The sequence below is a fragment of the Paenibacillus maysiensis genome, assembly GCF_000520815.1.
In the GTDB taxonomy this organism is placed as follows: Bacteria; Bacillota; Bacilli; order Paenibacillales; family Paenibacillaceae; genus Paenibacillus; species Paenibacillus maysiensis.
In genome coordinates, this window is the sequence record NZ_ASRY01000182.1 from 1 (window position 1) to 45,105 (window position 45,105).

The 45,105-nt window shown below is 46.1% G+C and carries 38 protein-coding genes, 2 pseudogenes and 1 riboswitch; of the genes and pseudogenes, 30 read left to right on the forward strand and 10 right to left on the reverse strand.

What is annotated here, in order from left to right; all coding sequences use genetic code 11:
• The first annotated feature begins 400 nt into the window (after positions 1–400).
• The 5 genes from L696_RS0111760 (at position 401) to L696_RS0111785 (ending at position 6,077) form a co-directional block, all read left to right on the forward strand.
• Positions 401–1,363, forward strand: a complete 963-nt coding sequence (locus L696_RS0111760) for a helix-turn-helix transcriptional regulator (RefSeq protein ID WP_025683799.1) — start codon at positions 401–403, stop codon at positions 1,361–1,363.
• A gap of 113 nt (positions 1,364–1,476) precedes the next feature.
• A complete protein-coding gene (locus L696_RS0111765) occupies positions 1,477–2,103 on the forward strand; it encodes a type 1 glutamine amidotransferase family protein (RefSeq protein WP_025683800.1) in 627 nt (208 codons plus the stop codon).
• A gap of 48 nt (positions 2,104–2,151) precedes the next feature.
• Positions 2,152–2,676 carry a VOC family protein gene (locus tag L696_RS0111770; protein WP_025683801.1) on the forward strand — a complete coding sequence of 175 codons (525 nt, stop codon included), beginning with the start codon at positions 2,152–2,154 and terminating at the stop codon, positions 2,674–2,676.
• Positions 2,677–3,641: 965 nt separating this feature from the next.
• Positions 3,642–4,085: a HEAT repeat domain-containing protein gene (locus tag L696_RS0111775; RefSeq protein WP_025683802.1), complete on the forward strand. Its 444-nt coding sequence runs from the start codon at positions 3,642–3,644 to the stop codon at positions 4,083–4,085.
• Positions 4,086–4,697: 612 nt separating this feature from the next.
• Complete coding sequence (locus L696_RS0111785; protein WP_025683804.1) at positions 4,698–6,077, forward strand: amino acid permease; 1,380 nt, start codon at positions 4,698–4,700, stop codon at positions 6,075–6,077.
• 115 nt (positions 6,078–6,192) lie between these two features.
• On the opposite strand, the gene L696_RS0111790 is transcribed toward L696_RS0111785, so the two are convergent.
• Positions 6,193–6,930: a GNAT family N-acetyltransferase gene (locus L696_RS0111790; protein WP_025683805.1), complete on the reverse strand. Its 738-nt coding sequence runs from the start codon at positions 6,928–6,930 to the stop codon at positions 6,193–6,195.
• A gap of 220 nt (positions 6,931–7,150) precedes the next feature.
• Here L696_RS0111790 and L696_RS0111795 point away from each other — a divergent pair, with 220 nt between their 5' ends.
• Both L696_RS0111795 and L696_RS0111800 read left to right on the forward strand, forming a co-directional pair.
• The gene (locus L696_RS0111795) at positions 7,151–7,852 is read left to right on the forward strand and encodes a hypothetical protein (protein WP_025683806.1); all 702 of its coding nucleotides are present in this window, start codon (positions 7,151–7,153) and stop codon (positions 7,850–7,852) included.
• A 459-nt stretch (positions 7,853–8,311) separates the two neighbouring features.
• Complete coding sequence (locus tag L696_RS0111800) at positions 8,312–11,272, forward strand: S-layer homology domain-containing protein (protein WP_025683807.1); 2,961 nt, start codon at positions 8,312–8,314, stop codon at positions 11,270–11,272.
• A 64-nt stretch (positions 11,273–11,336) separates the two neighbouring features.
• Here L696_RS0111800 and L696_RS0111805 read toward each other — a convergent pair whose 3' ends face one another.
• Entirely contained in the window at positions 11,337–12,011 is a 675-nt protein-coding gene (locus L696_RS0111805; RefSeq protein ID WP_025683808.1) for an NAD(P)H-dependent oxidoreductase, read from the reverse strand.
• Positions 12,012–12,154: 143 nt separating this feature from the next.
• Between L696_RS0111805 and L696_RS0111810 the strand changes: the two genes are divergently transcribed.
• Positions 12,155–12,547, forward strand: coding sequence for a winged helix-turn-helix transcriptional regulator (locus L696_RS0111810; RefSeq protein ID WP_025683809.1), 393 nt, complete (start codon positions 12,155–12,157; stop codon positions 12,545–12,547).
• A gap of 258 nt (positions 12,548–12,805) precedes the next feature.
• Here L696_RS0111810 and L696_RS0111815 read toward each other — a convergent pair whose 3' ends face one another.
• The 3 genes from L696_RS0111815 to L696_RS0111825 form a co-directional block, all read right to left on the reverse strand.
• Positions 12,806–14,311, reverse strand: a complete 1,506-nt coding sequence (locus tag L696_RS0111815) for a stalk domain-containing protein (protein WP_025683810.1) — start codon at positions 14,309–14,311, stop codon at positions 12,806–12,808.
• 169 nt (positions 14,312–14,480) lie between these two features.
• Positions 14,481–15,116: a cyclodeaminase/cyclohydrolase family protein gene (locus L696_RS0111820; RefSeq protein WP_025683811.1), complete on the reverse strand. Its 636-nt coding sequence runs from the start codon at positions 15,114–15,116 to the stop codon at positions 14,481–14,483.
• On the reverse strand, positions 15,113–15,979 hold the full coding sequence (locus tag L696_RS0111825; RefSeq protein ID WP_025683812.1) for a bifunctional 5,10-methylenetetrahydrofolate dehydrogenase/5,10-methenyltetrahydrofolate cyclohydrolase: 867 nt from the start codon (positions 15,977–15,979) through the stop codon (positions 15,113–15,115). The genes L696_RS0111820 and L696_RS0111825 overlap by 4 nt, the downstream gene beginning before the upstream one ends.
• A gap of 113 nt (positions 15,980–16,092) precedes the next feature.
• Positions 16,093–16,177, reverse strand: a riboswitch (ZMP/ZTP riboswitch).
• A gap of 220 nt (positions 16,178–16,397) precedes the next feature.
• On the opposite strand from L696_RS0111825, the gene desA reads away from it, so the two are divergent.
• From desA to L696_RS0111855, 6 genes are all read left to right on the forward strand, one after another.
• Positions 16,398–17,453 (forward strand): Delta(5) desaturase DesA, encoded by a 1,056-nt coding sequence (desA, locus tag L696_RS0111830; RefSeq protein WP_025683813.1) that lies wholly within the window; start codon positions 16,398–16,400, stop codon positions 17,451–17,453.
• 72 nt (positions 17,454–17,525) lie between these two features.
• Entirely contained in the window at positions 17,526–18,659 is a 1,134-nt protein-coding gene (locus L696_RS0111835) for a sensor histidine kinase (RefSeq protein WP_025683814.1), read from the forward strand.
• The gene (locus L696_RS0111840) at positions 18,656–19,255 is read left to right on the forward strand and encodes a response regulator transcription factor (protein ID WP_025683815.1); all 600 of its coding nucleotides are present in this window, start codon (positions 18,656–18,658) and stop codon (positions 19,253–19,255) included. Before L696_RS0111835 ends, L696_RS0111840 begins: the two co-directional genes overlap by 4 nt.
• 170 nt (positions 19,256–19,425) lie before the next feature.
• The gene (locus L696_RS0111845) at positions 19,426–20,049 is read left to right on the forward strand and encodes a deoxynucleoside kinase (protein ID WP_025683816.1); all 624 of its coding nucleotides are present in this window, start codon (positions 19,426–19,428) and stop codon (positions 20,047–20,049) included.
• Positions 20,046–20,687, forward strand: a complete 642-nt coding sequence (locus L696_RS0111850) for a deoxynucleoside kinase (RefSeq protein ID WP_025683817.1) — start codon at positions 20,046–20,048, stop codon at positions 20,685–20,687. The genes L696_RS0111845 and L696_RS0111850 overlap by 4 nt, the downstream gene beginning before the upstream one ends.
• A 205-nt stretch (positions 20,688–20,892) precedes the next feature.
• Complete coding sequence (locus L696_RS0111855; RefSeq protein ID WP_025683818.1) at positions 20,893–21,894, forward strand: Gfo/Idh/MocA family protein; 1,002 nt, start codon at positions 20,893–20,895, stop codon at positions 21,892–21,894.
• A gap of 335 nt (positions 21,895–22,229) precedes the next feature.
• Here the strand turns inward: L696_RS0111855 and L696_RS0111860 are convergent, their stop codons facing one another.
• Complete coding sequence (locus L696_RS0111860; protein WP_025683819.1) at positions 22,230–22,592, reverse strand: cupin domain-containing protein; 363 nt, start codon at positions 22,590–22,592, stop codon at positions 22,230–22,232.
• Positions 22,593–22,685: 93 nt separating this feature from the next.
• On the opposite strand from L696_RS0111860, the gene L696_RS0111865 reads away from it, so the two are divergent.
• The gene (locus L696_RS0111865; protein WP_025683820.1) at positions 22,686–23,912 is read left to right on the forward strand and encodes an RtcB family protein; all 1,227 of its coding nucleotides are present in this window, start codon (positions 22,686–22,688) and stop codon (positions 23,910–23,912) included.
• 33 nt (positions 23,913–23,945) lie between these two features.
• Here L696_RS0111865 and L696_RS0111870 read toward each other — a convergent pair.
• Positions 23,946–24,158 (reverse strand): annotated as a pseudogene (locus L696_RS0111870) (quinate/shikimate dehydrogenase); the annotation flags it as partial.
• A 154-nt stretch (positions 24,159–24,312) separates the two neighbouring features.
• Between L696_RS0111870 and aroD the strand changes: the two are divergent.
• Entirely contained in the window at positions 24,313–25,077 is a 765-nt protein-coding gene (gene aroD / locus L696_RS0111875) for a type I 3-dehydroquinate dehydratase (protein WP_025683822.1), read from the forward strand.
• A gap of 100 nt (positions 25,078–25,177) precedes the next feature.
• Here aroD and L696_RS0111880 read toward each other — a convergent pair whose 3' ends face one another.
• Complete coding sequence (locus L696_RS0111880; protein ID WP_025683823.1) at positions 25,178–25,750, reverse strand: shikimate kinase; 573 nt, start codon at positions 25,748–25,750, stop codon at positions 25,178–25,180.
• Positions 25,751–26,008: 258 nt separating this feature from the next.
• Here L696_RS0111880 and L696_RS0111885 point away from each other — a divergent pair, with 258 nt between their 5' ends.
• From L696_RS0111885 to L696_RS29500, 4 genes and pseudogenes are all read left to right on the forward strand, one after another.
• Entirely contained in the window at positions 26,009–27,055 is a 1,047-nt protein-coding gene (locus tag L696_RS0111885) for an aminoglycoside phosphotransferase family protein (RefSeq protein ID WP_025683824.1), read from the forward strand.
• A 43-nt stretch (positions 27,056–27,098) separates the two neighbouring features.
• On the forward strand, positions 27,099–28,097 hold the full coding sequence (locus L696_RS0111890; protein WP_025683825.1) for a glycosyltransferase: 999 nt from the start codon (positions 27,099–27,101) through the stop codon (positions 28,095–28,097).
• 315 nt (positions 28,098–28,412) lie between these two features.
• Positions 28,413–29,336, forward strand: a complete 924-nt coding sequence (gene cysK / locus L696_RS0111895) for a cysteine synthase A (RefSeq protein WP_025683826.1) — start codon at positions 28,413–28,415, stop codon at positions 29,334–29,336.
• 181 nt (positions 29,337–29,517) lie between these two features.
• A pseudogene (locus L696_RS29500) lies at positions 29,518–29,709 on the forward strand (aldo/keto reductase); the annotation flags it as partial.
• A gap of 43 nt (positions 29,710–29,752) precedes the next feature.
• Here L696_RS29500 and L696_RS0111905 read toward each other — a convergent pair.
• Complete coding sequence (locus L696_RS0111905; protein ID WP_025683828.1) at positions 29,753–30,553, reverse strand: WYL domain-containing protein; 801 nt, start codon at positions 30,551–30,553, stop codon at positions 29,753–29,755.
• Complete coding sequence (locus L696_RS0111910; RefSeq protein ID WP_025683829.1) at positions 30,528–31,853, reverse strand: helix-turn-helix transcriptional regulator; 1,326 nt, start codon at positions 31,851–31,853, stop codon at positions 30,528–30,530. Before L696_RS0111910 ends, L696_RS0111905 begins: the two co-directional genes overlap by 26 nt.
• Positions 31,854–32,095: 242 nt before the next feature.
• Here L696_RS0111910 and L696_RS0111915 point away from each other — a divergent pair, with 242 nt between their 5' ends.
• From L696_RS0111915 to L696_RS0111960, 10 genes are all read left to right on the forward strand, one after another.
• Positions 32,096–32,920: a nucleotidyltransferase domain-containing protein gene (locus L696_RS0111915; RefSeq protein WP_025683830.1), complete on the forward strand. Its 825-nt coding sequence runs from the start codon at positions 32,096–32,098 to the stop codon at positions 32,918–32,920.
• An 85-nt stretch (positions 32,921–33,005) separates the two neighbouring features.
• Positions 33,006–33,809: a TatD family hydrolase gene (locus L696_RS0111920; protein WP_025683831.1), complete on the forward strand. Its 804-nt coding sequence runs from the start codon at positions 33,006–33,008 to the stop codon at positions 33,807–33,809.
• 402 nt (positions 33,810–34,211) lie between these two features.
• Complete coding sequence (locus L696_RS0111925; RefSeq protein ID WP_025683832.1) at positions 34,212–34,808, forward strand: ECF transporter S component; 597 nt, start codon at positions 34,212–34,214, stop codon at positions 34,806–34,808.
• Positions 34,808–36,292, forward strand: a complete 1,485-nt coding sequence (locus tag L696_RS0111930) for an ABC transporter ATP-binding protein (protein ID WP_025683833.1) — start codon at positions 34,808–34,810, stop codon at positions 36,290–36,292. Before L696_RS0111925 ends, L696_RS0111930 begins: the two co-directional genes overlap by 1 nt.
• A complete protein-coding gene (locus L696_RS0111935) occupies positions 36,267–37,058 on the forward strand; it encodes an energy-coupling factor transporter transmembrane component T family protein (RefSeq protein ID WP_025683834.1) in 792 nt (263 codons plus the stop codon). Before L696_RS0111930 ends, L696_RS0111935 begins: the two co-directional genes overlap by 26 nt.
• Before the next feature lie 140 nt (positions 37,059–37,198).
• Positions 37,199–37,924 carry a methionine ABC transporter ATP-binding protein gene (locus L696_RS0111940; RefSeq protein ID WP_025683835.1) on the forward strand — a complete coding sequence of 242 codons (726 nt, stop codon included), beginning with the start codon at positions 37,199–37,201 and terminating at the stop codon, positions 37,922–37,924.
• The gene (locus tag L696_RS0111945) at positions 37,917–38,588 is read left to right on the forward strand and encodes a methionine ABC transporter permease (RefSeq protein WP_025683836.1); all 672 of its coding nucleotides are present in this window, start codon (positions 37,917–37,919) and stop codon (positions 38,586–38,588) included. The genes L696_RS0111940 and L696_RS0111945 overlap by 8 nt, the downstream gene beginning before the upstream one ends.
• Positions 38,589–38,967: 379 nt before the next feature.
• Positions 38,968–39,825, forward strand: coding sequence for a MetQ/NlpA family ABC transporter substrate-binding protein (locus L696_RS0111950; protein ID WP_025683837.1), 858 nt, complete (start codon positions 38,968–38,970; stop codon positions 39,823–39,825).
• Positions 39,826–40,173: 348 nt separating this feature from the next.
• Positions 40,174–40,593 carry a hypothetical protein gene (locus tag L696_RS0111955; protein WP_025683838.1) on the forward strand — a complete coding sequence of 140 codons (420 nt, stop codon included), beginning with the start codon at positions 40,174–40,176 and terminating at the stop codon, positions 40,591–40,593.
• A 15-nt stretch (positions 40,594–40,608) separates the two neighbouring features.
• The coding region (locus L696_RS0111960; RefSeq protein ID WP_025683839.1) for a DUF4132 domain-containing protein at positions 40,609–45,105 on the forward strand (4,497 nt) is incomplete at its 3' end.

The window sequence follows — 45,105 nt, forward strand, 5'->3', positions numbered from 1 at the left end:
GTTGGCCTCGTTAATTTCTTATTTGCGTCTTATATATCCCAGGTTTTAAAAACTATATTTCTGCTCAAATGTCTCGCTTCTTCACACGAAAACAAATGCTTTTTATTGTCGGACGAATGCTCCGTACACGTCATTAATATATCGCAATATTAGACACTCCAGTCATGTGGAGTGTCTAATATTGATGGTATGAAAAGATATATAACAGTATCGCTCAAGGAGGTTGAAAGATAGGCAGACGAGTCGCGTTGAACGCTACGTGAGGATTGAAAGGCTGAAAAGATTGATGAATAAAGGGATGCAGGCGATTCGCAAAGCTAATTATTTAGTGCGATCCTTGAGAAGATAAAAAAGATATTTATAAAATATTGAGGTTTAATGAAAGATGAGGGTTCATGTTATGCCAAAAAACGATAATATGCTGGCAATTCTATGGATGCTGAATTCGGGCGTGAAAATGACTGCAAAACAAATATCCGAAAAGTTAGAAATAAATATAAGGACAGTCTATCGGTATATTGATGCACTATGTGCCAGTGGAGTGCCTATAATATCCGACACAGGTCATAATGGCGGGTATAGCTTGCTGAATAATTTTATCAGAGCACCTCTGCTATTTGATATTGAGGAAAAAAAGGCGCTCCTTCATGCTGCTGTTTTTGCAAAAGAAGCTGGATACCCTTTGAGTGAGGCATTAGGCACTGCGACATCAAAATTGAAAATGTATTCGAATCAGGAGCAGGAAAGTATACTTAGCCGTCATTTAGCCGGATTTGAAGTTATTAACCGCATGGGAGACCCTTCTCTTCAGCCGATACTGGCAGAATTGGAGCAGGCTGTAGCAAACGAATTCTCTGTAGAAATGGATTATCGCACAAGCCATGAAGAACAACCCAAGAATAGGGTGATAGACCCCTATGGAATGGTTTACTGGAACAATAAATGGTATACTGTTGCATTTTGTCACCTAAGGAATGAGATCCGTAGCTTTCGGGTAGATCGGATTTTACAAATCAAGCGTACTCCAATCATATTTAAGCGTTCTGAAGCTTTTTCGGCCCGTGAATTTTTTATGCAAAATCTGTTACCTGATTTAGTGGGTAAGGACGGTTTAATTTCTTTAATGATCGAAGGCAGGACAGAGGCATTGGATGACTTATGCCTGCATTGGTTTTTGGGGCATCATCTGAAAGAGCGGACATCCAATCAAGCCATCTTTTTGCTTGAGGAAAAATCAATTCAAACATATGTCCCTTATTTTCTCCTATCCTACGGGAAATCCATTCAAGTAATCGAACCACGGAGTTTGAAGGAAAAACTTGTTGCTGTTGCGTCGGAGTTAATGGAATATTATCAACTTTAATAGCTTCACTGACAGCAGATGTCAGTGAAGCTATTTTATAATGATGATAATCATTGATTACCGATGGATGGTTGGTATCACTTGATGAATTGTAAAATAAGGAGAACTTGCAAATGAATAATACGGTATATCTTTATGTGTTTGACACCATGGCAGACTGGGAAATAGGTTACTTAACTGCCGAACTGAACTCGGGAAGATATTATAAAAAGGGGCTGGCCCCATCAAAAATAGTTACCGTGGGAATTGAAAAGATTCCTGTAACTACAATGGGCGGATTGAAAATACTGCCTGACATCAAGCTAGATGAGTGCAGCCTTGAAAGCACGGATGCATTGATTTTACCCGGTGGAGATACATGGACAGAAACAATTCACCAACCCATCTTAAAAATCGTTGAGGGGTGTTTAAAGGAAGGTATATTGGTTGCAGCGATTTGTGGTGCTACAATGGGACTTGCCCAGACAGGATTGCTGAATTCACGTTGGCATACAAGCAATGATTTGGAATATCTTAAAATGATCTGTCCTACTTACACGGGCGAAAAGTATTACAAAATGGAGTCTGCTGTAACTGATGGAAAACTGATCACTGCATCTGGAACAGCTCCGTTGGAATTTTCCGTACACGTCTTAAAAGCTCTGGGTGTGTTTTCTTCAAAAACATTAGATGCCTGGTACGGTCTTAATAAGACTCAGGATTCCAAATATTTCTATGAGTTGATGAATTCAATCCAATGAAGGTATAAGCATAAAATTGATATTTGATCATTTAAAGGAGGAGTTAAAATGACTGAAAGCAGAGAATATACGGGAGTGTCAGGTAAATATACAAAGAATGGAATGCCCAACGGCTTTACATCTATTACCCCTTTTATTACAGTGAAGAATCCTTCAGAAGCAATAGAGTTCTATAAAACGGTTTTCAATGCAAGAGTTAAGGATATTACTGAATATCCTGATGAGAATGGCAATAAAATAATCGTTCATGCTGAATTAGATTTTGGAAATGGTTTTTTGCAGCTGGGAGCAGCGAATCCGGCATATCAATTGGTCTTGCCGCCAGATGAAGACAATGCGTGTTATTCTTTAGGAATTTACGTAATGAATGTTGATCAGGTATTTGAAAATGCGGTAGCAAGAGGAGCAAAAGTAAGGGAACCGATTGCAAACTTTGTTTCAGGTGATCGATTCGCAAGTATATTGGATCCTTTTGGAGTAAGATGGTCTATTATGACTAGGATTGAGGATTTGTCAGAAGAAGAAAGTAGTCGGAGGGTTGCTGAATGGGCCAAAAGCTTTAGTGGAGAATAATGCAATAACTGTCTTAATAAAAAGTGTTAAAAGTGACAGTTTGCTTAAATGATGTAATAGAAATGCTGGTACCAAATAGTTGGCGAAAATAGAAACTTCAAAATTTTAGGGTTGAAAAAGCAACCCTTCGAAAATATACCGTGTCGTCAAGGGACTACCAGCTTCATACGGCATCATGATCACCGCCACAAGGCATATGGAGAGCATCGCTCGCTTGATATAAGAGTGTAGCCGATCCAATAGAGGGGTTCGTTGGGGACGAAATTCAATCTCAATATGTTATTGTCCTTACATTTAAACCATTCCCTTGTTGCCTCGCCGGGGTCTAGAATAGCCGGAATCAAAGCCACATCGTCCACGTACTGCTTGTTATCTTTGGTATGAGAATTCATGATGTATTGCATTAACGCTGTTCTGAATTTGCGAAAGAATGGACTCAAACTTTTCCATTACAAATTGATCTGCTGAACGTAGAGCAATAAAAGTCAGGTGAAAAATGGGGGTATGAGTATTTTGTAGTTTCGAATGGCGGTTTACCATACTCGAAGGCCAGTCAAATTACGCGCGGAAATATACGCTAAACCCTTGTTTTTAAATATAAGAAAAGACCATAATCTGTTGACACATAAGCGTAACCCTTTTGACTCAGTTTGTTCTTTTAGTTGTTCAGCTAACGACAATGCATGGTTCATACTTTTACCTAACTAAATGCAAGAGAGCCGGAGCATCAAAAGCTCAATTTAACTTTTCACGTAAGTTCGTAAATAAAGAAGATGGTTCGAGATATGAAGAAGACCTGCAAGTATGTTATATTTAACAAACGGCAATCATGATGAACAGCAAATGTAATGATTTTTTTAGTAAAGCCACAGGGTCGAAGAACAGGTGAACAAAGTGTTCTGATGGTGGAACGGTTACAGGATTGAATATAGATTGACTCAGATATAGAAAAGGATGAGATTATTTTGGAAAACAACGAAACTCAGCAGGAATTTGCAGAAGTATATGAGCAGCTTAAAGTAGCTGTAAACCGAACCTCCGATTGGAAAGCGCGTCTAGCTGCGGTAAATGATCTGGGCGCATGGAAGAACCAGCAGACGATTGACGTGCTGACACACCGATTGAATAATGATACGGTATATGCCGTTCAGGAAGCCGCTTACCGCAAGCTTCAGGAATGGGGCGAGAATGTACAGCCGCCTGTGCGCAAAGAGGGTGAGCTTGTTAAGGGCCTGACGAAGATTCTGGTGCGGATTAAAAAAAGCCTGCCAGCCGACCATACCTATAACGATTTTCGCGAGAAGCTGCACAAGATGAGAGTCGATATTTATGACGTCTATGAAGGCGACAAGGGTGCTGAGTTTGATCAGTGGCTGGAGCAAAAATGGGCTTCGTTATCCACAAGATAATGTCTGAACCCTGCAATTGAATGTATTTTTAAGGATTGTAACTGGTGATGCAGACAAGGCCTTAACAAGGATAAGGGGTTATTTTTGTTAAGGTCTTTTTTATCTTTTGGGAGTTGGAATATTTGTATCTTTTCCAAAGCTATGAAATACATATCAGGAATGCAAAGAAAGCAACTAAGAAATATCTGTAGATAAATTGTAGGGAAATGTTCATTTTTTGATGGGGCAATAGTGAAGTTTGTCGTTGATAAACATGTTTCCGTGAAATATATTAGCTCTAAGCGTGGTCATAGTGAATAAGCTGTTGCAACGACAAAATCTGTTCTCTATTTTTTACCATTATTCTTTAACCATTGGTTAATTAACAAGTGTTGATTTTCCGTTTTTTTTGTCATACAATTCTTTCATTGCTACAGGGTCGGACTCAGGAACAGCAAGGCTTGATTCATATTTGGACGTGATTTCCTTGTACGCACTCGGATGATGAAGTATCTCTATATTGGCAAAATCAGCATCACGGCAGACCGATATCTCCATATCCTTTTTGGGATAGCGGCTGTTTTTCATATCTTTCAGGTTTGATGATGAACATATACGAAGGGGAGCGTTTTTTTGGAATCGAAACAATTAACGAGAGGGCTAAAGCCACGGCATGTTGAGCTGATTGCGCTTGGAGGCACCATTGGCGTTGGCTTGTTTATGGGGTCGGCAAGTACGATAAAATGGGCGGGGCCTTCTGTGCTGTTGGCCTACCTCTTAGCCGGGATTATTATGTTTTTTGTCATGCGGATGATGGGAGAAATGCTGATTCTCGAACCGGTGACAGGCTCATTCGCTACTTTTGCTCATAAATATATTAGCCCTTTGGCCGGTTTTTTGACCGCTTGGAGCTATTGGTTTTTATGGGTTACTGTAGGGATGGCGGAGGTTACTGCGATTGGGGTGTACGTGGGCTATTGGTTCCCTGACATTCCGCAATGGCTGCCAGCCTTGGCAGGTGTCATCATTATTGCGTTAGCCAATTTGGCGGCTGTGAAATTTTATGGAGAATTTGAATTTTGGTTTGCCATGATTAAGATTGTCGCCATTATCTTTATGCTGATTATTGGCACGGGTATGATCTTCTTTGGCCTGGGGAACGGCGGGCAACCGATTGGTCTCTCCAATCTGTACAGCCATGGCGGTTTTTTTGCAGGTGGTTTAAAAGGTTTTCTATTTGCACTCTGTATTGTAACGGCCGCTTATCAAGGTATAGAGATGGTGGGCATTACGGCGGGTGAAGCAGAAAATCCGAAAATGACGCTGCGAAAAGCCATTAAGAATATTATCTGGCGTATTCTGATTTTTTACGTGGGTGCGATTTTTGTTATTGTTACAATCTATCCATGGAATCAAATTGGCGAGATCGGCAGTCCTTTCGTTCTGACCTTTGCCAAAGTAGGGATTGTTGCCGCTGCGGGCATCATTAATTTCGTTGTTCTCACAGCCGCGATGTCAGGCTGCAACAGTGGTATTTACAGTGCGGGAAGAATGTTATACACATTGTCTAAAAACGGACAAGCCCCCAAGTTCTTTGGGAAAGTTTCCGAAAGCGGGGTTCCCAGAAATAGTATTATTGCGACCATTTCCTTGCTGCTGGTGGGAGTGCTGTTTAATTACTTAATCCCTGATTCCAAGCTGTTCCTGTATATTTATAGCGCCAGTGTTCTTCCAGGCATGGTACCGTGGTTTGCAATGGCAATCAGCCAATTTAAATTCAGGAAAAAGTGGAAGAACGAAATGGAAGATCATCCCTTCAAGTCTCGTTTTTTCCCGATCAGCAACTACATCACCATTATCTTCTTGTCCCTGGTGATCGTTGGAATGTGGTTCAATCCAGACACGCGCACGTCATTGATTGTCGGAGCATCATTCATGGCGATCGTCATTGTCGGCTATTTTGTCTTTGGCATAGGAAAGCGGCAGAGAATTGAAGAATTAGATGAGAAATAGACCGCTGCTAAAATGCAGAGATCATGACCGAGCGAGATTCAGGTTACGCCCTGAGTTCGCTCGGTTTTTCTTTTACCAAGGTAAAAGAAACTTACTTCGGAAACGGAAAAACAGCTCAAGCTTTAACCCTGTACCAATACGTATAAACTTCTGAGTATCCTAGTTTGGCATAAAGCCGTTGTGCAGGTTTATTATCGGCTACAACGGCTAAATAGCTGTGTCTGGCCCCGTGTTCTTGTCCCCATTTGAGCAAATGTAATATCATTTGTTCCCCGAAGCCCTGATTTCTGTAATTTAAATCGGTCACAATATCGTATAAACCTAGATACTCTCTTTCTATAATTCCAAGACCGCAAGCAATAACTTGATTGTTGTCATAAAGCGAGATAAACCCTTTCTTCGTTATGATATTAGACAACATGCGTTCCATGATGCCCTTATGATGATCTTTCACATGATTGAGTCTGCAAAAATGCTCTAACCATTCTTCATTCATATGTTCATCTATTTTCACCGAATTTAGTTGGGGGCTGCTTAGGTTATCCAGCTTTAAGGTTTGAACACTTGTTGGGTCCATGAGGGAATAGCCCTTTTCCTCTAAAATGCGATCTAAATGCTCAGGATGGATAAAGGGAGTGATTTTATAGGTTGCGGGCAAGTTACGATCTGAAAATAAGCTCTCACACTCTTCAATTTTATGATCGAGGTCAAAGGTTGAATAATGAATCGGGTTAATCGAGTTGGCACGTTTGGTATAACCATCTGCAAAGCGCAAAATCCATCCATCGTAAAGTAAAGTGGATAGGGGCTGCCAGTTGTTCAAGGATAGCTCTTCAATAATTTTGTGGTTCATAGGTATCCTCCATATGGTTTGATGAATAATAATACATGCTAATGAATAATAAACCAAAGAGAAATAGAAAGAAAGCACTAATTTTGTTTAGGTCAAGCCAATATACAAAGGACATAAATTATCTATAGTTTCTTCTAAATTTTAACTGTTAATAGAATTTTAGAGAAGCTATAATTTTATTAAATAATTGGAGTGCAAATAGAGAGGGGTTAAGGGGAAGATGTTGTTGAAAAAATGGTCATTGCTCTTGATGTTAGCCTTGCTAGTAGTAGCATCATTGGGCTGGAACGGCGGGGTATCTTACGCAGCTACCACAGAATATACTTGGAACAAGTACAAGGGTACTGAAGTGAAGACATATAGATTGACTGCAGTGCCGGGAAGAGTCGAATATATGGATCAGGAAAGGCTTTTTGCCGCTTTAAGCCAAACCCCAAATGTGTATGGAGATTTCAGCGGCTATGAAACGGGGAAAACAACTGGAGTTGTAACCGAAAGCATAACGGATGCGGTTTATAAATTTACAGTTACTGATTTTCTTCGCGATCAGGAGCCTGAGGTTGTAGAGTATATAAATCCCAGAGGCGGAATTCCTCATAGATGGAATGGAACTAGTGATATTCGGATTTTTATGAGAGGGTCAGAAGCGACTTCTTTGTCTGAGCTGTTTTATGAGGCGACACCAAGTGAAGGACGCTTTCAATTTAATCCTGACGATATATATTTAGTTACATTCTGGTCCAGTACAGTAAGACCTATCAGTGGTATGTCTGCTGAAGCGCTAATAGAGGAAGGACCTCACACGTTTATAAATCGGGAGCTTGTAGGTCAAGTAACAAGCGAAGATTCTGCAGCTTATCCGCAAGATGGGATTTCAGAGGGTTACTATTATGCTTATCAAGGTGCTACTACAAAAGAATAACCCAGATGATATAGAATGGCTAATACGTGATCCAAATAACGAGCAAATAAGTAAGTGAGAGTGATCTGTAATATTAGAGATAACAGAGTGTATACCCATCCGGGATTATATACATGATGTTATCTTTTTTATTTCTACGCTGGCAATGAGAACATACAGCGATGGAAGAAAAGGTTTGAAAATTTGATTTCCAATGAAAACCATTTTAAATGATCGGGATATTGGTTTTAAAATAATGACGATTTAATGGATAATACAGCATACCTAAAGCGACTTTTTTTACAGTCTTTATTCAAACCTAGGGAGATTATTCCGATAATTCAAGTATATACAGTTTGGTGTCAATTGTTATGAAAATTCGTTTGAAAACAAAAGAGATAATTTTCACAAATGAACAGGAGCACAGGGGGAACTGACCTGGTTTTACATCATGAAGGAGGTGAAATACCCTAGAATCTTATGAAACGTGAAAAGGAGTTACAACGAATTAGGTGGTACATGGCTGGTTTACTGGCTGTTTGGTTGTTCTGCGTACATACTGTACCTGTTTTTGCAGACAGGACCTTTAACGATATTGAACATTCCTACGCTGCTGATGCGATTGAAGCCATGGCTGCTCAAGGGGTTATTACTGGTTATCAGGATGGCAGCTTCCGGCCCATAGATTTTATTTCGCGGCAGGAGTGGGCGAGTATCTTTGCTAAAACCGTAAAACGAACGTCGAACACCAGAGGTGCTGTTCCTTTTACAGATGTGTCGCCGTGGGCTCTATCTTATGTGCAGACCTTGCAGGAAGAGAACATTACCAAAGGAATTAGTGATCAACTGTTCGGTGCAAAGCACAATATGACTCGTCAGGATATGGCAGTTTGGTATGCTAGGTATTTCGGCGTTTCTGAAGATATCCAGTCTTCCAGTGTATCCGGATTTGTGGATCAGCCTGATATATCAGACTATGCACAAACAAGCGTATGGCTGATGGAGCAGTTGGGGCTGATGGAGGGGGATAAGAATCATTATTTCCGTCCAAAAGAGTTTGTGAAACGGCAGGATGCCACGCTGGTCGCTTATCGGGTATGGCTAGGCGGTGACACTCTGCGGGATCGGGCCAAACGTTTGCTGGATTCATTAGGAAACGGAAGTGGAGCTGCCATTCAGACGATCAACCGACCAGAGTCGAACAAGATCGTGGTAGACTTGGCGCCGGAAATTAGCCATCAGCGGGCGAATCCGGAAATCGAAGAGCCCAGAAGCCATAGTCCAAGGCCGGATCCACCGGTAGCTCCGGTAACACCAACAGAGCCGAAGCCGGAACCGCCAGTAATACCACCAGATCCTAGTCCGAGACCGCCAGTAATACCACCAGATCCTAGTCCGAGGCCGCCAGTAATACCATCAGATCCTAGTCCGAGACCACCAGTGACACCACGGCCACCAGGACCGAGACCGAAACCACCGGTGATTCCACCGGATCATTCTTCGGATTTTGTAGTGGATGAGGTTGTAATTAAGGCACCGGAGTTAGTAAATCAACCGGAAACGTATCCTTCGTATCAGCTGTTCTTTGATCTCTACAATAAAGGGCACTTGTTAAGCATTCCCGATGTTAGCGTCACAAGTGTCACCTACACATTTAGTGATACATTAGGTGTATTTGATGAACATGGGAAAATCGCGCATTCCGAAAATATACCTGCTGCTGATGGTTACATTCCTGTAGAGATAGAAGTCACAATTGCCAAACCCCATCAGGTGCTTAAAGCACAGACCAAGCTGATCGTGAAAGGGAAGACTCCTCCGGTAGAGGAACCGAGTGTAATCAGGTCCGTATACTTGGCGACGTACACCATTTCACAGGCCACGACTCTAGACCCTGACGCCTGGAACATGCCCTATGTATTTCACAATGCAAAGGGAGAGGTCATACCGTCCGGTCTATTGCCGTCAGATTTGAAGCTTCGAATAGAGGATTCCAGAGGGATATTTGACGAGGATGGACATATTGCCAATCTGCATCTGATTCCTGCAGTGAACTCTGTCATTCCATTCAAGATCGAGGTTGAATCACCCTCTCAGGGAATTCACTTCATATCCGATGCAGAGTTAACTGTAGTACCGGGAGAGCGCAAAAAGCAATATTTTGCTGTCTCGATGATGCTGCAGGGACAAGATGCGGGCAGTACGACCACGGTAGAGCAAATTGAGCAGGCTCGTCAATTGCTGATGGATCACTTTGGTTCCAACTTAAAAGTGACGTGGGCCATGGAAAATAGATTTATTTTTGTGGAAGTAAATCGTCCGCAGCTTAAAAAGGTTTTGGAATACGTGGATCAGTATGGCGATGAAGTCGGGATTTTGGACGGATATCCGAATAATTTGTACGATCTCCCTGAATGGGAAGCACGGATGAACGAATGGTTGTATATGTATCGTTATAATGCACTCAATGAGCTGCACCAATCCGGTTCGTTGGGATCACCTTCGGTGTTTGAAAGCATGGATACAGACCAATACCGGAAGTATCTGCCTAAATCATTGACCAGCTTTACGGTGAATCCTGAGCAGGCCCAATGGCTTAAGGATCATTTTAAAATCACTTCAGCCATGGGGTGGTCGGCTACACAGTATAATGTGAACAACATGTATGGTGAGGGTTCGCCTTTGATGCCTTACTGGTCTAATAAGGATAATCCGATTGTTCCGGCACAGGGAGTTACCAATAATAGCGGTATTGTGTTTATGAACTCGATTACGATTGATCCCATTGGATCACGCTATACAAAGGATTCCTCACGCTGGACTCTCCATCCAGGTGACCCATATGTGACTGAAACGGATGCGGCACCACAACTGTATATAGCACAGCAATATTTAGATAACCCGTATCAACGTTTAAATACGGTAAACTACATGTCTATTATTTTGGACATCAACTGGCTTGCCAAAAACCATAACATGTCTCAAATATGGGAGAGCTTTGTGAATCACTTCCCTGCTGACCGTGAGGTCGAGATTGTGGGAGTGGATGGGCTGAAACAGATTTATGAATCGTTAGCTGGATCGAATAATGATCATACGGAATTTTCGCTCATGTTTAGGGGCTCCGGCATTAAGGCAGTTATGGACTCCAATAATTCACCGGCCAATCTGCGTTACTTGTGGACTGAAAATGCTTCACAGCGGATCATTTTATCCAAGGAGGATGGAGATACGGCATGGTCCATTATTGATTTTACCGACTATACCCGAAATCCGGTTCCAAAAACACCATTCAACCTGGATAGGAACACGGATGTAAGCTATGTCACCGGAAGAAACTTCAAGCTAAAGCCTACGGCTCCGTTAACAGCAGAGGAAATTCAGCGCGTTAAGGATCGTTTGAAGGAGATTTACTTTGCAGAAGAAGTGAATTATCAGTAATTGTATGAAACGAAGAACCGAGAGCATATCGCTTTCGGTTCTTTTTGGTCTACTCGTCCTTCAGTTATACCCATTCAATAACTTGATCCGCAGGTCGCCGAGTCTTTCCACGCGGCTCATTCAGACGGTATCCAAAAGCCACCATGCAGGAAATGCCGAAATGCTCGGCATCCATGATGCCTTCTTCGGAAAGAATTTGTTCAATTTTATTTTTATTAAAACCTTCGATTGGGCAGGAGTCAACTCCGATTTGAGCTGCGGCTGTCATCATATTGCCCAGAGCGATATAGGTTTGTCGGCAACCCCACTCGAACATCGCTCTTTCATTTTCCTCCAGCCCAAAATCCGATTTCAGGAAGGCATCATATACCTTTTCTTTGCCTTGAGCCACTTCAGCAGGCAATTGCTGTACGTTTTCCATTATACCCTTGATATATTCGGATGAGGCCAACATGTCTTTAGGCATTCTGGAGAGAATGAGTACAAAATGGCTCGCTGTAGGTAGCTGTTTTTTGGCTCCCCAAGAGTACGGGAGCAGCTTCTCACGCATGGCGTTACTTTGGACGACAACGAATCTCCAGGGTTCAAAGCCGAACGAGCTGGGGGATAAACGACCTGTTTCGAGAATAAAATCGAAGTCCGAATCGCTGATTTTCTTATGGCTGTCAAATTCTTTGGTAGCATGTCTGAACTCATATGCAGATAAGATTTGATTTTTAGCAGTTGTTACGGTTTCCATAGTGTACTCACTCCTTGTGAATTTTTATTGAATTTGACGCTTACCAAGTGGCATGCTTAATATTAAAATATACATGACTGTTTTAGAAGTACGCACATTAATGTGCTGTAGTATACAAAATGATACTAGGAGGAGAATTACCTATGCGAAATCGGAAAGGCGGCTTTGGAGAATGTCCCGATGGAAAAGATCAGGCCTGCCCGGTGGAGTACACACTGGATGTGATTGGAGGCAAATGGAAAGGGATTCTCTTATATCATCTAATGTATGGAACCAAGCGGTTTAGTGAGTTTCGGCGAATCTGTCCGGGGATCACTCAGCGCATGCTGACACTACAGTTACGCGAGTTGGAAGAGGATGGTGTAGTTCACCGTGAAGTCTATCAGCAGGTTCCTCCCAAAGTCGAATATTCTCTAACCGAATTTGGAAGAACTCTGACTCCGATTATTAGCTTAATGAAGGATTGGGGAGAAGAATATAAAACCAAACATCGTTCATCAGAAAGCTGCATGGAGCCATCCAAGCCCGTCTGGTAAAGGGATGTTCATCTATCAAGAAATGAACTGGCTTGCGGGAAATTACAAAAATCTTCCCGATGTATTAGGGGATATATAGAGGTTGATGGCAGTGTATAAAGCAACTGATGAGGAGATAATAAAGCATGGAACAGAGAATGCGAGAAAGGCACAAAGAGTTTGTTACTTCGGCTTTTGAAAAAATATCCGCTCTATAAATAAATGCCAAGGCAGTAAAAAACCAGTCCAACAAGAGTCGTGTTTGGACTGGTTTTTGATTTACGATTTCGTTGTAATGACGATAGTATCTTCTTTTTGAATCCAATCTACTTTGGCCCCTAGCGTCTCGCTGATCAGCCGGAGCGGAAGATAGCCAATGCCGTTTACAGTGAAGGGAGGATTTGTGAGTTTCACAACTTTACCGTTCATCGTTGTCTGCCCGTTTTTAAGATTAATTTGCAGAGAGACGGGATTGGCTCCTGTCTTGGACTGATTAATTTCCGCTATTTTACTGTTAAAATCATAAGTGACCTCGGCCCCCAGCTTGTCAAAAACAGAACGAAGGGGAATAAACGCCTGTCCGCTCCGGGTGATAACACCGTTACTTAGCGGGACAGGTGTGCCGTTGAGGCGGACGAGAATGGGCTTTTGTACAGGAACCGGCATACTGTAGAGAAATTCATAATCCCCTATGCCAAGCTGCGCATGTTTGTTGACCCCCCAGCCCCACAGGGTTCCGTCTGTTTTTTGCATGATTACATGCCTGAAGCCTGCTTTGATGCTTTGAATATTTTGGGCAAGTAATGTAAAGTGGGCATTCGGTAATAATTTTTCTCCGTCCAAGGACGCTGCATAAACATTCCCCTCTGTGGTCAGTGCAAGAATGGAACGCTCAACGATAAAGACGTCTTTGACATCCTTTATACCTGTTAACAATACAGGGGTATTTTCGTTGTGATAGGTTGTATTATCCGAGTAACCTGTGACCGTTTCACCCCAGAACCATAACCGTCCTTGTCGATCAATCGCGAGATTGGAACCCCCATTGGTCTTAATTGTCTGGATGTCCGATAAGGCTTGAATCTGCGATGCAGATAAAGGTTCGGATGGGGTAGCATTTTTTTCAAATACCTTGGGCCATGTCCATACAGTACCGTCCTTTTTTAAGGCTATATTTTTGGAGATAGCGGTAATATCCTTTAATGATGGAACAGACTCGAAGCCCTGCAAGGACTTTGTATTTTTCCATACACTTCCGTCCTTCTTCAAGAAGATCCAGCGTTCCTCATATTGCGGTCTTTCTTCATAGTAGCTATCCAAATCTGTAACCCCGTCGATGCCGGATAGGGTTTGAAAAGGAGCAAAGTTGCCACCATTTTCGATTCGATCAGCGGATAATACGGTTCCTTCGGCGTTTAGGGCGAGCACATGATCATTCATAATACGCACGTCTATGATGTTCTGTAGTCCTTCCAGAGGAATGAATTTCACGGATTCAGAAATGTTGTTTCTTGGCACATACCAGGCGGAATGATCCTGTAAGGTAAATACCAGATCGCCTTCCTGGATTATATTCGAAAATGTTCTTACAACGTTTGGCTTATCCTCTACACGAGTCGGTACGGATTGATTATAGCCCCATAACCACAAGCTCCCATCGGATTGAATCAGACTCCCGGAATCATAGGAGCGAATACGGGACGTCGATTCAGCTCCAGCCGCCCATGCACTGGAGCTGAACAATAACAACGCGATCATACTGATTAACAGAGTACGTCTTTTCATGCGTTTTTCCTCATTTCTTCATCAATGTATATAAGGTGAAAATAACGCCTTGGAGGAATATCTCCTTATCAATAGACGAAGAATACATAGAAAAGTTTTCCAAAACACATCAATTCGAATAAAATAACCTCCAGAAACCCACGCTTAGAGTGGATGTGGAGGTTATTTTTTAGCCCGTTATTCGGCTACGCACGATCAATAAGGTTTGAGCTTTGATTTGTCCAATTTCATGGATGAGTGCAGCCGTTTTCGCTTCATAGGCGTGTTTGGCATCCAAATCTTTCAGTGAAGCAAGGTTAATGTCAACGGTCAGCAGGGCGGATTGGGCGGCAGCCTCGAACAGGATCGCGCCTATGCCGAGATCAGAAATGACATTTTTGTTGGACAGTTCCACAATACTGTAGGCACGCTGCATTCCGTCCCGACATACTTCCAGCAAACGCATCGGCACCTCAATGGCGGCGATCACCGCGGTCTGTAGGGAATGGGTACGATAGCGTTTTTCTTCGTCTGTTTCTTTGGGCAAGCGCAATGCGGTCATGTATTGTTCAAAGGATTGAATGTCTGCGGTCATCAGTTCCTCACAGCGCGCAGACAGATTTTCCATGCTATGAATCACTTCAGTGATTTGACCATGAACATGCGCGTATTTTTCTCCTTGGGAAAGGTTGGCGGTCATGGAGGTCATAGCCACGCCCAGTGCCGCTGCCAGTGCGGATACACTTCCTCCGCCGGGGGTAGGCGCTGCGCTTCCAGCTTCTTTCAGAAAATGTCGAATGGAATCATTCCACGACAGTTCACTCATGAATAAACCGCCTCTCGGGAGTATTGTTGCAGATCAATCGCTTTGAGCAGATTTTTGTACAAGATGGCAGTCGTTAATGTGCCGACACCGCCGGGAACCGGAGAAATCGCATGTACCTTTTCCCCAACGTCCGAAGCGGCATCCCCCACTATTTTTCCCTCCAGCGTCTCGTTAATTCCTGCATCCACCAGAATCAGGCCGGGATGGACCATATCCTGCGTAATCACATCAGGGCAACCGACTGCCACGAAAGCAATGTCCGCATGGCTTAAATGCTCTGCAATATCACGCGTACCTGCATGACAGGCGGTAACGGTGGCATTTTCTCTTTGCAGCATGTGAAAAAGGGGGAGTCCCACCGTCTGTCCTATGCCGACAAGGGTGACATTTTTGCCTGCCAATGTGTGACCGTAATGCTTGAGCAGCTCAATACAGGCTTGAGGCGTAGCGGGATACAATCCGGCTTCACCTGTAACGGTAGCCAGCTTGTTACCTGGGGTAATTCCATCAATATCCTTGTACGGGGCGATGGATTGTTTAATGACGGAGGCAGATAGATGCTGGGGAAGAGGCAATTCCAGCATAATACCATGTATATGGGAGGCTTCATTCAGGCTGCCGATCAGGTGAAGGAGTTCGGCTTCGCTTACATGGCGGTCAAAGGTATGAAGATGAAAGGAGATGCCTAGCTTCTCCGCTATTTTTTGCTTGGTCCGGGCGTAATAGGCAGAGGCAGGGTCGCCTTCCACCAACAGTGTTGCCAAATGAGGGCGATGCCCTTGCTGTTTCAATTGTTCTACCTTGGTACGGATCGTTGCATACACTTGCTCAGCTGCTTCTTTGGATTTCATAATGATAGCCATAGTTCGAACCTCCTCTAAATTTATCGCATAATGGAATCAACAGGGTGTTATGGTCTTTTAAAACGAAAAAAAGTATTTGCACAAGGTCGTCACGACAGACGAATCCTCTGCAAATACTTCTCCCAGGCGAACGGCACGCTTTCATTGTATGCTCCCTCGTGGTTTATTCCACTGACTTCGCCAGTCACATACAGCGTTATATATCTTATATTTTAGCAAATAATCTTCCGAAAAGAAAGCCGTGAACATTTGGCAAAGAGGTCATGTTATTTGTCTATATGACAAATGTCATACTCCCGAACTGACGTTTATGACTACATCGAACACAGGTATCCCCTTATACTGAGTTTAGATCAACATGTACGCCTGACGAGATCAAGGTACGGGCGTCATTTTATAAGGAGGATCAACATTAAGTATGACACAACTCCCATTAGCCCAATTGAAAAAAAATATGGCTCCCTATGAGAAAATAAACACGAAATCCAGCGTTCTGCAACTCATTAATACCCTGGGTCCACTGATCCTGCTATGGTATGCCGCTTATCTTAGTCTGTCGGTATCGTATTGGCTGACCCTTCCGATTACTATTATTGCTTCCGGGTTTGTTATACGAACGTTTATCATTTTTCATGATTGCGGTCATCAATCGTTCTTCAAAAGCCGCAGGCTGAATGACATTGTGGGTACGATTACAGGTGTTATTACACTTTGCCCGTATGACCAATGGAAAAATAGTCACGCGATCCACCATGCAACCAGCAGTAATCTGGACAAACGAGGTACAGGTGATATGTGGGTGCTTACGGTGGAAGAGTATGTAGAAGCTTCTGCATGGACACGACTGGCTTATCGTATATACCGGAGTCCATGGGGGATGTTCGGACTCGGTCCGATCTACACTTTTTTGATTTCCTATCGCTTTAACACAAAGAAGGCAAAACGCAAGGAAAGAATAAATACGCATGTAACGAATATATCTCTAGTTTTATTGTATGCACTGTTGTGCTGGGCTATCGGTTGGCAAGCTTTTGTTTTGGTACAGGCACCTGTTTTTTTTGTATCGGGTGCGCTCGGTATCTGGTTGTTTTACGTACAGCATCAGTTTGAGGATTCGTATTTTGAACATGATGAAGAGTGGAGCTATATTAACGCAGCCGTAGAAGGCAGTTCTTATTATAAGCTTCCTAAGGTGTTGCAATGGATTACAGGTAATATCGGTTTCCATCACGTTCATCATTTGAGTCCGAAGGTGCCGAATTACAATTTGGAGAAGGCGCATGATGCCACCCCGCAGCTTCAAAAAGCGACGACTATCACGGTGAGCACAAGTCTGCAATCTCTGAAGTTCCGGCTTTGGGATGAAAGCACGAAAACCTTTTTGACCTTTAAACAAGTGAAGCCGCTGCTCAGCAAACGTGCTGCCGTTACGAAACCCGTCCCTACACCTGTTGTGAGCACGGAAAGAAAATAACTTTGTACGAAACACGGTATGATAAGATAAGGGATATAAGCTGAATTAGTGAAATGATAAAGGGTGGGCAGGATGCAAAAATGGTATCAGATTTTTCAAAGAAATACGGGACTTAACCCTTATGTATGGGTCGTCTTTTATATCCTGCCCTTCTATTATTTTAGCTCCTCATCTACAAGCCATATTGTGCTGGGTACCGCCATTATTTTAGTGTTTTTTGCTTGTTATGTACTGGCTTTTGTCTCTCAGGGCTGGCTGATCTACTTCTGGACCAGTGTACAGATTGCGATATCCATAACCATGACGCTGTTATTCAGCTATATGTATTTTTCCATATTTATTGCTTTTCTGATTGGTAATATCAAAAGCAAGGCCGCATTCACTACACTGTATATTGTTCTGATGGTCTGTACCATTGGATTGATCAATTACGGCTTCGTAGCTCAAGATCCTGTTTTTATTAAGCAGCTTCCCTTTATTTTATTGAATCTGCTTGGTGTAATCTTGATTCCGATAACCACTTTTAACCGAAATAAAAGTGATCGGCTGCAAGTGCAATTGGAGGATGCCAATAAGAAAATATCGGAATTGATTAAGCTGGAGGAGCGGCAAAGAATTGCGCGCGACCTGCATGATACTCTCGGTCAGAAGCTGTCACTCATCGGACTGAAAAGTGATTTGGCTGGCAAGCTGATGGATCAGTACCCAGAGCGGGCTCACGCTGAAATTAACGATGTTCGTCTTACGGCGAGAAGTGCGTTAAAAGAAGTGCGGGAAATGGTCACTCAGATGCGAGGTATGCGATTAGAGGATGAATTACTGCGTATTCGGCAGATTTTAAAGGCTGCTCACATTGAATTCACCTTGGAGGGTGACCCAAAGCTGGAGCATACGTCTTTGATGAACGAGAATGTGCTTAGTATGTGCATGAAAGAGGCGGTGACCAATGTGGTGAAGCACAGTGGCGCTACAGCCTGCTCCATTACCATTGAGCCGTCTCGTAAGGAGCTAACCCTTCGGGTTCAGGACAATGGAGTCGGCGTTACGGGAGAAAGTGAGGCCTTTCGGGGGAATGGTCTGAAAGGGATGAAGGAAAGGCTCGAATTTGTGAACGGCTGTATGGAACTGCGTTCAGATCAGGGAACGGCCCTGATCATTAAAGTGCCGAATATCACTAAAAAGCCAAATGAGGAGGTGGGGCCATGATTCGAATCGTCATTGCGGAAGACCAGCGTATGCTGCTGGGTGCTTTGGCCTCCCTGCTGGACTTGGAAGAGGACATGAAAGTAGTCGGAAAAGCAAGCAACGGGGAAGAGGCTTTAGAACTGGTCAAGCTGCATCAGCCGGATATATGCATCATGGATATCGAAATGCCAATCAAAAGCGGATTGGATGCGGCTGAGGAACTTAAGGGCTTGAATTGCAAGGTGCTGATTCTGACCACGTTTGCCCGTCCCGGATATTTTGAACGGGCCATCAAGGCAGGTACGCACGGTTATCTGCTCAAGGACAGTCCCAGTGAAGAACTGGCTTCTTCGATTCGAAGTATTATGGCAGGCCGCCGCATTTATGCTCCGGAGCTGGTCGATGATGCTTATGCCGAAGTTAACCCGCTGACCGAGCGTGAGAAGACCGTCTTGGCGCTCATTGCTGACGGGAAGAACACCAAAGAGATTGCCGGTGAGCTGTACCTGACGACAGGGACGGTGCGCAATTACATTTCAGTCATTCTGGATAAGCTGGGTGTCAGCAACCGGATTGAGGCGATTACGCGCTTTAATGAAAAAGGCTGGTTTAAATAAACGGCAGACAGAAATGTCCAAGGAGAAACAGGGTAGCTATGAAGGAAGACATAGCTACCCTGTTTTGTTGTTTTATTCGCAGATTTGATATGCCTTTAGCCTACTTCCTTGTGATACAATAGGATAGCTGTCCATGGGATGGACCGGAGTACAAGGAGGAACGGAACCACATGAAACAAGCCCCATTTATAGCTGTTGAAGGGCCGATCGGAGCAGGAAAAACGACTTTGGCTTCGATGCTTTCAACGGAGTTGCATATGCCGATTATTAAAGAGATTGTTGAGGAGAACCCGTTTCTCGATAAATTTTATCAAAATATAGATGAGTGGAGCTTCCAACTGGAAATGTTCTTTCTCTGCAATCGGTACAAGCAACTGGAGGATACCGGCCTGCAATATATCGAGAAGGCACAGCCTGTTATTTCCGACTATCATATTTATAAAAACCTCATTTTTGCTGAGCGGACCCTAAAGGGTGTGAAGCTTAAAAAATATCGCCAAATCTATCATCTGCTCACCGACGATATGCCTAAGCCGGACGTGATCATCTACATTAAAGCCGATCTGGATACGTTGCTGGGCAGAATTCGTAAACGGGCGCGCTCCTTTGAACAGGAGATGGACCCGGCCTATCTAGAGCAACTTATTATCGATTATGATAAAGGCATACAATTCCTCGCCGAACAGGCTCCTTTTCCCAAGATATTGACCGTTAACGGGAATGAGATTGATTTTGTAGAAAACCGAGCACAATTTGAACTGATTGTTTCCGATGTAAAGGAGCTTATACAATGAATAATTACAACATCCCCGCAAATGCCCTGATTACGGTAGCGGGTACGGTAGGTGTGGGTAAATCCACGCTGACGGGCGCTCTGGCTGAACGCCTGGGCTTTAAAACCTCACTGGAAAAGGTAGATCATAATCCATATCTGGAGAAGTTTTATCACGATTTCGAAAGATGGAGCTTTCATCTGCAAATTTATTTTCTGGCCGAGCGCTTCAAGGAGCAAAAAAACATCTTCTTGTCCGGTGGAGGCTTTGTGCAGGACCGTTCGATTTATGAGGACACAGGAATTTTTGCGAAAATGCATGCCGATCAGGGGACGATGAACCCTACAGATTATGAAACGTATACCAGTCTGTTTGAGGCGATGGTGATGACGCCATTTTTCCCGCACCCGGATGTACTGGTCTATCTGGAAGGCAGCTTGCCATCCATACTGAGCCGGATCGAGGAGCGCGGTCGTGAAATGGAGATTCAGACAGAGCGATCTTATTGGGAGCAAATGTATCGCAGGTATTCCAACTGGATCAACGAGTTCGATGCCTGTCCTGTGCTGCGTCTGAACATTGATGAATATGACGTGCATGACCCAGCTTCCATGGATGCCATTTTGGTAGAGGTAGGCAAGGTAATTTCTAAAAGATAGAGGTATAAAACCCAATAAACATACAAGGACTGTGGTACAATCAGAGATGAACTTGGCTGATGACCGCAGTCTTTTTGTGTCGAATAGAGATTATTTCCAAGGACGAAGTATGCTTAACTGTATAGTGGACAAGCTTAAGCTAGAATGCGAGAATAGATACATATATTAAATGTAAATGACTCACGGGGAAGGATGGGATACTGTGATACGTTTTGGTATTGTTGGAACAAACTGGATAACGGAGAGGTTTATTCAAGCCGCGGTAGAGACGGATGAATTTGCCCTGACGGCGGTGTACTCACGAACAGAGGATAAAGGCAAAGCTTTTGCTGCCAAGAACAACAGCCATCCGGAGGTATTTACAGACTTGGAGCAAATGGCTGCAAGTGATCAGGTGGATGCCGTATACATTGCCAGTCCCAACTCCTTGCATGCGGAGCAGGCGATTGTGTGTATGAATCACGGAAAGCACGTACTGTGTGAGAAGCCGTTTGCCTCCAATGCAACGGAGGTGCAGAGCATGATTGAGGCTGCGCGCAACAATGATGTTTTGCTAATGGAGGCCATTAAATCTACGCTTATGCCAAACTTTAAAATTGTTAAAGACCATATGTATAAAATAGGCCGTGTTAGGCGCTATTTTGCAAGTTATTGTCAATATTCATCACGTTTTGATGCTTTTAAGCAAGGAAAAGTGTTGAATGCCTTTAATCCGGCTTTTTCGAATGGCTCATTGATGGACCTTGGGATTTATTGCCTGTATCCTATGGTGGCATTGTTCGGCAAACCGGAGGAAGTTCGCGCGGTTGGCGTGCTCTTGTCCTCTGGTGTAGATGGGGAAGGAAGCATTGCTATGCGATATCCGGATATGGATGCCGTCGTGATGCATTCCAAAATTACCGATTCATATTTACCTGCCGAAATTCAGGGTGAAAATGGAACGATGGTGATTGATAAAATCAGCCAACCGTATGAGGTGAAAATTCATTATCGGGACGGCACGATTGAGGATTTGACGAAAGCACAGACGCGCGAACCGATGTATTATGAAATTCAGGAGTTTATTGATCTGATTAAAAGCGGAGAACGCAATAGCTCCATTAACTCACTGGAATGTTCACTCGCAGTCGCCGAAGTGATGGAGGATGCAAGACAGCAGATTGGCCTTCGATTTGAAGCGGATTTGAAAAATACGTCTGCACATTAGTTGGTTTGTGATTTAACGATACCCTAGAACAGGGAAACAGGGCTGCCGGTTTTGCAAACTTTGCAAACATCCGGTCGGCCCTATTTGGTTTTATATGCGCAAAAGTGTAAGCTGCTGTGATCTCATCGCTCATACGGTGGATTTCGGGAAGCGGCTGGCTCTGCCAAGGGAGAGGGGCCTTAGTATGAATAGCATAAAAGGATATCCTGCAGTCTTGTTGGCTGCATGGATATCCTTTTCATTCTCTTAGGGCACGTCTGCTGTTGTGCTTGTAATACTTACGCCCTGTTCGGAAGCTGGTAAAACGTACATAATGCTATTAACAGGTTTAACGTTTAAATGTTGTCCACATGATGAACGGAGCGTTCATTTTGAACATTGCCGGTATTCAATAAATCGCCAGGTTCAATAAGAGCAACATAAGCCTCTTCTTCTGCAAAAGGCATATGCTCTACGCCTTTAGGGATAACCACCATTTCACCTTCGTTCAGGTGTATATCCTTATCGCGTAGTTTTATAGTCAATTTCCCTTTAATGACAAGGAATAATTCGTCGGATTCATCATGGTGATGCCATAGAAATTCACCTTTGACTTTAACGATTTTAACGGCTGAATCATTTACATTGGCAACGATGCGGGGGCTGTAATATTCTTGAATCTGATCAAATTTGGACAACAAATTTACCTTTTCAATCATGAAAGATCCCTCCTCTAGTAGATGCTGCAATAGTATAACAGAGAGACGGATAAGTAGCTAGAAATTTCCACGCAAATATAGGGGGCTGAAACGATGGCTTATCAAGAAATCAACGGAGTGCGCGTGTGGGGAGTACCTGATTCAGGGGCGTTATCTCAAGCCCGTACTTGTGCAGAGAACGGTAATGTGATTCAAGCACTGCTAATGGCGGATCATCATAAAGGCTACAGTCAGCCGATTGGCGGCGTGATGGTATATGACGGACAAATTTCACCTTCGGGTGTCGGGTATGATATCGGATGCGGAAACAAGGCGGTTAGAACCAAGCTGTCCGCAGCAGATATTTTGCCACGTATTTCATCCATTATGGATGAGATTGCACGTCATATTTCCTTTGGCGTAGGCCGTGTAAATGCGGTTCAGGTCGATCATGAGCTGTTTGATGACCCGGATTGGACAGTATATGCTGCGATTGGGAAACAGGAGCATGACAAGCTGAAATCCTTGGCGAGAGACCAGTTGGGTACGGTGGGGAGTGGTAATCATTTTGTGGATGTATTCGTGGAGGAAGCGACAGATCAGGTCTGGATTGCGAATCATTTTGGAAGCCGGGGCTTTGGGCACAAAACTGCAAGCGGATTTCTAAACTTGGCGGCAGGACGGGAGTTTCTCGGAAAAGCGCTGGGAGAGCATATGGATCAACCGCCAGTCCTGCTGGACATGAATAGTGAGTTGGGGGATATGTACTACCGTGCGATGCGGCTTGCCGGACGTTATGCTTATGCGGGACGGGATTATGTTATAGATCAGGTGCTTGGTATAATGGGCACCGAAGCGGACTTTGCTGTGCATAATCACCATAATTACGCTTGGAAAGAGCGGCATGATGGACGTGATACGATTGTGGTCCGCAAAGGTGCTACTCCCTCGGCTCCTGGTCAAACGGGTTTTATTGGCGGAAGCATGGGCGATATTTCGGTGATTGTACGCGGGAAGGATACGGTAGAAAATTCCGATTCCTACTATAGTACAGTTCATGGTGCAGGACGCATTATGAGCCGTACGCAGGCAGCCGGTAAAATGAACTGGAAAACCCGTACGCGCAGCGGCGGGCAGATTACGGACTTGCAGATGAAGGAGGCCGTACAGGACTATGGTGTCGAGCTGCGCGGAGCGGGTACGGATGAAAGTCCGTTCGTTTACCGCAAGCTGCGCGAGGTGCTGGACGCTCATGCTGAGACGGTGGAGGTTCTGCATGAGCTCAAGCCTATTGGAGTATGTATGGCGGGGGCGAATGAGTTCGATCCGTATAAGGACTAATGAAAAGATTTAGTATTATAGTAACTTTAAGTCTTACAGTCGGTCCGCAAACAGCTGTTCTTTGATATAAGAGACCGGCATTTCCTGGCCTGTCCACAGCTCGAAAGCAAGTGCGCCCTGCCACAGCATCATGCCCAGACCGTTAATGGCTGTTGCACCTACGGATTCGGCTTGTTCCATCAACTTGGATTTAGCCGGGCTGTATGATACATCTTCAAGCACGCTTTTTCCTTCCAGTGGTTTCATGCTGGCTATTATTGTGAATGTGTTGGGTATCGTGCTGGAAACGGAATAGTAGGGCAGGCTGAACCTAATCATCAGCAGGCTTATTCAGAATGCGTTATACTATGAAATATTGTAAATGCTCGACTTAAAACTGTGATTTGGGAGTGAGTAAGATATGGTAAAAATCGTTAAGGTGAAAAATGTTCTGATCGGTGAAGGCGCGCCTAAAATCTGTGTTCCGATGGTGGGAGAAACGTTGGAGCAACTGAAGGAAGAGGCTGCCCATTTGCGTACACTCGACCTGGATATCGTGGAGTGGAGAGTCGATTTTTTCGAGCATGTAGAGGATTTGGAGAAGGTGAAGGCTGCCTTGATTGAAATCCGGTCCATCTTGGCGAATATTCCGCTCGTCTTTACGTTCCGCAGCGCCCGGGAAGGCGGGGAAAAGGAAATCAGTACGGCGAGTTATGTGGAGTTGAACCGCACGGCAGCCGAAACGGGACAGGTAGATATCATTGATGTGGAGCTTTTTAATGACGAAGCCGATGTGAAGGCGCTGGTGGAAGCTGCGCATAAGCATAACGTATCTGTGATTATATCCAACCACGATTTCCAGAAGACACCCCCGAAGGAGGAAATCGTATCCCGGTTGCGTAAGGCGCAGGAGTTGGGAGGCGATCTGCCTAAAATAGCGGTCATGCCGACAAGTACGGCCGATGTGCTGACCTTGCTGGATGCCACGCGTACCATGGCAGAGGAATATGCAGACCGGCCTATTATTACGATGTCGATGGCAGGAAAAGGTGTCGTGAGCCGTCTGACCGGAGAGCTGTTTGGTTCGGCTTTAACCTTTGGTGCCGCTAAGAAAGCTTCCGCGCCGGGGCAGATACCTGTCACTGAACTGAGAGAGATATTGACGGTACTGCATAGTCATTCTTAAAAGACGCATGGCATTACTGCCAGCAAGCAAGGTATCCGCAGTGAACAAAAAAGGAAGGCCCCCATGTGATAAGCATGCTGGAGCCCTCCTTTTTGTAACTCTAATTCAATCCCCGAGTAGGTTCATACAACTCCCAACCCAGATTTAGAGTTTGGATAATATAGTCTGCGACTTCTTCCGCATCCAACTGATCCGTATCGATCTTGGAGTGATTCACCGCGTAAATGTCCTGTCTGGAACGGAAAAGAGCTTCGATTTCCTCCAAATTCTTGTTTTGCAGATTGGGACGGGTATCGATGAGCATCTTGAGTCGATCCTTCCAGGATTCCCAATTTAAATCTAAAAAGAAGACGATAGATGAAGCCAAACAAGCCTGTTTAACCTCTTCTTGTAAAAAAGCACCGCCGCCAATCGAAATGACTTTCAAGCGGGTATTGCTGCTAAGTTTGAGAATATGGTCTTTTTCAATCTCGCGGAAACCTTTTTCTCCATATGTTTTGAAAATTTCTGTTGTCGGCATGTTGTACTCTTGTTCAATCTCCTGATCAATATCCACAAAGTCCCGATACAGCTTGCGCGCGAGATGGGAACCGATCGTTGTTTTGCCTACACCCATAAAGCCAATGAGCACAATATTCTGTTCTCTTAATGGAATCTCTCTCTTGTTTTGCACTATAACCACTCTTTTCTCACCAGTAATGTTGAGATGTAACGCTTCAAAGCACTAAATACATTATACGTTCATCAAACGTGTCATTCAATAGTATAGATCACATCAAAAACGAGGTATAGGACGAAAAAGGTTCTGATTACCATTTCACAGACGTGTGTCGGTCAATGGGTTCATTGTACGAAGGTGGTGATACGTGTCCAACAGTTCGCTTGGGTCTGATGAGACAAGCCGGGCTTCGTTCAGAACGAGTACTGTGATATGATCGTGCTATTACATTTTATACAAAAAAGTTGGGAAGCTATGAATCTATTTCATCCATATGTGAATGTTGACGGTACTTTGAATGATACGCAGGTATGGAGTCGGGAAGTTTTATATACAGGTACAAATGGTCGGCATGTTGAACGTTTTTACGTGTCACCTTCTGAGAGCTATGTGTTCAAGCCGTTAACCAATGATGAGCAAGAAGGCCGAGAGAGATGGGTGTATGAGCATGTACTTCCTTCACTACCGACGGTTTATCCCCGCTTGCTTGCCTGGTCTGATTCGGGGGAAGATGGCAGTGGGGAGTGGATGATTTTTGAGGACCTTGGTCCATTAGATCATCTGCATGATGAAGAAGTCATGTTGCAAGCGGTTGGACTTGTAGCAGGGTGGCATGCTTTGCCAACGGATCGTTTTACCGGAATTACACTGCGAGGACCGAAGCCGCTTATTCAAGATTTGGTTGCTGAGCTGTACATACGTCAGCTTGATGTGTTGAAGCTTTGCAGCTCGTTAGGAGTTCCTAAACAGCAGGTGCAGCGTATGTATGCACAGTTGGAGCAGTTCACTTTTTCACCGCAGCTTGTGCTGTCTCATGGTGACCTTCATCCGGGAAACTATGCGCTAAGTGGGGAACGGCTGATGGTGCTGGATTGGGAGCATACCCATTTGAACACACCGCTTTGGGATGTGTATCATCTGATCGACATGTCCCATCCGTTGTTTCCCCGGCGTATGACGTCCGACTTGCGAATTTGCTTGCTGGACAGGTATTTGGAGCAGATGGAGCTGCTGGGAGCAGGACTGGAGCGGGGCACATTTATGCAAGAATACAGCATGTTTGCCGTGGTTTTTTCACTGTGGATGCTGTTGTTAATTGAAAGTGATTTGCGAAAGATCGGAACGAAATTGCATATAAACGGTGATAAATGGTCAAAAGAGCAATTAGAAGCCCAACGGGGCGAGGCGTTAGCCTGCTTGAACCAATGCGCAGCGATGCTGGAATGGGGACAAGCCAGATGGTGTAAATCAAGAGCTTGAATTACAGAGTGTGTACAGATCGTAAACAAGGGTGGGGACATACATGAAAAAAGTCGGTTTGGTCATGAGAAAAATACAGTTTGCCGAAGCGCAGGGGCCGCGTATTTTTGCGGAACGTCTGAAGCAGATCGGGCTGGAGCTGGGCGTGGACATCGTATTTGTGTCACCGAAGCGCCATGTCAGCAGCCATGATTGGCTTCCAGGCTATGAGCATGAAAAGGGCGATCTGGTCAATTATGACGTGGTACTCGACCAGCTTCATGAGCAGCAGATTGAGCATGTTATTTATACGGTATCCGGCTTTACATATTTGAATATGTTTTTTAAAAAAAGTGTGCTTTTTCCGCACAGTTTTCCGGACCCGGCGCTTACTGGATATGAGATGATGAAGCCTTTTTATCAGATTGTGGACAAGGCTATTGTACAGACTGATTTTCTCAAGCAGGAGATGGCATCCAAATTTGGTGTAACGGATGTGACAGTTATCCCGATTGGGTTTAATGAGCGGCTGGTGGAAAAGCATTTTAACCCGTCGCAGGTGGTGGAGAATCGGGTGATGTGGATCGGAAGGGATGAAGAGAATCGGCGTCCTGATCTGGTACTGGAGTATGCGCGGCATAATCCCGATAAGGAAGTTTACATGGTGTTTGGCGGGGAACGCTACAAGGAAAGCATGAAGAAGTACGATATCCCTGACAATGTGAAGCTTCAATTTGCGTTGACGCAGGATGAGGTATTCGCGCTGATGAATACGGCCAAAGTATACTGGAGCTGCTCCAAATTCGACACGTTCGCAATGCCGCTGACCGAAGCACTCGCTATGGGTAAAATCGTCGTGAAGCCTGAGCATCCTTGCTACGGACATATCAGCTCCACGCACTCTTTTTCGGGCAATGAGAAAAACTGGTTCGAGCTGGTCAATATGGCTGCCGCCTCACCTCGTCGGGTTTCCACGGAAAATCAGTCGTATGCCATGGAGAAGTTTTCGAGCAAGGTGATGAAGCAGGGGTATCAGGACTTTTTTGAGAATTGGTTAAGCTGAGCAGGTAACGTCGCAGTACTTAAAAGCCATCGTTTGAATAAGTAAAAGGAAGAGGGGGTTACCCTCTCCTGCGACCTGTGAGCAGCATCAGCAGTACCTTCGTATTAAACAGGCTTCGGACTTCTTGTTTGAGACTGGAAGGCTTGTCCTGATGAGTGTTAGGCAGTATATCATTAGAAACCACATCTGGCGACCCATTTGCAAAAGTTTTACATACTAAGCAGATAAGATTTATGTATTTTACAAAGACGGCAGGTATAAGCGGGTTAAATATGTTATTTTTATAATATGGACTTATCCAAGGAGGATACAATAATGACGCTTAAAGTGGTACATAGTATTACAGATTTAATTGGAGATACGCCTTGTGTGCGGCTTCAACGGTTAACCGGACCGCAGGATGCGGAAGTGTATGTGAAGCTGGAATACTTTAATCCCAGCGGCAGTGTTAAGGATCGGGCGGCGGGTAATTTGATTGACGAGGCGGAAAAGGCTGGACACTTAAAGCCGGGTGGAACCATTATTGAGCCGACCAGTGGCAACACGGGGATCGGTTTGGCGATGAATGCGGCTGCCCGAGGCTACCGTGCGATTTTGGTGATGCCGTCGAATATGACGAGGGAACGAATCAATATTTTAAAAGCGTATGGGGCTGAGGTTGTGCTGACACCACCGGAAGAACGGATGTCAGGAGCGATTCGCAAGGCGCTGGAACTGGGGGCTGAGATTGAAGGGAGCTTTATCCCACATCAATTTGAAAACGAGGCCAACCCGGATATCCACCGTACGACGACTGCACTTGAAATTTTGGAGCAGACGGAAGGCAAGCTGGACGTGTTCGTCGCTTCTTCGGGAACGGGCGGTACGATTACGGGAACGGGTGAGGTGCTGCGCCAGCATTTGCCGGATCTGCGGGTTGTCGTGGTAGAGCCAAAGGGTTCGCCAGTGCTGTCAGGGGGCAAGCCTGGTCCGCATAAGCTGGTTGGTACTAGCCCAGGATTCGTTCCTGCCGTACTGAATACGGATATTTATGACGAAATCATACAGGTTTCGGATGAGGATGCGATTGCAATGACACGGGCCATTGCTGCTCAGGAAGGAATTCTCGTCGGACCCTCCAGCGGAGCTACAATATGGACGGCAATTCAGGAAGCTCGGCGCTTGGGACCGGGCAAACGGGTGCTTTGTATTGCCCCGGATACAGGAGAGCGTTATTTGAGCATGGGGATTTTTGGATAAAAAAGGTGCGATTCGGGGCACATCGTTATACACGACCACATGTAGGTGGTAAAATAGTAGATGGTAACGGTTTCATAGGTTGATATCATGTGGGATGATGAAGGAATATTCTGGAGAAGTAAAGGAGGAGCAGCATGAAGATTATGCCTTTACAGAAACGTGGAATCTCCGATAGTCGTCTGTGGAGTCTGTGGATGGTATTCTGAAGCGTCTGGGCACCGAATATTTGGACATCCTGCTGCTGCATCGTCCCGATCCTCTGGTAGAGCCGGAAGAAGTGGCGGAGGCGTTCAGCAAGCTCAAGGAATCCGGTAAAGTACGGCATTTTGGCGTTTCCAATATGAATAGGCCCGCCCTTTGTCTTATGGACAGAGTGCGGGCTTTTTTTATTGGACGTATTCATATTTTTCCAGTGGCTAATCCTCTTCGTATCTTGCAAGTGCCCTGGCGGTTGTTTCCTTCATTCGGGAAATGAGCCGGGAGCCTTGGACGACCTTGACGCGTTTGCCGAGGAAACGGATTTTGGACAGTACATATTCATCTTCGTCTGCCTGAAAAGTGAGCGTAATGCGATAGGTATCCGCATCCTGAATATACTCTACTTCTTTCTCAAAGCAGGAAAAGGCGTATAAAATACGGGACATTTCCCCGTTGTAGACAGGAATAATTTCGATGATGCCCTGTTCTTTGCGTGATTCCAGAATACCGAGTATACGTTGGGTGAATTTTTCGGTCTCTTCAGGTGGAATTTCCTCTTCGGTGATGGTTACGATGCTGGACAGCTTGGTGGACATCAGCGCACGGTGTCTGCGATTGTACCAAAGCAGGCTCCATTCCTTTTTGACCATGGAAAATTCCAGTTTATACGGAAAGCCGGACATACGCTCATGAACACGTCCGTTGCGCATTCTGTAGCTCATACAGATACCTGAGCGTGACCGCAGGATGGGACGCAATATACGCAGGAGCGGATGATAGACCGGGGAGGCAGGGATGCCGGCCTTTTCCCTCAAGCTGCCATCGACCTCCAGCGGCTCGTCATCTGCGAGCATCAGCCGAAGCTTATCGAGCGTAGACGGGGTAAAGGCTTCTGCCGACGCCCGATCTGCCAGCATGGACTGGAGCCAGATTCTTTCCTGCGATGTAGTAGCAAAAGCGCCCGATTCATCCAGCCGCGAGACGATCTGGTAGTTAAATATTTTCTCGAATAGGCTCATAATAGGCTTGAAGCTCCTTCCATTCCTGCTTGAATTCCTGACGCAGCCGCTTGGGTTCCAATACCTCACAGCTTGATCCAAAGCTGCGCAGCCATGGTTTAATCTCGGTGATTCCGTTCACTGTAATTTCATAGATAAAGGATTCACCTTCTTCCTCCGTGATCGTTCCCCATTGTCCCTGCAACAGCACACGTTCCCGAATAAAGTTGCGTTTGGCACCTTCGGGATTGAAAAAACGTACCCGCACCTTCACGGTGCGCCCGGTATCCACAAGCCAGCTATACCGCGTTCTTTCTTCCAACACGGCCAGCAGGTCGGCAAAACGCTTCTCCGACACGGGTTCGCCCTCCGCCAATTGTGTCATGCCCTCCATGCGGAACTTCATGATTCCTTTGCCGCCCACCTGACCCAGCACATACCAACGCCCGTATTGATGATCATAGATGACTTGCAAGGGGAGAATGGTGTGTTCATGGCCTTCGGTTTCTTTTTCAAACAGCGGATTTGTGTTCTGTGACCCGTAAATGCTTCGTTTGGCCGCCGAAAAGTACAAAAAAGTCACACAACGACGTTGTCGAATGGCATGAAGAAGCGGATGAACATGCGCCTCATCCAGAATACGCGAGTGATAGTGGTATTTGTATAAAAAAGGTTCCACCATCTCCTGATCTCCGGTTTGACGACGCATAGCTTTTTTTAAATGATCGCGCAGCAGATATCCCTGTACAGAGGGGAGGTGCGTATTCGCCATAATGTTCACAAAGTCATACAGGTCCAGTAATTCCTCGTCCGTCAGTCCAGTGACCAGATCGTTGCGGACAGCATAGCGGTAAGGTCTGCCGCCGGGCTCCTTGCGAACCACGCCAACTTCGACCAGATATTTCAGGTCCGAACGAATCGTTTTCTCATCCGGTAGCGCACTGTCGGGAGGCAGCCCGTCGTAGCAGGCATCCAGCAGCTCCATGGTGGTCAACGGTTGTGACTGTAGCGCTGTCAGCAGAAGGGCCAGGCGGACGCTTTCCGACTCCTTGAGCGATTTGGCCCGAAACAGGAATAGCAGTAGTGGATCAGCGGATTCATAGTAGTTGAAGCGCAGCATTTCATTGAAGTCATGTCCTTGCTCCGCTGGTAACTGCTGCTGTACGGATTGAACGATTTCTTTGAGACGCCGGATTGTTTTATCAAAGGTATGTACGGAAATGCCCAGTCTGTCTGCAAATTGCTGCCGATTATAAGCGCCGCTCGTCAGTGTCAGCATGCGCAGAAATTGAATTTCTTTATCAAAGCTCTCTCTCGCCATGGCGGATTCCCCGTTTCTGTTGCCGTTCTCCGAAAATAAGTATCCCTTTATTCTAACAGGGAAGAGATGCAGGAAAAAGGGAATTTATTCATCTTTGTAATACTTTCGCCATGTTCGCGGCAAGCAAAATATAGGATGATATACATACCAAGTAGAATCCGTCAGCCAAGACGGGGCGTAGAATGAATGAGGAGCATTCAGGAAATATCAAGGTATAAAAGGGCGGTTAGGGAGGGAATAGCATGACAGATATAAAACATGAGCGGGATTCAATCAGACCGGAAATGCGTGAAACGATATTGCAGGAGCTGCGCGTTTTGGAGCAGGAGGAGCAGGTGCGGATTGTATATGCCTGTGAATCAGGCAGTCGGGCGTGGGGATTTCCTTCACAGGATAGTGACTATGATGTACGTTTTATTTATGTAAGGCCGGTGGAGTGGTATTTGTCCATTTTTGATAAACGGGATGTGATTGAGCGTCCGATCAGCGATTTGCTGGATATCAACGGCTGGGATTTGAAAAAGGCGCTCAGTCTGTTTCGCAAGTCCAATCCGCCTTTGCTGGAATGGTTGCAATCCCCGATTCCCTATCTGGAGCCATATTCAGTGGCAGAGCAAATTCGCGCTATATCGCCGTTAACTTTTTCGCCTAAGTCCTGTATGTATCACTATCTGAATATGGCGCGGGGGAACTATCGGGATTATCTGCAAGGAGAACAGGTGAAGATTAAAAAATATTTTTACGTGCTGCGCCCGTTGCTGGCCTGTGGCTGGATTGAACGCTATAACAGCATGCCTCCGATGGAATTCGAGGACTTGCTGGAGGAATTAATTCCGGCAGATACAGAGCTTTATCAGGTGATCGGACATTTGCTGCAACGTAAAAAAGCGGGCGAGGAACTGGATATTGAGCCACAGCTTTCTGTGGTCAATGATTATATCCAGCAGCAAATGGCTTATTTTGAACAAATGGCACCTTTACTCCGTCATATGGAGGGTGGACGTGATCAGCAACTGGATGATTTGTTCCGTGCTGCGGTGAAGGAAGTATGGCAAGCCGAACTGTAAAGACTGGTTCGTTGACTATGAATTGGGAGAAATAGTGGTATGGGAATATGATCCGAGATTATAGTTTTATAAAGGAGGAACTGAAATGGGCACGTCACTGATTGATATTGGTGTGAATCTGATGCATCGTTCGTTTCATGAGGATCGGGAGCAGGTGGTGGAGAGAGCGGCAGTCGAAGGGATTACACCGCTGATTATTACCGGGACAAGTGTCCGCAGCAGCCGGGAGGCTTCTCAGTATGCGGCACGTTACCCCGGCAAGCTGTATGCGACGGCTGGTGTGCATCCCCATGATGCAAAAGGCTGTACCCCGGATACGATTCAACAGCTCCGTAAGCTGGCGGGTCAGCCGCAGGTCGTAGCCATCGGGGAATGCGGGCTGGATTATAACCGCGATTTTTCTCCGCGTGATGTGCAGCGCCAATGGTTTGGGGAACAGATTAATCTGGCTGGCGAGCTGAAAATGCCGTTATTTTTGCATGAGCGGGATGCGCATGAGGATTTTGCGGCTATGCTGCGGGAGCATTATGGGCTGGTAGATAAGGCGGTGGTGCATTGCTTTACCGGAACCGCACAGGAGCTGCACACGTATGTAGACATGGGATTGTACATCGGTATTACAGGCTGGATCTGCGACGAACGGCGCGGCAAGCATTTGCGTGAACTGGTCAGGGATATTCCGCTGGACCGTCTGATGATTGAAACAGATGCTCCATTTCTCACCCCGCGTAATTTACCTGTAAAGCCGAAGGAAGGGCGCAATGAGCCGATCTATCTCGCACATATTGCCGCTACGGTTGCAGAATGTACAGGTCGAAGCATCATGGAGATCGAAATCGCCACGACGGAGACGGCAAAACGTTTTTTCGGATTATCTGTAGAAGAATAAATGGTTATTGAAACCAATATTAGGATTGTCAAAGCAATAGATGTGGTGTACATTATAGTGAATTAAAAAGCATTGTCGGGAGCTTGAGAAAGTCAGGCTGAGAGGGTGGCCCTTGCCATCGACCGTGAAATCTGATCTGGGTAATGCCAGCGTAGAGAAACCTAGAGCACTATACAGGAATGCCGCTTGTTTTGCGGTTGTCGATAGATTCGGTTCATATCTTATAATCAAGCTAGACGGCTGCGCTTAGGCTACTGGTTGTATGAGGCATATCGACGAATGATGTTTTGTATGGTGATCCACCTTTTACTGCGCATAAAGCTTGCCTGGAGATTCAGCTCCGGACAAGCTTTTTTTCATGGCCACGAGGCCCATTTTAAGGGAAAAGGGGAGTACATCACAATGAATACTGCTGTAAAAGCGTCTAAAGGATTGAAGCTGACGGATATTTTGGTCACGATTGTGATCGCCGTCGTGTTCGGGTTGGTCTATAAAATATGGGGGCCTGCGTATGATCTGGTGAAACCGCTTGGGCTGAACGCCGAGCAATTGGTGTATGGCATGTGGTTTATGGCGGGCACATTCGCATACCTTATTATCCGCAAGCCGGGAGTTGCGATTTTGGCAGAGGTCGCAGCGGCAACGGTCAGTGCTTTTTTGGGAAGTGAATGGGGGATGTCTACCTTGTACTACGGCTTGCTGCAAGGATTGGGAGCAGAGCTGTTCTTTGCGGTTTTTCTGTACCGGAACGCCAACCTGTGGGTCGCTTCGCTGGCTGCGGCTGGATCGGCTATCGTCTCTCTGATTTTAGACTTCAGTTACGGGTATATTGATCAGCTTTCGACCTGGAACTATGTTTTGTATGTTGGATTCCGGATGATTGGCAGTATTGTGATTGCCGGGGTGTTCGCGTTCTATCTGGCTAAGGCGCTGGAAGTCACCGGAGTGACACGTACCTTAAGACCAGCAACGGAACAGGATTACAAGGGGCTGGACTAATGAGTTTATTTGCCGAAGATGTGGTGGCGTCGGTCACTCGTCTTCGTTTGAAATTTCCCGGTGAGCAGGAGCTGCTTTTTCACAATATGTCTGTATCCGTCTGCAAGGGGGAAAAGCTGCTGCTGCTCGGACCAAGCGGATGCGGTAAATCAACGCTGCTCCAGGTGATGAGCGGTCTGATTCCACGCACGATAGAAGTGCCGATGAAATGTGATGCTGCTGTCATTCCGGCGCGTGCGGGTGTCGTATTTCAAGATCCGGATACGCAGTTTTGTATGTCGTATGCGGACGAGGAACTGGCTTTTGTATTGGAAAATAATCAGGTTCCCCGGGAGCAAATGCCTTCTCGTATCCGCGAGCTGCTGACGCAGGTCGGTCTTTCGACGGATGAAATACATATGCCGATTGGCAGCATGTCTCAGGGCATGAAGCAACGGCTGGCGATTGCGTCTGTGCTGGCGATGGAGCCGAAGGTGCTTTTTCTGGATGAGCCGACGGCTTTGCTGGATGAAGAAGGCACCACACAGGTGTGGGATACGATTCGCCACATTTCGGCAGATCAGACGCTAGTGATTGTGGAGCATAAAATTAATGAAATTGTCCTTGATGTGGACCGGATTGTGGTGCTTTCTGCTCAAGGGGAAATCATGGCGGACGGGACTGCGGAGGAGGTATTTCATAAGCATCGGCAGGCGTTGTCTGATTATGGTGTCTGGTATCCGGGCGTATGGGATGAGGCATCTTCACCACGTTGGAGTGAACAAGGGGCACAGGAGCATGGAGTGGGGAATGACTGCGGGGTGTTCATCTTGGCAGCGGGTACTCCTATACTGGAGCTGAAGCATTTCAGCGGTCTTCGGGGTTCGAACTCAGTCATTTATGTAGAGCAAGCGCAGGTGAAGCCGGGGGACTGGATTGGTGTGGTCGGTGAAAATGGGGCTGGTAAAAGCTCGCTGCTGCTCTCCATGATGCGCTTAATCCGAACGCAGGGAAGTTACAGCGTGGACGGAATAGAGGCTGGCGGTACGGAACAGCTGGCAGAGCGTATCGCGTTCGTGTTTCAAAATCCGGAGCTGCAATTCGTAGCGCACACCGTTCGGAAGGAACTGGAGTATTCGCTGCCGGAGAGCTTGTTTACGGCTGAACAGCGCCGGGAGCGAGTGGATCGAATGCTCGTACAGTTTGGGCTAGAACGGCTGGATGAACGTCATCCGTATCAGCTATCGTTGGGGCAAAAAAGGCGGCTGAGCATTGCCACGGCCATTATCCGTGAGCCAGCGGTGCTGCTGCTGGATGAGCCGACCTTTGGGCAGGATGCACGCAATACCTTTGTCATGCTGGACATGCTGGAACAGCTTAGAGCGGCAGGCACGGCGATTGTGATGGTCACGCATGACCCGGAAATTGTCCGTCGATATTGCACGGATATATGGCGGATACAGAAGGGGGAACTGCGGCATGAACCTGTCTTTTCCCCATCATGAAACATGGCTTCACCGGGTTAATCCGGGGCTAAAGCTTGTTATGTTTTCCTTGTTGTTCGTGGTCGTCATTCTGATTCACAATCCGAACGTGATGTTCAATGTAGCGTGTGCTATGCTGCTGTTGCTCGTCTGGTCAGGCCATTCGTGGAAGCGACTGCTGCTGTATGGTTCTCCTTTTATACTAGTGTTTATTTCAACCTCCACAGGCATGATGATGTTTGGTAAAGGGGTGACGACCTGGTGGACATGGGGCCTGATCCATATAACGCAGGAAAGCTTTTATCGGGGAATGCATCTTGGATTTCGTGCGCTGAGTATGGCAGCGGCAGGACTGTTATTTGGTTTGACAACCCGCCCGGTGAACCTGTTTTATTCGCTGATGCAGCAATGGAGGCTTCCTCCGAAATATGCGTACAGCTTTTTGGCGGCGATGCGGATGATGCCGATAATGCTGGAGGAATTCCAAACGTTGAGACATGCCCACCGCATTCGGGGTGTACATCGGCATGTGTCCAAATGGAATATGTATGCTACGCTCCGCAGATATGCGATTCCGCTGCTCGCTCAAAGCATCCGGCGCGCCCAGCGAATTGCTATTGCCATGGAGGCCAAGGGTTTTGCCAATGAGACCAAGCGCACGTATTATTATGAGATCCGTCATTCGGCTGTAGATATCGTGTTTATTTGTTATTTTGTGGTGATGATTACACTGGCTTGGGGACTTGGTATCCAGTTCCCTTATGTGGAGACATGGGATGTACGCTAATTGTTGCCAAAAGGCTTTGCCGGGTTTCTGCCCTGTGGTATATTAATGCAATGGGAAATGACGGCTCGCATAAACCCGCCTGGTCTGGCGGGCTTTATTACGTATTCCCTGAGAAATGGATCATCAGGAGGCCAGGTTTCATGATTACGCTGCATCAGGCAAGCAAGCATTATACGACCTCAAGCGGCCAATTCCATGCGGTTCAATCCGTGTCCCTTCATGTGGAGGAAGGGGAGATTCACGGTATCATAGGCACCAGCGGCGCCGGCAAGTCTACATTGCTCCGGTTGATGAATGTATTGGAACAGCCGGATGAAGGAAATGTGGTTGTAAATGGAGATGAGCTGACCCGCATGCCGGAAAAACGTCTTCGTGAAGCGCGGCGATCCATCGGGATGATTTTTCAGCATTATCATCTCGTCCACAACCGTACGGTTAGTGGCAATGTGGCAATGCCGCTGGAACTGGCAGGCGTACCGAAAAAAGAGAGAGCGGTACGTGTGCGCGAATGCCTGCAATTCGTCGGCTTGGCTGACAAGGCGGAGCAGTATCCAGCACAGTTGAGCGGAGGCCAGAAGCAACGTGTGGCGATTGCCAGAGCGCTGGCGAATCGACCTGCGGTGCTGCTTTGTGATGAGCCGACCTCGGCGCTTGATCCGCAGACAACGGCGGATATTCTAGGCGTGTTGCGGGAGATCAACCGTGAGCTGGGCGTTACGATTGTGATCGTGACGCACGATATGGACGTGGTGCGGAGCATTTGTAGCCGCGTTTCGGAGATGCGGGATGGGCGACTGCTTTCAACGCAGCCTGTAGGCGATCCATCGGACAGCTCAAAAGCGGGAGAAGGTGAAGCTCATGAATGAAACGCTGAGCATCATTGCACAGTATCAGTCCGAGATATGGAAGGCCATCGGAGAGACGTTTATCATGGTGGGTATTTCTATCGCAGCAGCTGTACTGTTAGGTCTTCCGGCAGGAACGATTTTATATTTGTGCGGCAAAGGGAAAAAATATGAAAATCGGCTGGTATTCACCATACTGAACAGTTTGGTCAACGTCATTCGCTCGTTCCCGTTCTTGCTGCTGGTCGTGTTTATGATTCCATTTACACGTCTCGTGGTGGGTACGGCGCTGGGTACGATGGCAGCTACGGTTCCTATGTCAGTGGTAGCTATTGCCTACTATTCAAGGCTGGTGGAGCAGTCACTGCTGGATGTGCCCAAGGGTGTAATCGAAGCTGCCACTTCTATGGGGGCGTCTACCCTCCAGCTTATTTTTAAATTTTTGTACGTTGAAGCCCGTTCCGGGCTTGTACTGGGATTGACCACGTCCACAATCAGCTTCATCTCCTACTCCACGGTAATGGGCATTGTGGGCGGCGGCGGCGTGGGCGATTTCGCCATCCGCTACGGTTATCAGCGTTTTGAAACCGGATTGATGGCGTTCACCATCGTCGTCATGATTATTTTCGTGCAAACGATCCAGTTCACCGGAAGCACCATATCCCGCCGGATCGACAAGCGATAAAATAGGTTATAGCCTGCTATGTTAGAGCGGACGCTTTATTGAACATCTTATAAGTTCAAGCGTAACAGCAGCCTATGGCAAGAAGGTAAACTGAGGATGTAATCCCTCAGTACCGATAGATCGTAAGCAATACACTTGCACCACCCACCATGGGAAATGAGAATGACTTTACAGTGCCTCAAAAGCGTAGCGGGCAGAATTGTTCTAAAGAAGCGATAGCGTTCGCCTTTACCCCCGGATTTTTACCTTATAATGTTTTACTAAATGAAAAAAATCCGGGGGTAACAGCGATCGGAAGAACAATCTGTACGCGAAGCGGCTCCACTGTAACTCACTCTCCTCTTCCCTATCACAAATTTACTTGGAGGTTCCTTACCTAATGAGTCGGAAAAACAACATGAAAACTAACCTGAAATTACTTACACTATTCGCTGTCGTCATGCTGCTGGTTGCCGGATGCGGCGGTCAAAAGCAGGCGGCACAAGAAACACAGCCTAAAGAAGCGACTTCTCAAAAAGAAGTGACTTTGAAAGTGGCGACGCTGATTCCGCCGATGACGGATGTACTGGATATCGTAAAACCATTGCTCAAACAGGACGGAGTTAATCTGGAAATCGTCGTGCTGTCGGACAATATTCAACCCAATAACGCATTGGCAGCTCATGAAGTGGATGCAAACTTCTTTCAGCATGCTCCTTTTATGCAACAATACAATGAAAGCAACAAGTCTGATCTGGTAGCAGTCAAACCGATTTACAACGCCATCTATGGCGCGTACTCCAAAAAATACAAGAACATTAAAGACCTGCCCGAAGGTGCGACGATTGCGATTGCCAACGACCCGGCCAATACCGGACGTTCTCTCGTAATGATGGAGCAAAACGGTCTGATCAAGCTTAAAGAAGGTGTAGGCTATAATGCCACACAGGCTGATATTATTGAAAACAAGAAAAAGTTTGTGTTCAAAGAAGTCGATCTGTTAATGCTGGCGCGGTCGCTGGATGATGTGGACATGGCTGCCATGTATCCCGCTTATGCCAAGCCGTTGGGCCTGACACCGAAGAAGGACGCGTTAATTACTGAAAAGGACGATACCCACTTTGCTATTAATCTGGTAGCGCGCAAGGATAATGCGGATTCGGATGCCATTCAAAAGCTGGCGAAGCGAATGACTGGTCCGGAGGTTCGTAAATTTTTCGAGGATAATTACAAGGACAGTGTCGTCCCAGCATTTTAAATAAATACGAGTGTTGAAACGTTGTTTTATAATTAGTTGCGGCCTGTATAAGGTAATGAAGTCTGTGATGAGCAGATGGAGTTCCTTGTGCAGGTCTTTTTCTTTTCTATCCTTAATATGGATATTTCTTATCGAAAACAGGGTAAAAAGTCTTAGTTTTTAAGTTTACTGGGCGTGATATGGCTGTGATTTTTGGTCATATAGGGCGATGGAGTATTGCTTGGGAACATATTAAAATAAATATACGAACAAACATTCGTTTTCGATTTCGTTAACGGTGTCTTTGCATGGGTGGAAAATTCAACTGACAACGGGTCAGAAGCGAGAGCAAGAAGGAAGGGGAACGACATGAAGCTGGCTGTAACTGTAAAAAGTTTGGGAAAACGAAAGCCGGAACTCGCAAAACAGGAAATGGAGCTGAATCCTGCCCCTGAAACTTTGCGAGAGCTGATTGCTGCTACCGTCGCTCTGAATGTCCGCAGACTGCGTGAAAAGCAGGAGAGTGTCGCACTGATCCCGTTCCTCACAGGGCAGGAGGTTCAGTTACAGAGTGAGACAGGCAAGGTAGGATTCGGGTCCATCTATAATGATGGTGCTCCTGATGTGGAGGATGCGGTAAACACGGCGATGCAGGCTTTTGAAGACGGCTTGTACAGGGTTTTTGTACGTGACGAGGAAGCTACTGTGCTGGATGCCCCTTTGTTGCTTGAGGATGGAGACGAGATTGTATTTATACGGTTCACAATGCTGGCCGGAAGCCTATGGTAGAGGGGGAAATGAAATATGCATCAGGAGAAAAATGAGCAGGAATATTTCACCGAACTGAAGGGGCGCGCGGCGCAACTGGATGGACAACAACAGGAATTGGCCCAACATGTTGTGGAACTGGGTCGAATTCATTACATACGCGAGGATGAGGAGCCTTTTAACGAATGCCAGCGCATATTAAAAGTACAGGCAGAAGCAAGCGGAGAGCCGCTGTTCAAGCCACTGGCAGAGGTGCTGCGTCAGTTGATTGGAACAACGGCCGGGGATGTGTTTGCATATATAACAGAGCATGTGACTGAATATCCTTACAGTACAGGGTATGAGCGCAAACCGTTCCGTACCTCGGATATCACATTCCATACTTCGCGGATTTATAAAAGAATGGTGCAGCTTATCCGAATGGACTGGATCGGCTTCTCCCTTATAGATTATTTAACGAAAAAGGATTATGAACATGGGAATGACTATCGGATTCAAGAGACGATTAGTGATTGGATAGCCTATGAGTTGGACAACGGTAATCCGCAGGTCTTGGAGGCGCTAAAAGGTATTATTTATGGCGATAACCAGACTGCGCTTCTTACGCGTGCCATGATTAAAGGAATGCTCTTGAGCCATCAAGAGGAGAATTACCATATGATCGGCGAGCTTTTGGCAGCTGCCAAGCTTCAGGAGGGATTGCGCCAAAGCGTCGTGGAGCAAATGGATGAAGGAACCCCGGAGGCTCTTGTATATTTGTTGAAGGTGATTATCGACCAGGGTTTCATTCGTTACAGCTCAGTGGTACGGGCGCTTGCGGTATGGACAGGCATGGGCTTGGAGTCTGCTAATCAGCGGGTGGTTCGCCAACTGATCGAGCAGGCGTATGAAGCATTGACGAATAGCGGGCTGCGTCAGGAATGGCTGACTAGCGCGAATGCCAATGAGGTATATATGAGCTTGTGGGCTACAGCAGTACATGAGGAACGTGATCTGTATGGACAGGTTCGGCAAGTCATGGAACAGGGAGCACCTTACCAGAAGATTGTGGCGCTTTATGTACTCTCTAACACTAAAAACAAAGATGTGCGTCTGGGGATTGCCAGAGAATATCTGAATGAGACGAACCCTGAGCTTCAATATTGGGTATTGACGAACTATACAAGTAATTATTTTTACGAATGGGTAGAAGGTGGGACGGTCGCCGATCGGATCGTTAAAGTGGTGCGTACTCCATTACTGGAAAATAAAGAAGAGCGGCGTAAGGATTTTGAGCGACTTCATGCTCTGTTTGCACAGATGAAAAAAGGCGAGTCTACCGAGCCCTCCAAGGTATTGGATTTTGTAAACGTTTATCACCGTTCAGATGCACCAATTCAAAAAATGCTGTATCTCGCCAGTTATGACATGGACGCGACCTGGATCGGTGAAATCGTAGCTTTGAAGGATCAGATTAGCCCTGATCTGCGTGGCGAGCTGCTTAATCATTTTGTGCAGAACCCGGATAATAAGGTACAGCGCGACTTTATTTTTGCCAGTCTGTCTGATAAAAGTATGAGCATTCGCGAGTTCGCTGTTGCCAAGGCACGCAAGCTGACGCTGGCGGAAGAAGAAATGCAGCAGATGGAGGGGCTCTTGAAGCTCAAGACGGGTTCCCTGCGGCAAAGTGTCATTGGTGTGCTGCTGGTACAGCCCGATAAGTCTCTGAATGGCTCGTTGGAACGGTTGCTTCGAGCAAAGGCGGAGCTGCAACGATTGGGCGGACTGGAAATATTGACGAAGATCTATGCAGACCCCGAGCGTGCCGAGCAGTATGAAACCCTCCAGTCTTTAGCAGATATTATCCAGCAGCCGACGGCTAAGGAAGAACAACTGCTGTCCAAGCTGGGGCAGGAGGATGCTTATACGGGGACAAACGGCTTTGGCTTGTACGAGCCTGCTGCCAAGGAGGCTTGGTTGGAGCAACAGCCGGATCTGGGGGATTTCCGGTTGAGTGATGTTTTTGTGGGTTCATTGGAGAAGATGAAGCGGTTCCTGAACGGACTGAATGAGCTTGTCCACCAGCACCGTGATGTAGAATATACCGCTGAGTATTATTCGGGTTACAAAGAAACGCTGCTAATCGGTGCTAATTTTCGTACCGTGCGGTTGGCTCAGCCTAATGAGGAAGCGGTTTCCATGCTGTCTTTATATCCTCTTCACGAGGAATGGAGTCGTTATTTGCAGGAGAGCGACATGGAAGCCAGTGAACTGCTAGAGCTTGTTTTATATGACCGATTGGAGTCTATGGATCAAACACTTGACCGCTATTACCGTTATTTCTCCAATCATAACATGGACTATTCAGAACTGAGCAAGCACAAGCTGCTGGAAGGATGGCGTAAAGATTTCGCTGAACAAATGTATCCTTTGGATCGAATTAACGAGATGCAGCGATGGATAGCAGAGCTGACGTATAACAATCAGGTAAGCACGCTGATTAATGCTTATTTTCTGGACACTCCTGGCGAGAAAACCTTTGATACCATTGATTTCTCGTTGAATACATTGATGCAAGCTATGCCGAAGGACAGACCTGCTGAGGACATGGGAATGCTGCACCTGCTGTCCAGCCCGTGGATCGGGTTGGAGAGAGGGCGTATATATGATGATGAGTCCTTTAAACGTTTTTTCCATACTTTTGTTAACTATAATGAACTGGCAGGCGTATTAAATCACTTTTATTCACCGCTCGATCTGGAGGATTATTTTAAAGCGTATGAAAAAGGGCTGATCGGTGTAGGAGAAGTGTATCGGGAACTGTTGGCTGGCAGTGACAGCAGAAGACATATGAGTTCCTTAACGAATGCCCGCAATACATGGATTGCCAGCAATCCGGAATTTTTAGAAATACGGCGTACGGTTATTGACCGACTGCTGGAGGTTGAATTGGTTCGAGGTGATTTGCCTACCGAGGCCACGCCAAAAGTGATGGGATTGAGCCGAATTGAAGGCATGGATTACTTCATCCATATTCTGGATGGACTCGATAAGGAAACGTTCGTGCGTGGTTATGTGTATGGCTACGGCGATCGTATTACCAAAAAGGAATCGTTCAGCCACTTGCTCAAGGCATGTTATCCGCGTGATGGCGAGGATTCTGCTTTGCTGAAGGAAAAGCTGAGTAACGCTAAAATTACGGATAAACGTCTGCTGGAGGCGGCAATGTATGCTCCACAGTGGATTGAAATTGTAGCAGGTTACCTGGGATGGGAAGGTCTTCGCAGTGCTGCATGGTACTTCCATGCGCATATTAATGAAGGTTTTTCCGCCGAGAAGGAAACGATTGTGGCTCATTATTCGCCGATTGCTCCGCAGGATTTTAATGATGGAGCCTTCGATATTCACTGGTTTCACGAAGCCTATGAGACGTTGGGCGAGGAACGTTTTGATCTGCTCTACGACTGTGCCAAATATATTTCGGCCGGAGCCAATCATCGCCGATCCCAGCTATTTGCGGATGCGACGCTGGGTAAGCTGAAACTGAGTGAAATGAAAAAGTCGGTGGAAGACAAACGGAACAAGGAACATTTGCTGACCTACAGTCTGATTCCTCTTGCCAAACCTCCTGAACCAGATGTACGGGAACGTTATGACTTCATCCAGAAGTTTCTGGAACAGAGCAAAAAATTCGGGGCACAGCGTAAGGCCAGTGAAGCTCTGGTTTCACGAATTGCGCTTGGGAATTTGGCACGTAATGCAGGTTATGATGATGTGACCCGGCTCGTGTGGGACATGGAAGCCCGTAAGCTGGAGGATCTTCGGTCTTATTTTGAGCCACATGCTTTGGAAGAGGCCACAACGATACAGTTGGTCATTGATGAAGAAGGAACGGCAGATATTGAGATTGTCAGCAAAGGGAAGACGCTGAAATCTATTCCGGCTCGCTTCAAGAAGGATGAGTATGTTGCTGCGTTGAAGGAGCTTAAAGGCGATCTGGTGGACCAGTACCGTAGAGCCCGCAAGGAATTGGAACGCTCTATGGAGTCCGGCACGGCCTTTATGGTAAAGGAATTAACGGGATTATTAGGCAACCCTGTGCTTGCTCCGTTGGTGCGAACGCTAGTTTTCAAGGCAGGAGATCGCTTGGGATATTTCAATGAAGATACATCAGGGTTGGCTGATCCTTCGGGTCAACAGTATCCCGTAGGTGAAGAGGACAAGCTGATCATCGCTCATCCGCTCCATTTGTACGAAAGTGGTCGTTGGAGCGACTTCCAGAAGGATTTATTTGACCGCCAGATTCGGCAGCCGTTTAAACAGGTGTTCCGTGAGCTGTACTTGCCGAATGCAGATGAACGTGCAAGTGCCACCGTTTCCCGTCGATATGCAGGACATCAGGTACAGCCGAATAAAACGGTAGCCCTGCTAAAAGGTCGCCAGTGGACGGTCAGCTATGAGGAAGGACTACAGAAGGTGTATTATGCCGAAAACCTGATTGCTAACCTGTACGCGATGGCAGATTGGTTCTCACCAGCCGATACGGAGGCTCCT

What these genes read in the sequence shown, in the direction of transcription:
- L696_RS0111795 (WP_025683806.1), top strand. Translation starts at nt 7,151, where the DNA reads ATGTTGTTGAAAAAATGGTCATTGCTCTTGATGTTAGCCTTGCTAGTA.
- L696_RS0111815 (WP_025683810.1), bottom strand. Translation starts at nt 14,311, where the DNA reads ATGAAAAGACGTACTCTGTTAATCAGTATGATCGCGTTGTTATTGTTC.
- L696_RS0111935 (WP_025683834.1), top strand. Translation starts at nt 36,267, where the DNA reads ATGAACCTGTCTTTTCCCCATCATGAAACATGGCTTCACCGGGTTAAT.
- L696_RS0111915 (WP_025683830.1), top strand. Translation starts at nt 32,096, where the DNA reads ATGACAGATATAAAACATGAGCGGGATTCAATCAGACCGGAAATGCGT.
- L696_RS0111945 (WP_025683836.1), top strand. Translation starts at nt 37,917, where the DNA reads ATGAATGAAACGCTGAGCATCATTGCACAGTATCAGTCCGAGATATGG.
- L696_RS0111760 (WP_025683799.1), top strand. Translation starts at nt 401, where the DNA reads ATGCCAAAAAACGATAATATGCTGGCAATTCTATGGATGCTGAATTCG.
- L696_RS0111930 (WP_025683833.1), top strand. Translation starts at nt 34,808, where the DNA reads ATGAGTTTATTTGCCGAAGATGTGGTGGCGTCGGTCACTCGTCTTCGT.
- L696_RS0111860 (WP_025683819.1), bottom strand. Translation starts at nt 22,592, where the DNA reads ATGATTGAAAAGGTAAATTTGTTGTCCAAATTTGATCAGATTCAAGAA.
- L696_RS0111920 (WP_025683831.1), top strand. Translation starts at nt 33,006, where the DNA reads ATGGGCACGTCACTGATTGATATTGGTGTGAATCTGATGCATCGTTCG.
- L696_RS0111790 (WP_025683805.1), bottom strand. Translation starts at nt 6,930, where the DNA reads ATGAACCACAAAATTATTGAAGAGCTATCCTTGAACAACTGGCAGCCC.
- L696_RS0111835 (WP_025683814.1), top strand. Translation starts at nt 17,526, where the DNA reads ATGCAAAAATGGTATCAGATTTTTCAAAGAAATACGGGACTTAACCCT.
- aroD (WP_025683822.1), top strand. Translation starts at nt 24,313, where the DNA reads ATGGTAAAAATCGTTAAGGTGAAAAATGTTCTGATCGGTGAAGGCGCG.
- L696_RS0111940 (WP_025683835.1), top strand. Translation starts at nt 37,199, where the DNA reads ATGATTACGCTGCATCAGGCAAGCAAGCATTATACGACCTCAAGCGGC.
- L696_RS0111840 (WP_025683815.1), top strand. Translation starts at nt 18,656, where the DNA reads ATGATTCGAATCGTCATTGCGGAAGACCAGCGTATGCTGCTGGGTGCT.
- L696_RS0111890 (WP_025683825.1), top strand. Translation starts at nt 27,099, where the DNA reads ATGAAAAAAGTCGGTTTGGTCATGAGAAAAATACAGTTTGCCGAAGCG.
- L696_RS0111925 (WP_025683832.1), top strand. Translation starts at nt 34,212, where the DNA reads ATGAATACTGCTGTAAAAGCGTCTAAAGGATTGAAGCTGACGGATATT.
- L696_RS0111910 (WP_025683829.1), bottom strand. Translation starts at nt 31,853, where the DNA reads ATGGCGAGAGAGAGCTTTGATAAAGAAATTCAATTTCTGCGCATGCTG.
- L696_RS0111805 (WP_025683808.1), bottom strand. Translation starts at nt 12,011, where the DNA reads ATGGAAACCGTAACAACTGCTAAAAATCAAATCTTATCTGCATATGAG.
- L696_RS0111845 (WP_025683816.1), top strand. Translation starts at nt 19,426, where the DNA reads ATGAAACAAGCCCCATTTATAGCTGTTGAAGGGCCGATCGGAGCAGGA.
- L696_RS0111800 (WP_025683807.1), top strand. Translation starts at nt 8,312, where the DNA reads ATGAAACGTGAAAAGGAGTTACAACGAATTAGGTGGTACATGGCTGGT.
- L696_RS0111820 (WP_025683811.1), bottom strand. Translation starts at nt 15,116, where the DNA reads ATGAGTGAACTGTCGTGGAATGATTCCATTCGACATTTTCTGAAAGAA.
- desA (WP_025683813.1), top strand. Translation starts at nt 16,398, where the DNA reads ATGACACAACTCCCATTAGCCCAATTGAAAAAAAATATGGCTCCCTAT.
- L696_RS0111950 (WP_025683837.1), top strand. Translation starts at nt 38,968, where the DNA reads ATGAGTCGGAAAAACAACATGAAAACTAACCTGAAATTACTTACACTA.
- L696_RS0111905 (WP_025683828.1), bottom strand. Translation starts at nt 30,553, where the DNA reads ATGAGCCTATTCGAGAAAATATTTAACTACCAGATCGTCTCGCGGCTG.
- L696_RS0111810 (WP_025683809.1), top strand. Translation starts at nt 12,155, where the DNA reads ATGCGAAATCGGAAAGGCGGCTTTGGAGAATGTCCCGATGGAAAAGAT.
- L696_RS0111865 (WP_025683820.1), top strand. Translation starts at nt 22,686, where the DNA reads ATGGCTTATCAAGAAATCAACGGAGTGCGCGTGTGGGGAGTACCTGAT.
- L696_RS0111885 (WP_025683824.1), top strand. Translation starts at nt 26,009, where the DNA reads ATGATCGTGCTATTACATTTTATACAAAAAAGTTGGGAAGCTATGAAT.
- cysK (WP_025683826.1), top strand. Translation starts at nt 28,413, where the DNA reads ATGACGCTTAAAGTGGTACATAGTATTACAGATTTAATTGGAGATACG.
- L696_RS0111825 (WP_025683812.1), bottom strand. Translation starts at nt 15,979, where the DNA reads ATGGCTATCATTATGAAATCCAAAGAAGCAGCTGAGCAAGTGTATGCA.
- L696_RS0111850 (WP_025683817.1), top strand. Translation starts at nt 20,046, where the DNA reads ATGAATAATTACAACATCCCCGCAAATGCCCTGATTACGGTAGCGGGT.
- L696_RS0111765 (WP_025683800.1), top strand. Translation starts at nt 1,477, where the DNA reads ATGAATAATACGGTATATCTTTATGTGTTTGACACCATGGCAGACTGG.
- L696_RS0111770 (WP_025683801.1), top strand. Translation starts at nt 2,152, where the DNA reads ATGACTGAAAGCAGAGAATATACGGGAGTGTCAGGTAAATATACAAAG.
- L696_RS0111955 (WP_025683838.1), top strand. Translation starts at nt 40,174, where the DNA reads ATGAAGCTGGCTGTAACTGTAAAAAGTTTGGGAAAACGAAAGCCGGAA.